The organism is Zobellia alginiliquefaciens, from assembly GCF_029323795.1.
GTDB classification, from domain to species: domain Bacteria; phylum Bacteroidota; class Bacteroidia; order Flavobacteriales; family Flavobacteriaceae; genus Zobellia; species Zobellia alginiliquefaciens.
This window is the reverse complement of sequence record NZ_CP119758.1, coordinates 2306858-2364528: the sequence shown is the minus strand read 5'-3', so window position 1 is coordinate 2364528 and position 57671 is coordinate 2306858. Positions and strand designations below refer to the sequence as shown.

General features: G+C 39.5%; 45 protein-coding genes (2 of these 45 running past the window's edge). 27 read left to right on the top strand and 18 right to left on the bottom strand.

The window, feature by feature from the left end:
* The 11 genes from P0077_RS09995 to P0077_RS09945 form a co-directional block, all read left to right on the top strand.
* Positions 1-241: the final stretch of a tetratricopeptide repeat protein gene (locus P0077_RS09995; RefSeq protein ID WP_276169034.1), read on the top strand. 1544 nt of this gene lie to the left of the window's left edge; 241 of the gene's 1785 nt are visible here — the last part of the coding sequence; its start codon lies beyond the left edge, outside the window; the stop codon is at positions 239-241.
* A 20-nt stretch (positions 242-261) separates the two neighbouring features.
* The gene (locus tag P0077_RS09990) at positions 262-573 is read left to right on the top strand and encodes a DUF4286 family protein (RefSeq protein WP_276169033.1); all 312 of its coding nucleotides are present in this window, start codon (positions 262-264) and stop codon (positions 571-573) included.
* Between the two features lie 20 nt (positions 574-593).
* Positions 594-896: a gamma-glutamylcyclotransferase family protein gene (locus P0077_RS09985; RefSeq protein WP_276169032.1), complete on the top strand. Its 303-nt coding sequence runs from the start codon at positions 594-596 to the stop codon at positions 894-896.
* 9 nt (positions 897-905) lie between these two features.
* Positions 906-1769, top strand: a complete 864-nt coding sequence (rsmA, locus tag P0077_RS09980; protein ID WP_276169031.1) for a 16S rRNA (adenine(1518)-N(6)/adenine(1519)-N(6))-dimethyltransferase RsmA — start codon at positions 906-908, stop codon at positions 1767-1769.
* Between the two features lie 168 nt (positions 1770-1937).
* Positions 1938-3290, top strand: a complete 1353-nt coding sequence (gene mgtE, locus P0077_RS09975) for a magnesium transporter (protein ID WP_276169030.1) — start codon at positions 1938-1940, stop codon at positions 3288-3290.
* A gap of 203 nt (positions 3291-3493) precedes the next feature.
* Positions 3494-4456 carry a 2-hydroxyacid dehydrogenase gene (locus P0077_RS09970; RefSeq protein ID WP_276169029.1) on the top strand — a complete coding sequence of 321 codons (963 nt, stop codon included), beginning with the start codon at positions 3494-3496 and terminating at the stop codon, positions 4454-4456.
* Positions 4457-4541: 85 nt separating this feature from the next.
* Positions 4542-4913, top strand: a complete 372-nt coding sequence (locus P0077_RS09965; protein WP_276169028.1) for a VOC family protein — start codon at positions 4542-4544, stop codon at positions 4911-4913.
* Between the two features lie 3 nt (positions 4914-4916).
* Positions 4917-5378, top strand: coding sequence for a DUF1801 domain-containing protein (locus tag P0077_RS09960; RefSeq protein ID WP_276169027.1), 462 nt, complete (start codon positions 4917-4919; stop codon positions 5376-5378).
* A gap of 38 nt (positions 5379-5416) precedes the next feature.
* Entirely contained in the window at positions 5417-5803 is a 387-nt protein-coding gene (locus P0077_RS09955; RefSeq protein ID WP_276169026.1) for a VOC family protein, read from the top strand.
* Between the two features lie 51 nt (positions 5804-5854).
* A complete protein-coding gene (locus P0077_RS09950; RefSeq protein WP_276169025.1) occupies positions 5855-6241 on the top strand; it encodes a YtxH domain-containing protein in 387 nt (128 codons plus the stop codon).
* Positions 6242-6264: 23 nt separating this feature from the next.
* Positions 6265-6765: a GNAT family N-acetyltransferase gene (locus P0077_RS09945; RefSeq protein ID WP_276169024.1), complete on the top strand. Its 501-nt coding sequence runs from the start codon at positions 6265-6267 to the stop codon at positions 6763-6765.
* A 12-nt stretch (positions 6766-6777) separates the two neighbouring features.
* On the opposite strand, the gene P0077_RS09940 is transcribed toward P0077_RS09945, so the two are convergent.
* The 4 genes from P0077_RS09940 to P0077_RS09925 form a co-directional block, all read right to left on the bottom strand.
* A complete protein-coding gene (locus P0077_RS09940) occupies positions 6778-8589 on the bottom strand; it encodes a lysophospholipid acyltransferase family protein (protein ID WP_276169023.1) in 1812 nt (603 codons plus the stop codon).
* A gap of 89 nt (positions 8590-8678) precedes the next feature.
* Positions 8679-9929 (bottom strand): aspartate kinase, encoded by a 1251-nt coding sequence (locus tag P0077_RS09935; protein ID WP_276169022.1) that lies wholly within the window; start codon positions 9927-9929, stop codon positions 8679-8681.
* A 73-nt stretch (positions 9930-10002) separates the two neighbouring features.
* Entirely contained in the window at positions 10003-10338 is a 336-nt protein-coding gene (locus tag P0077_RS09930; protein ID WP_349293002.1) for an avidin-fold protein, read from the bottom strand.
* Positions 10339-10348: 10 nt separating this feature from the next.
* Positions 10349-10825, bottom strand: coding sequence for a GNAT family N-acetyltransferase (locus P0077_RS09925; protein ID WP_276169020.1), 477 nt, complete (start codon positions 10823-10825; stop codon positions 10349-10351).
* A 109-nt stretch (positions 10826-10934) separates the two neighbouring features.
* Here P0077_RS09925 and fbp point away from each other — a divergent pair, with 109 nt between their 5' ends.
* On the top strand, positions 10935-11945 hold the full coding sequence (fbp, locus tag P0077_RS09920; protein ID WP_276169019.1) for a class 1 fructose-bisphosphatase: 1011 nt from the start codon (positions 10935-10937) through the stop codon (positions 11943-11945).
* Between the two features lie 126 nt (positions 11946-12071).
* On the opposite strand, the gene P0077_RS09915 is transcribed toward fbp, so the two are convergent.
* Positions 12072-12494: a tellurite resistance TerB family protein gene (locus P0077_RS09915; RefSeq protein ID WP_276169018.1), complete on the bottom strand. Its 423-nt coding sequence runs from the start codon at positions 12492-12494 to the stop codon at positions 12072-12074.
* Positions 12495-12642: 148 nt separating this feature from the next.
* On the opposite strand from P0077_RS09915, the gene P0077_RS09910 reads away from it, so the two are divergent.
* From P0077_RS09910 to P0077_RS09900, 3 genes are read left to right on the top strand one after another with little or no spacing between them, the layout of a single operon-like run.
* The gene (locus P0077_RS09910) at positions 12643-13677 is read left to right on the top strand and encodes a ligase-associated DNA damage response exonuclease (protein WP_276169017.1); all 1035 of its coding nucleotides are present in this window, start codon (positions 12643-12645) and stop codon (positions 13675-13677) included.
* Positions 13678-13736: 59 nt separating this feature from the next.
* On the top strand, positions 13737-15338 hold the full coding sequence (locus P0077_RS09905) for an ATP-dependent DNA ligase (RefSeq protein ID WP_276169191.1): 1602 nt from the start codon (positions 13737-13739) through the stop codon (positions 15336-15338).
* Between the two features lie 7 nt (positions 15339-15345).
* Complete coding sequence (locus P0077_RS09900) at positions 15346-17808, top strand: ligase-associated DNA damage response DEXH box helicase (RefSeq protein WP_276169016.1); 2463 nt, start codon at positions 15346-15348, stop codon at positions 17806-17808.
* Between the two features lie 74 nt (positions 17809-17882).
* Here P0077_RS09900 and P0077_RS09895 read toward each other — a convergent pair whose 3' ends face one another.
* Positions 17883-18314: a lipocalin-like domain-containing protein gene (locus P0077_RS09895; protein WP_276169015.1), complete on the bottom strand. Its 432-nt coding sequence runs from the start codon at positions 18312-18314 to the stop codon at positions 17883-17885.
* Between the two features lie 75 nt (positions 18315-18389).
* Here P0077_RS09895 and pdeM point away from each other — a divergent pair, with 75 nt between their 5' ends.
* Positions 18390-19022 (top strand): ligase-associated DNA damage response endonuclease PdeM, encoded by a 633-nt coding sequence (gene pdeM, locus P0077_RS09890; protein WP_276169014.1) that lies wholly within the window; start codon positions 18390-18392, stop codon positions 19020-19022.
* A gap of 97 nt (positions 19023-19119) precedes the next feature.
* A complete protein-coding gene (locus P0077_RS09885; RefSeq protein WP_276169013.1) occupies positions 19120-19920 on the top strand; it encodes a TspO-related membrane protein in 801 nt (266 codons plus the stop codon).
* Between the two features lie 18 nt (positions 19921-19938).
* Here P0077_RS09885 and P0077_RS09880 read toward each other — a convergent pair whose 3' ends face one another.
* Positions 19939-21288 (bottom strand): dihydrolipoyl dehydrogenase family protein, encoded by a 1350-nt coding sequence (locus tag P0077_RS09880; protein WP_276169012.1) that lies wholly within the window; start codon positions 21286-21288, stop codon positions 19939-19941.
* A gap of 305 nt (positions 21289-21593) precedes the next feature.
* On the opposite strand from P0077_RS09880, the gene mfd reads away from it, so the two are divergent.
* The 4 genes from mfd to P0077_RS09860 all read left to right on the top strand — a co-directional run bounded on the left by mfd (position 21594) and on the right by P0077_RS09860 (position 29729).
* Complete coding sequence (mfd, locus tag P0077_RS09875) at positions 21594-24998, top strand: transcription-repair coupling factor (RefSeq protein WP_276169011.1); 3405 nt, start codon at positions 21594-21596, stop codon at positions 24996-24998.
* Positions 24999-25087: 89 nt separating this feature from the next.
* Positions 25088-26380, top strand: a complete 1293-nt coding sequence (locus P0077_RS09870; protein WP_276169010.1) for an acetylxylan esterase — start codon at positions 25088-25090, stop codon at positions 26378-26380.
* A gap of 49 nt (positions 26381-26429) precedes the next feature.
* Positions 26430-28355 (top strand): CocE/NonD family hydrolase, encoded by a 1926-nt coding sequence (locus tag P0077_RS09865; protein WP_276169009.1) that lies wholly within the window; start codon positions 26430-26432, stop codon positions 28353-28355.
* 54 nt (positions 28356-28409) lie between these two features.
* Positions 28410-29729: a TlpA disulfide reductase family protein gene (locus tag P0077_RS09860; protein ID WP_276169008.1), complete on the top strand. Its 1320-nt coding sequence runs from the start codon at positions 28410-28412 to the stop codon at positions 29727-29729.
* Between the two features lie 4 nt (positions 29730-29733).
* Here P0077_RS09860 and P0077_RS09855 read toward each other — a convergent pair whose 3' ends face one another.
* Both P0077_RS09855 and P0077_RS09850 read right to left on the bottom strand, forming a co-directional pair.
* Positions 29734-30393 carry an aspartate kinase gene (locus P0077_RS09855; RefSeq protein WP_194525687.1) on the bottom strand — a complete coding sequence of 220 codons (660 nt, stop codon included), beginning with the start codon at positions 30391-30393 and terminating at the stop codon, positions 29734-29736.
* 150 nt (positions 30394-30543) lie between these two features.
* Positions 30544-30903 carry a YraN family protein gene (locus P0077_RS09850; RefSeq protein WP_276169007.1) on the bottom strand — a complete coding sequence of 120 codons (360 nt, stop codon included), beginning with the start codon at positions 30901-30903 and terminating at the stop codon, positions 30544-30546.
* Positions 30904-31098: 195 nt separating this feature from the next.
* On the opposite strand from P0077_RS09850, the gene P0077_RS09845 reads away from it, so the two are divergent.
* The 4 genes from P0077_RS09845 to P0077_RS09830 all read left to right on the top strand — a co-directional run bounded on the left by P0077_RS09845 (position 31099) and on the right by P0077_RS09830 (position 38752).
* Positions 31099-32592 (top strand): DUF1800 domain-containing protein, encoded by a 1494-nt coding sequence (locus P0077_RS09845; protein ID WP_276169006.1) that lies wholly within the window; start codon positions 31099-31101, stop codon positions 32590-32592.
* Positions 32593-32602: 10 nt separating this feature from the next.
* Positions 32603-34315 carry a DUF1501 domain-containing protein gene (locus P0077_RS09840; protein ID WP_276169005.1) on the top strand — a complete coding sequence of 571 codons (1713 nt, stop codon included), beginning with the start codon at positions 32603-32605 and terminating at the stop codon, positions 34313-34315.
* A 165-nt stretch (positions 34316-34480) separates the two neighbouring features.
* Complete coding sequence (gene metG / locus P0077_RS09835) at positions 34481-36559, top strand: methionine--tRNA ligase (RefSeq protein ID WP_276169004.1); 2079 nt, start codon at positions 34481-34483, stop codon at positions 36557-36559.
* A 66-nt stretch (positions 36560-36625) separates the two neighbouring features.
* Positions 36626-38752: a Tex family protein gene (locus P0077_RS09830; RefSeq protein ID WP_276169003.1), complete on the top strand. Its 2127-nt coding sequence runs from the start codon at positions 36626-36628 to the stop codon at positions 38750-38752.
* Between the two features lie 22 nt (positions 38753-38774).
* On the opposite strand, the gene P0077_RS09825 is transcribed toward P0077_RS09830, so the two are convergent.
* Positions 38775-39398 carry an HPP family protein gene (locus tag P0077_RS09825; protein ID WP_276169002.1) on the bottom strand — a complete coding sequence of 208 codons (624 nt, stop codon included), beginning with the start codon at positions 39396-39398 and terminating at the stop codon, positions 38775-38777.
* Between the two features lie 526 nt (positions 39399-39924).
* On the opposite strand from P0077_RS09825, the gene P0077_RS09815 reads away from it, so the two are divergent.
* Positions 39925-40827, top strand: a complete 903-nt coding sequence (locus P0077_RS09815; protein ID WP_276169000.1) for a histone deacetylase family protein — start codon at positions 39925-39927, stop codon at positions 40825-40827.
* Positions 40828-40941: 114 nt separating this feature from the next.
* Positions 40942-41805: a phosphatase PAP2 family protein gene (locus P0077_RS09810; protein WP_349292995.1), complete on the top strand. Its 864-nt coding sequence runs from the start codon at positions 40942-40944 to the stop codon at positions 41803-41805.
* A 9-nt stretch (positions 41806-41814) separates the two neighbouring features.
* Here the strand turns inward: P0077_RS09810 and P0077_RS09805 are convergent, their stop codons facing one another.
* From P0077_RS09805 to P0077_RS09770, 8 genes are all read right to left on the bottom strand, one after another.
* Positions 41815-43464, bottom strand: a complete 1650-nt coding sequence (locus P0077_RS09805; RefSeq protein WP_276168999.1) for a solute:sodium symporter family transporter — start codon at positions 43462-43464, stop codon at positions 41815-41817.
* 47 nt (positions 43465-43511) lie between these two features.
* Positions 43512-44072 carry a sugar O-acetyltransferase gene (locus P0077_RS09800; RefSeq protein ID WP_276168998.1) on the bottom strand — a complete coding sequence of 187 codons (561 nt, stop codon included), beginning with the start codon at positions 44070-44072 and terminating at the stop codon, positions 43512-43514.
* A gap of 10 nt (positions 44073-44082) precedes the next feature.
* Positions 44083-45852 (bottom strand): glycoside hydrolase family 36 protein, encoded by a 1770-nt coding sequence (locus P0077_RS09795; protein ID WP_276168997.1) that lies wholly within the window; start codon positions 45850-45852, stop codon positions 44083-44085.
* Between the two features lie 462 nt (positions 45853-46314).
* Positions 46315-47637, bottom strand: coding sequence for a vanadium-dependent haloperoxidase (locus tag P0077_RS09790; protein ID WP_276168996.1), 1323 nt, complete (start codon positions 47635-47637; stop codon positions 46315-46317).
* Complete coding sequence (locus P0077_RS09785) at positions 47621-51127, bottom strand: VCBS repeat-containing protein (RefSeq protein WP_276168995.1); 3507 nt, start codon at positions 51125-51127, stop codon at positions 47621-47623. Before P0077_RS09785 ends, P0077_RS09790 begins: the two co-directional genes overlap by 17 nt.
* Positions 51124-54660 carry a VCBS repeat-containing protein gene (locus tag P0077_RS09780; RefSeq protein ID WP_276168994.1) on the bottom strand — a complete coding sequence of 1179 codons (3537 nt, stop codon included), beginning with the start codon at positions 54658-54660 and terminating at the stop codon, positions 51124-51126. The genes P0077_RS09785 and P0077_RS09780 overlap by 4 nt, the downstream gene beginning before the upstream one ends.
* 115 nt (positions 54661-54775) lie before the next feature.
* Positions 54776-56302 carry a RagB/SusD family nutrient uptake outer membrane protein gene (locus P0077_RS09775; protein WP_276168993.1) on the bottom strand — a complete coding sequence of 509 codons (1527 nt, stop codon included), beginning with the start codon at positions 56300-56302 and terminating at the stop codon, positions 54776-54778.
* Positions 56303-56341: 39 nt separating this feature from the next.
* Positions 56342-57671: the final stretch of a SusC/RagA family TonB-linked outer membrane protein gene (locus P0077_RS09770; protein ID WP_276168992.1), read on the bottom strand. The gene runs 1766 nt beyond the window's last position; 1330 of the gene's 3096 nt are visible here — the last part of the coding sequence; the start codon falls outside the window, past its right edge; its stop codon occupies positions 56342-56344.

Below are 57671 nucleotides of genomic sequence, written 5' to 3'. Positions count from 1 at the left end.
AAGCATCAAGTCCTATGAAGCCGCCGAATACAATTACCAAAAAATAACGGAGTTCTATGCCAATGGTATTTTGGCAGACGATGCGCATTTTGCGCTAGCAGAGCTCTATAGAAACACCTTGAATCAGCCTGAAAAAGCGAAGTCGTATTACGAGAAAATCATTTATAACTACCAGGACAGTTATTATTTTCCACAAGCGCGAAAGAATTTCAGAATACTAAGAGGAGATGCCGTGAATTAAATCCATTAAAAACCAACAACATGTATATATACAACGTAACAACCAACATAGAGGAATCCGTTCATGATGAATGGCTGGTTTGGATGCGCGAAGTCCATATTCCGGACGTGCTTGCAACCGGAAAATTCCTGAATGCCAAAATGAGTAAAATTATGGTGGAGGAAGATATGGGCGGCATAAGTTATTCCGTACAATTTACCACTTTAAGTAAAGAAGAGCTACTTCGCTATTACTCTGAAGACGCACCCAGATTACGGGAGGATGCCCACAAACGGTTTCCAAACAAATTTGTGTCCTTTAGAACTGAAATGGAGATTGTAAGTGAGCACTAATTACGAATAGACAATCTGGCATGCATTACCTATTTACCTACGGCACCCTTCAGGATCGTTCTATACAACTACAAGTGTTTGAGCGCTTATTGAATGGTTTCACAGATGGTTTGATGGGGTTTCGCATATCAGAAGAAAAAATATTTGGCAGATACCCCGTTATAGAACCTACCGAGAATAAGAATCAACAGGTTAACGGCACGGTTTATGAGCTGATTGATGAAGAGCTGGCGAAAGCCGACCAGTACGAGGGTTCTGCATATAAAAAAATTAAAGTCGATTTAATCTCTGGCGTTAGTGCCTGGGTTTATGTAAAGGCTTAAAAGAAGCATATGGGTAAGAAAAAAAAGAAGTATTATAAGAGTCAGCATACAGAACCTTGGAAAGAAGATAGTCCCGTAAAGGCAAAAAAACATCTTGGCCAACATTTTTTAAAGGATGAGGAAATCGCCCAAAAAATTGCGGACACCCTTTCTCTGGATGGTTATAGAAATGTAATAGAAATAGGCCCAGGTACCGGCGTACTCACTAAGTACTTGCTTTTACAAGATGTAAATTTAGTGGCGATGGACCTTGATGCGGATTCTATTGTTTACCTCAATCATAGTTTTCCGTTAGAACATCCAAAAGCGATGTCCGGCAAAAGCGCTTTGCAAGTAGTTGAAGCCGATTTTTTAAAATATGACCTGAATAGTCTATTTCAGGGTGAGCAATTTGCCATAACGGGTAACTTCCCCTACAACATATCAACTCAGATTGTTTTCAAAATGCTGGAAATGAAAGAGCTAGTACCCGAGTTTTCAGGCATGTTTCAAAAGGAGGTAGCCAAACGTATCTGCGAAGGAGAAGGCAATAAAACCTACGGCATCCTATCTGTTTTAGTACAGGCGTATTATGATGCGGAATACTTATTTACGGTATCTCCCCAAGTATTTGACCCTCCACCAAAAGTACAATCTGGTGTACTTCGTTTGGTCCGCAAAAAGAATTTCACCCTAGATTGCGATGAAAAATTGTTCTTTAGAGTTGTAAAGGCAGCCTTTAATCAACGCCGAAAAACTATTCGCAATAGCCTAAAGACTTTTGACCTTTCACCTGAGCTAAGGGGTGAAACTATTTTTGATCAACGACCCGAACAATTAAGCGTTGCTGATTTTATTGAATTGACAAAAAAAGTAGCTTCTGATCTGGAGTAATACTTTTTATTAGGTAAGGCGAATCTAGAATTAAAGGCTTTCTCTTTTTTTATTACTGCTCTTCATGGATAAAGCGTGCTAAGAAATCGTAAAGAGCACAACGCTTTAGCGCTTTTTATTTAGCTTTGCCGCAGTTTCTACATAATCCAATTTGTATGATAGCATAAAATGACGCCGTTTAAACTCACAGATGAACTCTTAGCTGAAATTGAACAGCTTATTGAATCCCAAAGGGATACCGAGCTGGTAACCCTAATGGACGATATTCATTATGCGGATATAGCTGAAATCATCAACGAGCTTAACGAAGACGAGGCTACATACCTGATAAAACTTCTTGAGAGTGACAAGACTTCCGATGTCCTTACGGAACTAGACGAAGACGTCCGTGAAGCTATTCTTAACAACTTATCGGCAAAAGAAATTGCCGATGAGCTTGGGGAGTTAGATACGGATGATGCCGCAGATATTATTGGAGAGTTGCCCAATGATATGGTTCAGGAGGTAATCTCAGAAATTGAAGACCGTGAGCATGCCAAAGACATTGTAGACCTCTTAAGATATGACGAAGATTCTGCCGGGGGTCTTATGGCGAAAGAATTGGTAAAAGTCCGCGAAAACTGGGATGTTCTGAAGTGTGTAAAAGAAATGCGCGCCCAAGCGGAGAATGTTACTAGAGTACACTCCATTTATGTAGTGGACGATGATGACAAGTTAAAAGGTCGGCTTTCACTCAAAGATTTATTGACCACCTCTACCCGCACACACATTAGCGAAATCTATATTCCAAAGGTTGACTCCGTAAACGTAAATGAAAAGCCCGAGGAAGTGGCCAAAATCATGTCTAAATATGATTTAGAAGCTATTCCTGTGGTTGATGAAATTGGACGCTTGGTAGGCCGTATTACTATTGACGATATTGTAGATGTTATTCGAGAAGAGGCGGACAAGGATTACCAAATGGCGGCAGGTATCTCTCAAGATGTAGAGGCGGATGATAGTATTTGGGATTTAACTCGAGCTCGCCTACCATGGTTATTTCTAGGTTTGATTGGTGGGGTTGGCGCCGCTGCCATTATGGGCGGCTTTGAAGAAATGATCAGCAAACATGCCGTTTTATTTTTCTTCACCCCACTTATTGCAGCTATGGCTGGTAACGTAGGCGTACAATCTAGTGCCATTATTGTACAAGGTTTGGCCAATGACGACTTAAAAGGTAGCGTAGGCAGTCGCCTCGTTAAAGAAATGCTTTTAGCACTGTTGAACGGGTTTGCACTAGCCTCTATTCTTTTAATTTTTACATGGTTCTGGAAAGGGGAGTTTCTCACTTCATTAGCCATTTGCCTTTCCCTGATAGCCGTAATACTCGTAGCGGGTTTCATTGGTACCTTCACTCCCTTATTTTTGCACAAGAGGGGTATTGACCCGGCCATAGCCACAGGGCCGTTCATTACCACAAGTAATGATATTTTTGGCATTCTTATTTACTTCTCTATTGCTAAAATGGTATTGGGCATTTAGCGCAAACATCTATTTTACTACCTTTGTAGGCTGTTCAGTTATCGATGACCCTGATTATATCAGTTCATCCAAACCTAAAAAGAACTACCTTAAGTAAATCAAAACAACCTTTTCGGCATATAAGCTATTTTCGATACGTAATGGTATCGCTTATATCAGCAGCTTGAAAAGAGGCACATGCCAAAGTAATTATGGAAGAGAAAATGAGAATTTTACACGTAGATGTCAACCATCCTCTATTAATAGAACAATTTAATGAATTAGGCTTTCAGAATGATGAGGATTATACCTCCTCAAAAGGAGATATTGAAGCCAAAATCCATGAATACGACGGACTTATTATTCGCAGCAGATTTAGCATTGACAGTGAATTTCTGAACAAAGCTTCCAAACTTAAATTCATAGGAAGACTAGGCGCCGGATTGGAAAATATTGATGTTCGCCATGCCGAAGACCATGGCATATTTCTGGCACCCGCTCCAGAGGGCAATAGAAATGCAGTAGGAGAACATACGTTAGGTATGCTTTTATCCCTGTTGAACAAACTACAAAAAGCCGATACCGAAGTGCGTACCGGAAAATGGGATCGTGAAGGTAACCGTGGCATTGAACTGGATGGCAAAACCGTTGGTATTATCGGTTATGGAAATATGGGCAAGGCTTTCGCCAAAAAACTGCGTGGTTTTGATGTGGAAGTAATTTGTTATGATATTCAAGGTGGTGTAGGCGATGAAAATGCACGCCAAGTGGGCATTATGGAACTGAACCAACGTACCGATGTTTTGAGCTTGCACGTACCCCAAACGGAGCCTACCATTGGCATGATCAATACTGAGTTCATAGAGAAATTCCATAATCCGTTTTGGTTGTTAAACACAGCAAGAGGTAAGGCGGTCGTTAGCGAGGATTTAGTTTCCGCCCTTAAATCGGGTAAAATTCTGGGAGCTGGCCTAGATGTTCTAGAATACGAAAAAGCTTCGTTCGAAAATATGTTTGCCACAACCGCAACCTGTGAGGTAGACCTAACCAAAATGCCGGAAGCTTTTCAATATTTGATTCAGGCCAATAATGTATTGCTTACACCCCATGTAGCGGGATGGACTATTGAAAGTCTTGAAAAACTGGCACAGACCGTTGTAGACAAAGTAAAAGCAAAATTTTGTTAACTTAGAGGACCCATAGTCCAAATAACATAGGCCTCCCCCATCGGATTATGAGCTGTACAATTTGTTCATCTTAAAATCTAAAACGATGCAACTAGGCAACTTTTCCGTGAGCTTAAATGTCAAAGATATTCAGGCTTCCAAACAATTTTACGAAACTTTGGGCTTCTCAGTCTTTGCCGGTGAAATTGACCAAAATTGGCTAATCTTGAAAAACGGCAATGCCACCATTGGTCTATTTCAAGGTATGTTCGATAAAAATATACTGACTTTTAATCCCGGCTGGAATTCAAACGCAGAAGCGCTAGATTCTTTTAACGATGTACGAGAACTCCAAAAACACTTCAAAGAAAAAGGTATAACCTTAGATTTAGAAGCCGACCAAAAGACCACTGGTCCAGCTAGCATTATGCTAAAAGACCCAGATGGCAATCCTATTTTAATAGATCAACACGTGTGAACCATGAATTATAAAGCAGATTCGCCCGAAGGGTATATTGAGCAGCTCCCCACTGAAAGACAAGAGATTATCTCCAAAATACGGGAGACCATCCTTAAAAATCTGCCAGAGGGTTTTCACGAACAGATAAACTATGGCATGTTAGGATATGTGGTACCACATTCCATCTATCCAGAAGGGTATCATTGCGACCCAAAACTTCCCCTTCCATTCATGAATTTAGCTTCCCAAAAGAATTTTGTAGCACTCTATCATTCCGGTATTTATGCCGATGCCGAACTTTATGACTGGTTTGTGAGCGAATACCCAAAGCATTGCAAACGCAAATTAGATATGGGCAAAAGTTGTATTCGGTTTAAATCAATGACAGACATACCGTACGAACTCATTGCTTCGCTATGTCAAAAAATGACCGTAACCGATTGGATTCAACTTTACGAGAAAAATACAAGACCAAAAAAGTAAGTAAACACCATCTACGAACCACACAAAACCAAAAATGAATGAAAAACAGAGTTACCGGTCTAGGCGGATTCTTCTTTAAAAGTAATGACCCAGACCGTATGAAAGAATGGTATAAAGAACGGCTAGGATTAAATACGGACCGCTACGGATGTACCTTCTGGTGGAAGGATAAAGAAGGAAACGACTGCTCCACTCAATGGAGCCCAATGAGCAAAGACACCAAATATTTTGAACCCAGCCAAAAGCAATTCATGATGAATTTCAGGGTAGAAAACCTAGTTGAGCTTTTAGAAGCTTTAAAACAGGAAGGCGTTACCATCGTTGGGGAAATCGAAGAATATGATTATGGCAAATTCGGATGGATCTTAGACCCGGAAGGCAACAAACTAGAACTTTGGGAACCTATAGACAAAGCGTTCCTGTAATTAGAAAATATAGTTATATTTAAGACACCGTAACCACCAAACCCACATACCATGTCAGAAGAAGGAAAAGATTTCTCGGAAAATGCAAAAAAAGCGGCGAACGACTTTCAAGAAGAAGTAAAACAAACCTTTGACCCAAATAATCCCGACAATGGTAAGATTGTAGCGATTATTGCCCATATTACAGTAATCGGTTGGATCGTAGCCCTAATAATGAATTCTCAAAACCGAACAGAATTCGGTAGCTTTTACATCCGTCAGACGCTGGGCATTTGGCTACTGACCATTGTTTTAGGAATTATCCCCATTGTAGGATGCTTTGCAGCTATAATAGGCCTTGTATTAATAATCATGAGCCTTATTAATGCCGCTAGCAACAACATGAATCCAACTGTGCTAGTGGGCGAATATTTTCAGGATTGGTTCAAAAGTTTATAATCCCATAATTTTAAATCTTAGCCATGGAACATGTAGAACTAAGACCCATGTTGCCAGAAGATTGGCCTTCCGTTTCAAAAATATATGCCGATGGCATGGCAACTGGTTACGCCACATTTGAGAACCAACCTCCTTCTTACGAGGCCTGGAACAGTTCCCACATTGCAAATTGCAGAATAGTGGCTTTTGAAGAAGACCAATGCTTAGGTTGGGCCGCACTTTCTCCGGTATCTAGCAGATGTGTATACGGTGGTGTGGGCGAAGTTAGCGTCTATATTTCTAAGGAAGCCAGAGGAAAGGGCGTTGGCTCCGTACTTATGCAAGCCTTAATTGCACAGAGTGAAGAAAACGGAATATGGACCTTACAATCCGGTGTGTTTCCTGAAAATATAGGAAGTATTAAACTTCATGAAAAAATGGGCTTCAGACGCATAGGAAAACGGGAGCGTATAGGCAAAAGAGATGGCGTTTGGAAAGACAATGTATTGTTTGAAAGAAGAAGCAAAGTAGTAGGTATAGACTAACTAGAAACCCTTCTAAACATTTTGTTGGGACTCCATAAATTTACGTTCCAATTCTGCCTGAAACTCTTCCATTACAGGTTTAACCGTGCTTTCGGGCAAATCGGCAATCTTTATATACATTAAGCCATCTATAGCATTATTGAACAAAGGGTCAACATTAAAAGCAACCACCTTTGCATTTTGCTTGATGTACTTTTTAATTAAAACCGGCAAACGAAGGTTTCCTGGTTCCACTTCATCTATCAACCTATCAAATTTGTTCAAATCGGCTTGAGTTTCGTCAAAAACAAACTCTTTATCGGCATCCTTCAACTTTACTTTAAATTCCTTTTTAGGTCGCACATATTGCGCCACATAAGGATCCCAATAGTTACTTTTCATAAATTCGATCATCAAAGACTTAGAAAAGTTAGAAAACTGGTTGCTGATGCTCACGCCTCCGATCAAGTATTTATGTTCAGGATGCCGTAAGGTGGTATGTACAATACCTTTCCACAGTAAGAATAGCGGCATTGGCTTAAGTTGATACTCCTTTACTATGTAGGCCCTTCCCATTTCAATGGACTGGCTCATCATACCAAAAAGCTCAGGTTCAAAACGAAATAGATCTTGAAGATAGAACCCATCAATACCATGTTTGGCAAAAATTTCAGACCCAAGACCCATACGGTATGCACCCGCAATTACCTTTGCCTCATTGTCCCATAAAAACATATGATGATAGTATGAATCAAACTCATCTATATCTATGGAATTATTAGTTCCTTCACCGATTTCACGAAAAGTAATTTCACGTTGGCGGCCAATTTCCTGTAAGGTAAACGGTATTTCGTTCGCCGGAGCCAGAAACACCTCATAATTCTTGCTTTGCAACAAGCGCCTATCGCTTTCTACAAGTTTTTCTATTTCCGCCTCGATAACATCACCCTTAACTGCCTGCACAATCTTGCGCGGTTGTTTTGGCAGTTTTAAAGAGGTTGGTATTTGATCTATTAACCTCTCTTTTTCATAGGCATTGGCTAGTATGTATGTTTTTCTACGCAATAACTCCGTATACTCTTCTAACGTTTTATGTTCTTTTTGAGTAGCCACGGAAATAGGCTGACCAATACGTATTTTTATAGGTCTGTTTCTTTGGGAATAGACCTCAGATGGCAGTTTTGCAGTTCTAAACACACCGCTAATTTTCGCCAATCGATAAAATAATTTGCTGTTTTTAGCATGAAAATAAATAGGGACTACAGGCACTTCTGCCTTGCGAATAAGTTTAATTGCTGTTTCCTCCCATGGTTTATCAACCGCTATTTTTCCTTCCTTTTTTGTAGACACTTCTCCTGCAGGAAAAATCCCTACCGGATGGCCACCTCTTAGATGAAGCATGGCATTTTTAAATCCCGCCATACTGCTTTTGGCATCTTTACGATCTTCAAAGGGGTTTACCGGAAATATATATTGTGCCAGAGGCTTAAAGCGCTGTAGAAGAAAATTGGCCATCACCTTATAATCGGACCTATGACGTAGCATTAACTTTAAAAGAACAATCCCGTCCATACCTCCTAAAGGGTGGTTGCTTACGGTAATGTAAGCCCCTTCTTTTGGCAAACGCTTTAAATCTTCCTCGGGTATTTCGTAATCTATTTCATACTCTTCCAACACAGCATCAAGAAAATCCGGGCCATCTAAATGGCTCATTTTATCGTAACGCCGGTTCATATTAGAAATCTTCGTGACCCTAAGCAATACCCAAGCAGAAAAGGTGCCAAAAACCCCGTATTTATCGAGATTTGTAGCTTTGGCCACTTCTTTCGCGGTCACTAAACCCATAGTTCATTTATCAATTAGGTGACCGCTAAGATAGGAAAAACGTTAGAGGAGCAGTCCTTTTTAACAAATTTAGACCTACAAAATGATGATTACTTGACTACCAATTGCAAGGTCTCTTTGCCACGTTGCTCCAATAGAACTTCATGGCCGTTTTGTAGCGATTCAATTGCTTTTTCATTAAAATGACGAATAGTATATAATGAAACCCCTTCATGATGAACAACTTTAAACCTGCTTTTCAATAGATTTAAAAGCTCTTCCAAACGTCCAAAACGATTATCTACACATACCGAAAAACTAATGGCGGAGTTTTGTATTAAGTCGACTTTCATTTTATGGTCATGAAATAATTTAAAAAGCTCACTAATACTATCCTCTACAATAAATGAAAAATCTAAAGAAGACAGTTTCATCAACACCTGATTTTTCTTTACGATAAAACAAGGCACCTTAGGCTCGATCCCCACTCCTTTTCCAACCGTAGTACCCGAATTAGTTGGATTTAAGAAGGATTTTACATGTAACGGAATCTCTTTTTGCTGTAACGGCTGCAGCGTCTTAGGGTGAATTACCGAAGCTCCATAAAACGCAAGTTCAATAGCCTCACGGTATGAAATATTGTTCAACAACTGGGTTTCAGAGAAATATCTTGGGTCTGCATTGAGCACACCAGGCACATCTTTCCAAATAGTAACTGAATCTGCATTTAGGCAGTATGCCAATATAGCCGCAGTATAATCCGAGCCTTCTCTTCCTAAGGTTGTGGTAAAGTTATTATCATCACTTCCCAAAAAGCCTTGCGTAATGTTCAATTTAGACTTATCTATTCCTGTAGATATGCGCTCTTGAGTTCTTTCCCAATTTACGGACACATCTCTATAACTATCGTTTGTCTTGATAAAATCACGAATATCTACCCAGTTACTTTTAATACCGACCTCGTTTAGGTATGCATTCAGTATGGTTGTGGATATCAACTCCCCATAACCCACCACTTGGTCATAGACAAAGTTATAATTAGGCGATTTATTCCAAGCTAAAAAACCTTGCACCTCATCGAACAAGCCTTTTACAAGCGCAAAAATCTCATGGTTGGTATTCGTAAAAAGGTCTTTTAGAATTGCATCATGATACGCTATCGTTTCCTGAAAAGCTGCTGTTAAAGCAGACTTATCATCAAAATAAGCGTTGACCGTAGCCTCCATAGCATTAGTGGTCTTACCCATGGCAGAAACTACTACTATAGTATTTTCATGCCCTGTTTGCCTTAATACATTCACCACATTTTTTACTCCATCCGCATCTTTTACAGATGCTCCACCAAACTTAAATACTCGCATATTTTTATACTGTTTATTCTTATTTCCGCTTGACGGAAAAAATATTTCTTATTTCTTTTCTTAAAAAACCCGGCTATAGCTCTTCTAAAATGGAAGTGCCTTTAGATCTGTCTCCAGAGGTCCATTGCCAGTTTTCGTGTAATCTTACTTTTCCTTCTTTGGTCATCTCCGGTACTGATGAACATACACCGGTCATTAACTCACCATCCGTATTCACTTGATGATAGCGCATGTCTATATTCCCCTGCTCATCTACCAACCCAATTAGGTGTCCTTTTTTTATTTTTCCTCCAGCATATTCGGATGTAAGAATGTTTCCTTTTTGCTGATAGTAAAAAATAGTTTCTTGTGTAGTTTCCCCATTCTCGGAATTCTGAACAGGCCGAAACTTTTTGCCGTCGTAGTTCATCAAAGGTTTATTATAAGTCCAAAAATGCTTTAATTCCGTTTTCATCTAACTGAACCACATCCCAATCTCGCATTACGTTAGCTCCTTTTTTCTCATAGAATTCAATTGCCGGCTCATTCCAATCCAACACTTCCCAACAAATCCTTCTTACACCAAGGTCGTTGCCGTATTTTACAACTTCTTTTAAAAGTGCACTTCCAAGTCCACTACCCCGCATTTTTTCAGTAACTATCAAGTCCTCCAAATGAATAACAGGACCTTTCCATGTAGAATATCTTGGATACACCAACGCCATCCCAACGATATCACCCTCATTTTCACCAACGAAGCAATGAAAAAGTTTTTTCTCACCAAAACCATCCTTTTTTAAATCTTCTACAGTTACTTCTACTGCATCGGATTCTTTTTCAAAAATAGCCAGCTCCTTAACAAGCGTAAGGACTTGCGGCATATCACTCTCTTTTGCTTCGCGAATTGAATAGTTCATATTGTTACAAATAAAACACAAAGTTATAAATTTAAAAGTTCAAATATAAACCATTGAACCATAGTTTCACAAAATAGCCGATATTTGTGGTCAAATAAACACTCTAACCATGCAGCACAAAAAAAACCAAACTCTCGGAGAATTTATTATTGAAAATCAAGCTTCGTTTCAATATTCTTCGGGTGAACTTTCTAAATTGATTAATGCCATTCGCCTGGCCGCAAAAGTGGTCAATCATGAAGTAAACAAAGCAGGTCTGGTGGATATTCTTGGTAAAGCCGGAGAAACTAATATTCAAGGGGAAGACCAACAGAAATTAGATGTTTTTGCCAATGAGAAATTCATAAACACGCTAGCCAACAGAGAGATTGTGTGTGGGATCGCTTCAGAAGAAGAAGATGATTTCATCACAATAAATAGTAATGATGAGCGTCATCAAAATAAATATGTGGTCTTAATTGACCCCTTGGACGGCTCATCTAACGTGGACGTAAATGTTTCGGTAGGAACTATTTTTTCTATTTACAGGAGGGTTACTCCAGTAGGAACACCTGTGACTTTGGAAGATTTTTTACAACCTGGAAATCAACAGGTGGCCGCAGGATATGTGGTCTATGGAACCTCTACAATGCTTGTATATACAACCGGTGATGGCGTGAATGGATTTACATTAAACCCTGCTATTGGAACTTTTTATCTATCACACCCCAATATGCAGTTTCCTGAAAACGGTACTATTTACTCTGTAAACGAAGGAAAGTACATCCATTTTCACCAAGGAGTTAAAGATTATATCAAATACTGCCAACAAGAAGAAGGTGACAGACCATACACCTCCCGATATATTGGTTCTTTAGTTTCTGATTTCCATAGAAACATGATTAAAGGCGGTATATATATGTACCCTAAGAGCAGTGTAACGCAAGAAGGAAAACTACGTTTATTATACGAATGTAATCCTATGGCGTTTTTAGCGGAACAGGCTAACGGCTTAGCCACAGGTGGCAAAACACGTATCATGGATATTGTTCCTACAGAGCTGCACCAACGTGTACCTTTTTTCTGCGGAAGCAGGAACATGGTAGAAAAACTTCAAGAGTTTTTAGATAAATACCATTGATCCAATATAGAATGACTCGTGCAAAGCACATGTAACTAAAATATGGCAGAAGCTATATCCTAATTTCTACCAAATAAAAAAAGCCCGTAAAAATTTAGAATTTTTACGGGCTTTTTACTTATTCTATTAGTGCTTCAACAGGTATAGATAATCGTCAAAATCTATTCGACCACTAAAAATAGCTACAGATTTCTCAATAATCCCATCGGCTTGTTCTCCTGAAAAACCTAAACCAATAGCATACTTCTTTAATAGTACCATTTCTTCATCATCTATAAAATGATCTGAAAAGATGATACGAAAAAGATCATAAAGCCTCTCTAATCTTTTCTCCGAGGTGTGAGGTGGGTCAATAGGATATTTATTCTCCTTTTTCAAGACCTCTTTATACTCAGACTCCGTAATATCCAACTTTGCTGCAAAGTTGTCCAACATACTTTTTTCTTCTGAGCTTATTTCACCATCTATGCTAGCCAAAGTTGCAATAGCTGCAAAGTGTGCCAGGTTTCTCCTATGCTCACCACTAGTATATAAATCTGCGATTGCCATATTTATCAATTTTATTGGCAGCAAATATAATTTTTTTAGAGGTCATTCACCTCTAACTGATTGATTATTTTGGGCGTCATATCACCCATTACTCCCAACTACACATCATTTGATTGGCATTTAAAAAATTACGTAACTTTCTACAAGCATGAAAAAACCACTTCTTGAATTTACGAACAAGGGCATTTACTGCAGTGCCGCTAAGGTTTATTTAGACCCATGGAAACCGGTGGACAAAGCCATCATTTCCCATGGCCATGCGGATCACAGCAGATGGGGTCACAAAAAGTATATTACACATCATAGAAACGTTCCTATCATCAGTCATCGCCTTGGTGAAATTAACGTAATTGGCAAAGAATGGGGCGAAACATTTGTGATAAACAATGTGAAATTCAGTCTGCATCCAGCAGGTCATATTATCGGCTCTTCTCAGATACGCGTAGAACATAAAGGTGAAGTTTGGGTTTTTACTGGCGATTACAAAACCGAAAATGATGGCATCTCTACACCGTATGAATCTATAAAGTGTAACACCTTCATTACCGAATGTACCTTTGGTTTACCTGCTTTTAAATGGACACCTCAACAAGAGGTCATGTCCAGTATAAATGAATGGTGGGCAGAAAACCAATCAGAAGGAAAAACCTCAATTTTATTTGGATACAGTTTAGGGAAAGCACAGCGATTATTAAAATATTTAAACACCGATATTGGTAAAATATATACCCATGGCGCCATAGAAAATATGACCAATGTTTTAAGGCCTTTGGTTGATTTTCCTGAAACCACATTAATTACAAAGGAAACAAAAAAAGAAGAACTTCTAGGTAATATGGTTTTGGCACCACCAAGTGCGCACGGCAGTACTTGGATTCGTAAAATGGTGCCTTATGTAACCGCTTCCGCAAGTGGATGGATGACCTTCCGGGGGGCGAGACGCAGGCGGGCTATCGACAAAGGTTTTGTATTAAGTGACCACTGCGACTGGCAAGGACTGTTATCTAGCATTGAAGCAACCGGCGCGGAAAAAATTATCTGCACCCACGGCTACACGGATATATTTAGCAAGTACTTACGTGAGCAGGGGTATGACGCCCGTACCGAAGAAATGCAATATGGGGACGAGGAAGATAATATTGCTGCTGCGGAAACGACCGCCCTAGAAACCCAATCCTCTTAAAGCAACAGCAGACAATGGAAACAGAAACAAAAAAAGAAACTGCTTCAACAGAACTGGGCATGAGAGGTTTTGCCGCTCTCATCAAAACTTTGGACAGCACCAATAAAACCAATGTAAAGGTTCAGGCTCTTACCGAATATTTTTTGGTGGCAACGGATAAAGATAAGGTCTGGACCATAGCTATACTATCGCACCGGCGTCCTCCACGGCCGGTCAATACCACTTTGTTACGGGAGTGGGCTTCGGAACTCGCCAATATTCCGTTGTGGCTTTTTGAAGAAAGCTATCATATCGTAGGGGATTTGGCTGAAACTATAGCCCTCATTGTCCCTTCCAGTAAATCATCCACAGAAAAGACATTGACTCAATTTCTTGAGGAAATGATTGCTTTAAAAAAGAAAACGGATGAAGACAAAAAGGCTTACCTTTTTAAGAATTGGAAAGTACTTGATTATTATGAGCGCTTTGTCTTTACGAAATTGATTACGGGCGGGTTTCGCATTGGTGTAAGTCAGAAACTTATGACCAGAGCTTTAGCCAGGGCAACCGAAATAGATGAAGATATCTTGGCCTATAAACTCATGGGAAACTGGGACCCGAATAAAATTACCTTTCAGGAATTAGTGTTGGAAGAAAACGAAAGCGACTATTTGTCCAAACCATATCCGTTTTACTTGGCTTATGCTATAGAAGATGAGCCCGAAGACTTAGGCGAGGTTAAACAATGGTCCGCTGAGCACAAATGGGATGGTATACGTTCTCAGGTAATCCTCAGAAATGATGAGCTTTTTGTTTGGAGTCGTGGAGAGGAACTGGTGACGGACAAGTATCCGGAATTCAACTTATTTATCAATAAGATACCAAACGGCACTGTTATTGACGGAGAAATACTTCCTTATATTGATAACCAAATAGGTACGTTTAACAACTTGCAAACCCGTATAGGGCGCAAAACCGTTTCTAAGGCTTTACTAAATAAGGTTCCAGTTATTCTTAAGGCCTATGACATTTTGGAATGGAACGGAGAAGACATCAGGAACCTGGCTTTTACCGAACGCCGGGCGATTTTAGAAAAGCTCTATGATAATTTAGAAACTACTGAACTTCCTTTACATCTTTCGGAAACAATGCATTTTAATTCTTGGGATGAAGTTGCAAATGAAAGAAAACGTTCGCGTAAAATGTTCAGTGAAGGCCTAATGCTGAAACGCAAAGACTCCCCTTATTTAGTAGGAAGAAAAAAAGGAGATTGGTGGAAGTGGAAAGTAGACCCGTTAACAATAGATGCCGTACTCACTTATGCGATGCGAGGTCACGGTAGACGTAGTAACCTTTTTACAGATTACACGTTTGCCCTCTGGAACGAGAACGAAGCGGGCGAAAAAGAATTGGTAACCTTTGCCAAAGCCTATTCCGGACTTACAGATGCGGAATTTAGAAAGGTGGATGCCTGGATCAAAAGAAATACATTGGAACGTTTTGGCCCTGTACGCTCCGTTACACCGCACCATGTTTTTGAAATTGCTTTTGAAGGTATTGCGCTATCAAAAAGACATAAAAGTGGCGTTGCAACAAGGTTTCCAAGAATTTTGCGCTGGAGAAAAGACAAGACCATTCATGAGGCAAACTCGTTAAATGATTTAAAGTCTATGATTCCCTAATCCATTCATGAACAGAGAAAAGCTTTACGATATTGCCAAAAATTGGTTCACCCAACAAGGCTGGAAACCCTTCAAGTTCCAAAAAGACACTTGGAAAGCTTTCCTACAAGGTAAACACGGTCTTTTAAACGCACCAACGGGTAGCGGAAAAACCTATGCACTTTGGTTTCCCATAGTATTAAATTACATCAAGCAAAATCCCGAATACAAAACCAAACATAAAAAAGGGCTAAAAGCTATTTGGATTACCCCGTTACGAGCCTTATCCCAAGAAATAAAACAATCCGCAGAGCGTATCACCGAAGATTTAGGCACGCAGATGACCGTAGGCATACGCACAGGAGATACGACTACCAAAGAACGGTCAAAACAGCGAACAACCATGCCGGATCTGCTGATCACTACACCAGAAAGTCTACAGTTGCTATTATCCTCCAAAAACTACGAAAGAACATTTAAGGATTGTAGTGCCATTGTCATAGACGAATGGCATGAATTGCTGGGCACCAAACGTGGGGTGCAAATGGAACTGGGCTTAAGTAGGCTCAAAACCGTTTGTAAAGATTTACGTGTTTGGGGCATCTCTGCAACCATCGGAAATTTAGAACAAGCCAGAGAGGTTCTTCTAGGCCCTTCCTCTCCCGAGTTAGCGAATTCAGTAATGATAAAGGCCAACCTTAAAAAGAAAATCACGGTAAAGAGCATTATCCCAAAAAGTATGGAAACTTTTCCGTGGCGCGGACATCTGGGCCTGCATTTATTAGAAGAGGTGGTGCCGATAATCAACAATAGTAAAACCACATTGCTTTTTACCAATACGCGTAGCCAATGCGAAATATGGTTTCAGAAAATATTAGCCAAGCATCCGGAATACGCAGGTGAAATAGCCATGCATCACGGGAGCATTAACAAAGAAACAAGGCTTTGGGTAGAACAGGCCATTCGCAATGAAAGTTTAAAAGCGGTAGTCTGCACCTCTAGTTTGGATTTAGGGGTAGATTTTGCACCTGTGGAAACGGTCATACAAATTGGTGGGCCCAAGGGCGTAGCGCGTTTTTTACAACGTGCCGGGCGAAGTGGCCATAGACCGGGAAAGGAAAGTGTAATCCATTTTTTACCCACGCACGCCATGGAATTGATTGAAGCTTCCGCACTGCAAGTCGCCGTAAGAGATAATGCTGTGGAAGACCGTCTCCCCTATCTGAATAGTTTTGATGTTTTGCTCCAATATTTAACCACTTTAGCGGTTTCAGATGGATTTTATCCTAACGAAATCTTTCCGGAAATCAAACAAACATTTTGCTACCAAGGTATTACCGAAGACCAATGGCAGTGGTTACTGAATTTTTTGGTAATGGGCAGCCAGAGCCTAAGCAGTTATGACGAATACAAAAAGGTAGAAGTTGAAGCAGACGGAAAGTTTAAAGTAAACAACCGTGGTATTGCAATGCGCCACCGTTTTCAAATTGGGACTATTGTTGGCGATGCTACCATCACCGTAAAATACCAAACCGGAGGGTATATTGGCTCTATAGAAGAGTATTTTATTTCTAAATTGACACGAGGTGATGTTTTTACGTTTGCAGGAAGAAATTTAGAATTCATTCGCATTAAAGGCATGCAAGCACATGTACGGAACAGTACTAAAAAGACGAACAAAGTGCCTAGTTGGATGGGTGGCCGACTTAGTTTTTCTGCACAGATGTCAGAATTACTTCGGCAAGAACTCTACAAAGCCGCAGCCAATGAATTGCAGGGTCCGGAGTTGAAATCGCTTAAACATATTTTTGACAAGCAACGGGAAGAAAGCATAGTGCCCACGCCTGACGAATTTTTAATCGAAACATTTAAGACCCGAGATGGCTATCATCATATATGCTATCCGTTTGAAGGTAGGGCAGTGCATGAAGCCATGAGCAGTTTGTTGTCTTATCGCATTAGTTTATTGCAACCCATTACGGTTTCCTTGGCATTCAACGACTATGGTTTTGAGATGTTGAGCGATAAACCTATAGACATACAAGCGGTTTTAGATAATAATTTGCTTACTACGGATTATATGTTGGCCGACTTACAAAACAGCTTAAACTCCAATGAAATGGCACGCCGTAAATTCAGGGATGTTGCGGTAATTAGTGGGATGGTCTTTACGGGATATCCGAACAAAGGCGTTAAAATGAAACATTTACAAAGTAGCTCTCAACTTTTGTTTGATGTTTTTCGTGATTACGAGGCAGACAATCTTCTTTTTCAGCAAGCATTTACGGAAACCTTTGAACATCAACTGGAAGAAGGTCGTTTAAGAATAGCATTAGAACGTATTGCAAAGCAAGATATCGTATGGAAACCATGTGCTAAAGCAACACCGTTCTCCTTCCCGATCATTACGGACAGACTGCGTGAAAAGTTAAGTACTGAAAAACTGGCCGACCGTATTAAAAGAATGACCAAAATTTTGATGAAGAAATAGACATAAAAAAAAACCTGCCAAATCTATGAAACTTAGCAGGTTATTCAAATGTACTTTACAATGTCTGTACTTTTTTATTTTCTCGTATAGAAAGTTTCATAAACAACAATTTCATCCCCATATTCTTCAACATCAGTAATCATTAATGTACTGCCCGAAATAGAATAGTCTACAGTATAAGATTTAGAATTATCTTCTACAACAGTTAATTTACCGTCTGCAAGGCTAGACCATTCTCCCAAAGAACTATCATCAAGAACACATTCATTCTCATTATCTTCTGCCGGATCATAATCAAAAAACTCAAAGACGCCATCAGAACGAAATATGATAGTCTCTTCTAAATCACATTTATCCAACTCGTACGGGTCACCGTTTTCGAGTTCTGCCGTGATTTGCCAAGAACCTAATAATGCATCTTCTGGACTATCAGAACTATCGTCATCACTGCACGACGAAAATAGACCTAGAGCGATTGCACTGAACAAAATAAAACTTCTTTTCATAAGTAAAGGTTTGGGTTTTTGTTATTTGATTTTTTACAAAACGGATCATTTATCCATTTAGTATCTTTGTTGGTTATGACCCCATCTTTAGAAATACAAAATCAACATTTTGTCATGCACCAATCCGGGGCTCTTTTTTGGGAGGAAAAATCCACGCTTTTGATTAGTGACGTGCATTTAGGGAAAGTCTCGCATTTTAGAAAATTTGGGGCTGCAGTTCCAAAATATGCCGTGCATAAAAATTATATTTTGATGGATGAACTCATCAAAACCTATCACCCGTTCAATGTTTGCTTTTTAGGGGATTTGTTTCATTCGGATATAAATAAGGAATGGGCATTGTTTGAAAATTGGATTGCCAAAACCCCGTCAAAAATCACACTGATTACTGGAAATCATGATATCATAGCTCCCGAAAGGTTTGAAGCTCTGGAAATAGACCAATTTGACGAATTAATTGTAGACCACTTCTTATTGACCCATCACCCAGAAGAAAGAGAAGGGCTATTCAACTTTTGCGGACATATTCATCCTGCTATAAAAATGAAAGGTTTTGGGCGCCAATTCCTAAGGCTACCTTGTTTTTTCAAAACGGACAATCAATTAATATTGCCCGCTTTTGGGGCGTTTACCGGAACATACGTATTAGAACCTCAAGAGAGTGATCAGGTTTTTGTTATTGCCGATGATGAGGTAATTAAAGTGTAATTCTCAACGCATGTCCTTTTTAATTAAGTTCTTTTTAATAGGGATGCCATTCATACATATCAAATGTGCAGATTACATTTGTTAAAAGCAGAAAAATATGGCCAAAACATACTCCATCCTCAATATATTTTCGGTAATTCTTGTGATTTTGGTCAATTACCTTTCCCAAGTTTTTAGACTAAACGGAACTACAATAGGTGAAATCAGTGCCAGATATGATAATCTTTTTACTCCCGCCGGTTATGCATTTTCCATTTGGGGACTAATATTTTTAAGCCTCTTGGCCTACTCTATCTTTCAGGTAAAGCGGGCGTTTTTTAGCACTAAAAAAAGTGATTTCATAGAACAAACGGGTTATTGGTTTCTAATGGCCAACCTCCTGAATTCTGTATGGGTATTGGCATTTGTTTATGATTATACAGGCATATCGGTTCTGATTATGCTGGGCATTCTTATTTCCCTGATAAAAATCATCCTAAATACAAATATGGAAAAATGGGACGCACCCATTGAGGTCCTCGCTTTTGTATGGTGGCCCATTTGTTTGTACAGCGGATGGATTACCGTAGCAACGATTGCCAACATATCCGCATATCTTACTAAATTAGGTTGGAACGGAGGCCCATTATCCGAAGTCGCTTGGACCATTATACTCATAGCTATTGCAATGATAATTAACCTTGCCATTACTTGGACACGAAATATGCGGGAATTTGCCTTAGTGGCCGTTTGGGCCTTGGTTGCTATTTTTGTTCGTCATAAAGGTGAAATAGAAAGTGTTGCCTATTCTGCATTGGCAGCAGCGATTATTCTTTTCATCTCTTCAGCTGCGCACGGGCTTCGTAACCGGGAGACGAGTCCCGGTCAAAAACTCAAAGAACGGTTACACAAAAATTGAAAACATTTTTATCCCATTTTAAACCATAGATTTAATATCATTAGACCAAGATGGATAGGTAAAAATGGTTTGTTTAATTTCCTTGGCGGTCATACCTTGGTTTATGGCCAAAGCAAACAAATTTATAGTTTCACCAGCATCTGGCCCAATAAGATGCGCGCCAACAATTTCCTCCGTACGTTCGTTCAAAATAATTTTGTAGGCATAAACCTGTGCATTGATGCGTTTGGCATTGAACCACTTTGAAGCCGTCTTAAAATTCACAATTACATTCTTATACCTATTCTTGGCCTCTTCTTCAGAATAACCTACCGATGCCAAATTAGGTAACGTAAATACCGCTGATGGCGTAACGGGAATATCAATTTTCTTTTTGTTCCCCTCAAGAATATTGGTTGCGACCACATATCCCTCTCTACCGGAAAGTGGTGTAAGCGGTAAGCCCTTGTCCGCAACATCACCACAAGCATACACATTTTTATTGCTCTTACTCTGAAGATAATCGTTCGTTTCAATTCCGCTGTTACCAAAATCTACATTTCCTTTCTCCAAATTCAATTGTGAAATTGCAGGAACACGTCCTGCCGTATTAAAAACCACTCTGGATTTTAGCTTCTCGGACTTTCCTTTTCTATCGTAGGAAACCTTCAAATTTTTCGCCCCCCTTTTGATACCCGTAATGGTAGCATCAAAAATAAATTCTATTCCCATTTCTTTGGAATATTTAGTTAGCTCTTTCACTAAATCGGCATCAAAATGTTTCAATGGTCTTTTTCCAGAATCTATAACCGTAACCTGTGCTCCGGCCCTAGCCGCGATATGGGCAAATTCCATTCCTACATAACCTGCACCTATAAAAGTAACTTTCTTTGGAAGCTTCTTTTGACTCAAAAAATCATCACTTGTTTTAAGGTATTTATTGCCTTTAAAATCTAATTTACGTGGTTCAAAACCAGTAGCTATAACAATTTTATCGGCCTTTATGGTTTTCCCTTCTACAGAAAGTGTTTGCTCATCCAAAAATTCTGGAGATTTATAATACAGATCAACACCCAGTTCTTTCAAGTCTGTTTTGGTAGATTGAGGTACGGGAGATGTGAAACTTTTTTTGTACTTCATTAACTTTTTCCAACTCAGTGCTGGCGTATCCTTGATTCCTTTTCCTAAAAGATTAGTACTTACCTCAATTACCTCCGTAGCCCCCAAGAGCACCTTTTTAGGGTCACAGCCCCTATTTGCACATGTTCCTCCATATTCCCGCTTATCGGCAATTGCCACCTTGAGTCCCTCTTTTACACAAGTTTCCGCTACGGTCTGACCTGCAATTCCACTTCCTATTACAAATACATCATATTTTTGTTCTTCCATCTTTCTTTAGCTATTGTTTCGACCCAAAAAGTAAAGTATGGGCCTAATTCTCAGGTAGTCAATTTGCATTTTTTAGGCGGATTAAATGAATGCTACACAATCAATTGTTAACGCTAGACGAATTCCTCCAATCATATTAGCTTAATTATTATTCGATATCGCACAAAAGAGAGCAAAAACATTAAATGAGTTCATTATCTTTGTAACCTCAAAATCTAAAGGCCGATTTCATTTTTAGGCCAAGGTAATATCGTCTCGGGTGCATAGCGGTAGCATTTCATTCGAGTTCTTAAAAAATATAACGGTTGACGCAATCTTCTATTCAACAACTGTTTTCTCAGTCTTCGCAAACACGAAAACTGCAGGATACTATTGCCCAAAAATTTCCGGCAAACTCAGAAAAAAAATCAAATTCAGAAAATACCATTGTTTTAAAGGGGCTCACAGGGTCTTCATTATCCTTTGTGTTTTCAGACGTTTTTCAGAAAGCGGACAGGCCTTTTCTTTTAGTCTTCAACGACAAAGAGGAAGCCGCCTATTACCTGAACGACCTTGAGCAAATTGTAGGCGAGAAAGATGTGCTTTTTTACCCAGGCAGTTACCGAAGACCTTATCAAATAGAAGAGACGGACAACGCCAATGTACTATTGCGTGCGGAAGTGCTGAACCGTATTAATTCTCGCAAGAAACCAGCGATTATCGTTACCTATCCGGATGCTCTTTTTGAAAAAGTGGTTACCCGTAGGGAGTTGGAGAAAAACACGCTTAAAGTAAAATTGAACGATACCATTTCCCTCGATTTTTTGAACGAGGTGCTTTTTGAATACAAATTTAAAAGGGTCGATTTTGTGACCGAACCTGGTGAATTTTCAGTACGTGGCGGTATCGTAGATGTGTTTTCTTTCTCTAATGACGAACCTTACCGAATTGAGTTTTTTGGTGATGAAGTGGACAGCATCCGAACTTTTGATGTAGACACGCAGCTATCTACCAACAAGGTCAATAAAATAAACGTTATACCCAACGTAGCGAATAAATTTTTAGAGGAAAAAAGGCAGAATTTTTTAGAGTATGTCTCCGCAGACACTATAATTTTTGCTAAAAACACAGATTACGTCTTTGACCGTTTGGACGATTTCTTCGGAAAAGCCGTTGAGACATTTTCTAAGTTATCAAAGGACATTAAGCATGTAGAACCCGAAGCTCTTTTTATGAATTCGGACAGTTTCGGAAAACAATTGAAAACTTTCGCCCTAATGACTACCGAAGCGTCTACAACTTCAGAATTCATGAACGGCGCAATTACCATTCAGTTTAACACCCACCCACAACCTTCGTTCAATAAAAAGTTCGACCTTTTAATCGAAAACCTAAACGCTTACAAAGCCCGAGGGTATACTAATTATATTTTCTGTGCGAGCGAGCAACAGGCTAAGCGCTTTCATGCCATTTTTGAAGAGGTAAATGAGGATGTAGACTATCAAACTATCGTTACCCCTATTTACCAAGGTTTTATTGATGACGACCAAAAGCTGGTCTGTTATACGGACCATCAAGTTTTTGAGCGTTACCATAAATTCAACCTTAAAAACGGCTACGCCAAAAAACAGGCGATTACGCTTAAAGAGCTCAACAAACTGGAAATTGGCGATTACGTTACCCATATTGACCATGGTATCGGTAAATTTGGCGGATTACAAAAGATTGATGTAGAAGGCAAAAAGCAAGAAGCCATTAAATTAATGTACGGCGAGCGAGACATTCTCTATGTCAGCATTCATTCGCTTCATAAAATATCCAAGTTTAACGGGAAAGATGGTGCGGTACCAAAAATATTTAAACTCGGTTCCGCTGCCTGGAAAAAACTTAAACAGAAAACAAAAACACGGGTTAAGAAAATTGCTTTTGACCTAATTAAAATCTACGCCAAACGCCGACTTGAAAAAGGGTTTCAGTATGACCCTGACAGTTACTTACAAACCGAGTTGGAAGCTTCCTTCATTTATGAAGATACCCCAGACCAAAGTAAGGCCACGGAAGATTTTAAAAAAGATATGGAAAGCGAACGACCTATGGATCGCCTTATCTGTGGTGATGTAGGTTTCGGCAAAACTGAAGTTGCCATTCGTGCCGCGTTTAAAGCCGTGGATAATGGCAAACAAGTAGCGGTATTGGTTCCTACTACAATTCTAGCCTTTCAGCATCACCGTACCTTTAGTGAAAGGTTAAAAGAAATGCCTGTAAACGTTGATTACCTAAACAGGTTCAGAACCACAAAAGAGCGTAGGGAAACTTTAGAAAAATTAGAAGCGGGTAAAGTAGATATCATAATAGGCACGCACCAACTGGTAAACAAAAATGTAAAGTTTAAAGACTTAGGACTTCTCATTGTCGATGAGGAACAGAAGTTTGGTGTTTCCGTGAAGGATAAGCTGAAATCCATTAAAGAGAATGTAGATGTACTCACCTTAACGGCCACGCCTATACCAAGAACTTTGCAGTTTAGCCTAATGGCCGCGCGCGACCTGTCAGTAATAAAAACCCCACCACCAAATCGCTACCCCATCGAAAGTAGGGTCATACGTTTTGGAGAAGAAACAATTCGTGATGCTATTAGCTACGAAATACAACGTGGCGGTCAGGTTTTCTTCATTCATAACCGCATTGAGAATATTAAGGAAGTTGCCGGTATGATACAACGCCTTGTTCCGGATGCCAAAGTAGGCATAGGTCACGGTCAAATGGATGGTAAAAAACTGGAAACCCTCATGCTTTCCTTTATGAACGGGGAGTTTGATGTTCTTGTGTCTACCACGATTATTGAAAGCGGGCTGGACGTAACCAACGCCAATACTATTTTCATAAACAATGCGAACAATTTTGGCCTATCCGACCTCCACCAAATGAGAGGCCGTGTAGGGCGAAGCAATAAAAAAGCATTTTGCTATTTCATTACGCCTCCTTACGAATCCATGACTACAGAAGCTAGAAAACGTATTGAAGCATTGGCCCAGTTTACGGAGTTGGGCAGTGGTTTTAATATTGCTATGAAAGACCTAGAGATTCGTGGTGCGGGAGATTTATTGGGCGGTGAACAAAGTGGTTTTATCAACGAAATTGGTTTTGAGACATATCAAAAAATACTGGGCGAAGCTATTGACGAACTTAAGGAGAACGAGTTTAAAGACCTGTATGAAGAAGTAGAAGGGCACAAAGAGAAAGTCTTTGTAAAAGAAACCCAATTAGATTCTGACTTCCAGTTGCTTTTCCCTGATGATTACATCAATAATATTACGGAACGACTTACCCTTTATACGGACCTTAACGATATCTCGGATGAAGAAAGCCTTCAAAAGTACGAGTCTCAATTGATAGACCGTTTTGGCGAGCTTCCTGCTGAGGCAGATGATTTGCTTAATTCGGTACGCATTAAATGGATAGCGAACAGCATTGGTATAGAAAAAGTAGTGATGAAAAAAGGTAAACTGATCGGCTACTTTATTTCGGACCAGCAGTCTACATTTTACCAAAGCGCTATTTTTACGAGAGTTTTACAATTTGTACAGAGTCATCCACAGCATTGCAAAATCAAAGAAAAGCAAACTAGAAACGGACTTCGACTCTTATTAGTTTTTGAACGCATCACTTCCGTAGAAAAAGCATTAAAAGCAATGGCGCCGTTTTCGGAAATTGTTGAACCGGTTTCATAAATGTTTTTTAATCAACTATATTAGTTTCAGCTAAAATGCTATCTGTCTTTTAGCTGAAACCTTTTGTTGACCAAACAATACACATTACAATGAAACTGAAAATCTGCTTTGGCCTAGCGGCTACCATTCTTCTATGCTTAAATCTAAGTGCTCAACCTAGCAAAGAACTTGTAAATGTAATCGTAACTCCTGACCATACCGACTGGACCTATAAGGTTGGTGAAAGAGCGGAATTTTCTATCACGGTTTTGCGCAATAACGTTCCTTTGGAAAACATTAGTATTAAGTATACTGTTGAAACCGACCCTGGTTATCGTTCGGTTAAAGTTTGGGATGAAGGCCAGCTGACCTTAAAAAACGGAACTGTAAAAGTAAAATCGAATAAATTCAATGAACCTGGATTCCTACGGTGTACGGCAAGAGTTACCGTAGACGGTAAAGAATATAGTTCATATGCTACCGCTGGTTTTTCTCCAGAAAAAATAAGGGCAACAACTACGCTGCCTTCTGACTTTGAAACTTTCTGGAATAAAGGAAAAGAAGAACTTGCAGCTATACCCATGAATGCGGTTATGACATTAATGCCGGAACGTTCCACGGACAAGGTAGATGTGTACCACGTACGGTTGGATAATATAAAAGGAAAAATCTACGGCATACTCTGTACCCCTAAAAAAGAAGGGAAATATCCTGCTATTTTACATGTGCCCGGTGCAGGTATCAGACCTTATTACGGAGAGGTAGATGAAGCGGCTCAAGGTTTCGTAACCTTCACTATTGGCATCCATGGTATTCCTGTTAATCTTGACCAACAAGTTTATGATGATTTAAGGGCAGGTGCCTTAAGTAATTACAATACAATTAACCTGGATGATAAAGACCAAGCGTATTATCGTAGGGTATATCTTGGTTGCATTCGCGCAGTAGATTTTTTAGAAAGTGTATCCAATTTTAATGGCGAGGACATTGCCGTTACAGGCGGCAGTCAAGGTGGTGCGCTATCCATTGTAACTGCCGGGCTGGATGACCGCATTGATTATTTAGCAGCGTTCTACCCTGCTTTGAGCGACCTAACTGGTTTTCTACATGGTCGTGCCGGTGGTTGGCCACAGATTTTTCTAGATGACTTTACCAATAAACCAGAAAAAATAGAAGTATCAAAATATTTTGATGTGGTTAATTTTTCACGCTTTGTAAAGGCAGAAGGTTGGTACAGCTGGGGTTACAATGACAATGTATGTCCGCCTGTCTCTACTTATGCCGCATACAATCTTATCCCTGCTAAAAAAGAACTTCATGTTTTTCAAGAAACCCGTCATTGGGCCTTCCCTGAACAACATGAACTTAAAAATGAATGGCTTTTTTCCAAATTGCGAGACTAGTTCAAAACCGCACAAATAGTTATCTTTAAACACACAGAAAAACACGACTATGAAAATCAGGTTTATCCTTGCCCTTCTAATAGCCATGGTGGTTTTGCCTTCCCAAGCTCAAAATGCTGATTCACTTTATTTCAGACAGCATTACGATTTAAAGGAATACCGAATTCCTATGCGTGATGGTGCGGAACTTTTTACAGCTATTTACACCCCAAAAGACAAATCTAAAGACTACCCGGTTTTACTGAACCGTACGTGCTACAATGCCAGTAAATACTCTAATTATAATTATAGCAGTTACCCATCTAAATATTTAATCGAGGATGGTTACATTTTGGCTTTTCAAGATGTACGCGGGAGGTACATGTCTGATGGAGAATTTGATAATATGCGACCGAACATTCCGGGTAACAATCGCAGAAACAAGAAAGATATAGACGAAAGTTCAGATACCTACGATACCATAGATTGGATGATCAAGAACATCAAAGGAAACAATGGTCGTGTAGGTATGTATGGCATTTCATACCCTGGCCACTACACCGCTGCCGGTATGATAGATGCACATCCTGCACTAAAAGCATCATCTCCCCAAGCACCAATTGCTGATTTTTTCTTTGACGATTTTCATCACCAAGGGGCCTATCTAGAAAGCTACAGTGCTGCCTTTGCCGTTTTCGGTTACCAAAAAGACAGCCTTACTAGAGATCCTTGGTATATGGATGAATTGATGCGTTTGTACGGAAACCCTGCTCCTGACGCCTATGATTTTTTCCTAAAACTGGGACCGTTAAAAAACATTACGAAAAACTATCATCACGATAACTTTTTCTGGAACCAAATTATTGAACACCCCAATTATGATGAGTTTTGGCAAAAGAGAAATATTCTCCCTCATTTAAAGGGAATTGACCATGCCGTAATGACCGTGGGCGGATGGTTTGATGCCGAAGACCTCTACGGCCCATTAAATATTTATAAAACAGTTGAAGCCACAAGTCCAAAAGCCAAGAACAGTATTGTTATGGGGCCTTGGGACCATGGTGGATGGGCACGTGAAAAAGGTAAAACCGTTCATAACCATATTTATTTTGGAGATAGCATTTCATCTTTCTACTTAAAAAACATTGAGCGTAAGTTCTTCGCCCACCATTTAAAAGAAGATGGACCGGATACCCTACCCGAAGCTTACATGTTTGATACAGGCGCAAAAAAATGGGAAACTTTTGATGTATGGCCTCCTAAAGAAATTGAACCTATTAGCCTTTATTTTGGTGAAAACGGAAAATTGAGCATTAATAAGCCTATAGATAAAAAGGCGGTCTTTGAATATACGAGCGACCCTCAGAAACCAGTTCCATATACCTCTCAGACGGAAGGGCTGACCTTTACCCCACGAAGGTACATGTCAGACGATCAAAGACATGCCTCTAGACGCCCGGACGTATTAACTTTTGAAACCGATGCTCTGAAAGACGACAAGGTTTTAGCTGGAGAAATTATGGCAAAACTTAAAGTAGCCATGACCGGAACAGACGGTGATTTTATCGTGAAATTAATAGATGTTTACCCTAACGACCACAAAAATTATGAGCACAATCCGGATAATATTATCATGGGAGGCTACCAACAATTGGTTCGTGCAGAAGTTTTTAGAGGCCGATATAGAAATAGCTTTGAAAAGCCCGAACCGTTTATTCCAGGTGAACCAAGTGATGTAAATTTCAGATTGCAAGACATACTACATACGTTTAAAAAGGGCCACCGTATTATGATTCAAATACATAGCACATGGTTTCCGTACATTGACCGAAATCCACAAAAATATGTAGACAATATCTATAAAGCTAACGAAGAAGATTTTATTAAATCTACCATTCAAGTATTTGGCTCATCATCAGTAGAAGTAGGTGGTACGCAAGATTGCTGTGCTCCGGAACCCTTTCGCTCAGCAAATGAAAATGCAATAAAAGACTAGGGTATCGTCCCAAAACTAATACTTTTGTGGTATCATTTTTGGAGCATTTATATCATGAAAAAAATTCTAGTCTTATTCACCCTGCTTTTTGCATTTTTTGCACAGGCACAATATAGCATTTCCGGTACTTTTACGCCTGCCAGCAATTACAAGTATTTATTGGCTTATAAACTAAAGCCGGGTTCACAGTCTTTTGTGGCGAACACCACAATTAAAGATGGAAAATTCACATTGCAAATACCGGAAAATGCCAGTCCGGGCATGTATCGTTTAGTTTACGCGGTACCTCAAGATGAGTTCTATTTTGATGTCATTTACAACGGCAAAGAAAATATTGAATTAGCTTTTAACGAAAACCAGGGGGTTTCGTTCATTTCTTCCAAAGAAAATAAAATCATGACCTCCTACTTCCGAGCAATTGGTTCCTTAGTAGAGCAGCTAGTAGATTTTTATGTAGAGGGAAAATCCGATAAAAAGGAATTCCAAGAATGTACCGAGCAATTAAGAACCACCCAAGAAGCCTATGAAGAACAGGCTAAAAACCTAATGGTAGAGCATTTTATTAAAGCCAACAAACCTTATACCCCCTCACAATTTGAAACGGTTGAAGATTACATCGTCCATAAAAAAGAGCATTATTTTGACCATCTAAAAGTGGACAACAAAGTTTTACAAGCCTCGGACTTTTTAACGGACAAGCTCAAGAACTACGTATTTACGGCCCTTCCTGCAAAACCCCTATCTGCTGGAGAAACTGAAAAAGCAATTCAGGCCAATATTAAGGAAGTATCCACCCAACTTGCCCCTGTAGCCGATGCTTATAAATTTGATGTATTTTATAACATATGGAAAATGAGTTCCAACGGCGGGTTGCACGATACTACAGATTTTATTTACGACACTTATCTAGAACCTCTTATTCCCGCTTCCAGCGATCCAAATAAGGCTCAGACATTGGCAGCTCAACATCGCTTGCGAATTGGCGCCAAAGCACCAGAACTAGAATGGACTACGGCTAATGTTCAAAAAAAATTAAGCACTATTGATGGAGCAGAAAAATATCTGCTCGTTTTTTGGAGCAGTACCTGCTCACATTGTTTAAAAGAGCTTCCCGAACTTCATAAAGAACTTAAACAGCACAATAACGTAAAGGTCATTGCCATAGGTTTGGAAGACGATACAACTACATGGACACCTGAATCCGCAAAACTACCGGATTTTGAACATGCCATTGCCCTAGGCAGATGGGAAAGTAAGTACGCCCAAACCTACGATATACAGAAGACGCCTACGTATTTCCTATTAGATTCGGATAAACGTATTATAGCCAAGCCAGAAAGCGATAAAGAAGTTGTAGAACTTTTGAGAAAGTAGCCTCTTAAAGAGTTTTTAAGTCTTTTATAGTCTTAAAAGCAACATCAACTTGCTTATCATCCACAAGGATGGTAAACTCGTTGGTGGTTGAAATCACCTCATAAAGTACAATTCCTTCCCACGCCAAACGCTGAAAAATAAAGTAATAAATGCCTGGAACCGATACGTTTTCAGCAGGAAGTTTTACCGTTATAGACGATAAATGCATTGCCTTTTGCGTACACTTTTCATTTTTAAAAAGCTCTTCTACCGTACCGTCTAAACTATTACTAACAACAATATTTAGTTCATTTACCCCACGCGAAGACGTATAAAAAACATCTTTGTTCTTATTTACCTCTTCAAGTAATTGTGTTTGATTCTCTAGAATAGACTCCGAAACCAAAAAAGTAAAATCTGTGAGCGATGAACGCACGGTAATTTCACCAATATTCTTTAGAACTTTAATAATTTTATGAGTGGCCCTAAACTCTAAATCGTCAGAAAGACGCTTTAAAGCCATAACGATTGCACCATTGCGAATGTCCTTTCCTAATTCGTTCTCAATTTCAGGTTTTACGATCCTAGAAAGTGAGGTTAAATTAATAATACCCTGTGCAAGCGCACTTTGCAAAAAAGGCTTCTTTTTAATGTACTGTTCAACTACGGACGAAATCGTTTTCATGGGTTCATAAGTATTGATTGCTGAGCAAAAATAACATATTGTTACAAATAAAACAAATTGTGTATAATGTTCTTTTCGAAAATTTCAGAATATCTCACTTTCCCCTTAAAAATGGGCACATACCATTACAGTTAACTAGTTAATATTACTTTAAAAATGATAAAAAGCACTTTCTAAATGTTCAATTTTAAATATTTTTCGATTTTTTAAGATAGTTATTACGTCAAAACGAACCTCTATATCCAAGTCATTTTCAGTAATGTACTGATCTGCTGCACTGACCAAAAGCTTTATTTTTTTGGGAGTTATAGTTTCCGCAATCGGTATAATTTGATCATTGCTTCTAGCACGCACTTCTATTATAGCCAGTATGTCTTCCTTTTCAGCTATGATATCAACTTCCGCTTTTAGATAACGGTAGTTTTTACAGTGGATTTCATATCCATTTTTAAGCAAAAAGTCGGCAGCCAGTTTCTCTCCTTCTTTGCCAAATTCGTTATGTTTTCCCATAGAAATTCATCTAAATCTTAATAAAAAAGGTAATTCGTCGAAAAAGCACGTAAACCAACATCAAAAATTGGATTGTGACCGTAAATCATTGAACAGTATGTCGAAAATACCAGAAAAGACATACTATCCAAAATCTTTGTACGTTAAGAACTAGCCCCAAACACATGAAACGGTTCTTTAAAGCCTACGAAAATTATGGAATATTTTGTTAACTGTAATACAGCGCCGTTGGCTCTGTATACCACTCCCTTAGACAGAACTAGGGCGGCTCACCTGTACAGAAGACTTGGGTTTAGTGCCTCCGTGGAAACTATAGATCAAGCTGTTGGTTCCACTGCGGAAACTATAGTAAACGCCCTTATGGCGCAAGCTATGAGCGCTCCTCTTATACCTGCTCCTGAATGGGCAGATTGGAACGGTAGCAACTACCCTGAAGACAATACGTTACGCAATCAGTTGAGACGAACACAGGAGAGCGATTTTAGTTTAGCCTATGGCAAAAGTATGCTAAACAACAATCTCCTGGACCGAATGAGCTTTTTTTGGAGCAATCATTTTGTTACAGAACTAGATGTTTACGAATGTACCCCGTTTCTATATCATTATGTTAATTGCCTACAGCGAAACGCATTAGGTAATTTTAAAACGTTTGTGAGCGAAATTGGCCTTACGGACGCCATGCTCTACTACCTAGATGGTGTTTACAATAACGGCCACAACCCCAATGAGAACTACGCTCGAGAGCTTTACGAGTTATTTACTTTAGGCGAAGGAAACAATTATACCGAAGAAGATATTATAGAAACTGCACGTGCCCTTTCCGGTTATGTGGAGCGTGGTGAGTTGGGTTGTGAAAAGGTAACTTTTGATGCCGAACGTCATGACACCGATAGCAAAACCATTTTTGGACAAGCGGGCAATTGGGGATATGACGATGTTATTAATATTCTATTTGAACAACGATCCAATGAAATAGCGGAATTCATCTGCAGAAAATTATATGAATTTTTTGTTCATCCTGATTCCCAAGACAATGCAGGAAACGCACAAGTAATCATTTCGGGTATGGCATCGATATTCATTGCCAATGATTTTGAGATTGCACCAGTATTATCCGAGCTGTTTAAAAGTCAACATTTTTTTGACGATGAAGCCATTGGAGTTATTATAAAAAGTCCTTTTGATTTCTATTTCAACTTAGTAAAAGAAAGTAGTTTTAGTTATGACGATACCACAATTGCAAGTCTTATAAACTACAGCGGACTTTTAAGTCAGCGTATGTTTGACCCATTTGATGTGGCAGGTTGGCAAAGAAACCGTTCGTGGATCAACACCAATTTCATGATAGGCAGGTGGTTAACTATAGAAACCATCTTAGAAGATTTTTTTAATGCCGATGACGAAGAATTTAGAACTCTTGGCCTTTCATTATCAGGAAATGACGGACTCACAAGTAACAACCCAGACATCGTAGCAAAATCCATTATAGATTTTATACTTCCAAAAGGTTTGCTGAACCAATCAGAATACGATAAAGCATATGCTATTTTTAGAAATGAAGTCCCTCCTCAATATTATGAGGGAGGAAGCACTCCAACTTGGACCTTGGCCACCGCAATGGAAGGTCCTTCCCAAGTATATCTACTCATACAATATCTTGCAAGACAACCAGAATTTCAACTAAAGTAAACCTACTATTATGTGCGATACTCACCACACAGATCCCCATAAAGGACTAGAACACGAAGGTCACGATCAAGAGCATAAATCTTGGAGCAGACGCTCGTTTTTACAAGCATTAGGCATAGCAGGTTCAGGCTCAATGATGTTAGGCAGTAATATGCTTACGGCATCGGCCCCATCACCTTTAACCTCAGCTATAGCCGGTACGGAAACCGATAATATTCTCATATTGATTCGCCTTTCCGGTGGTAATGATGGACTTAGTACGGTTATACCGATCGATCAATTCGATTTGTATGCCAATGCGAGACCTAATATTTATGTGCCCGAGAGTAAAGTTTTAAAACTAACGGACGAATACGGCATACCTTCCTATATGAAGTCATTAGAACCTAGATGGGCCGAAGGTCAATTTAAGGCGGTTCATGGTGTGGGCTACGAAGGTCAAAGCCTTTCCCATTTTACGGGGTCTGATATTTTTGCCAATACAGATTTAACCTCAACTGGTTTCAGCGGACTTAACACAGGCTGGATGGGAAGACATTTTGAAGAATGTTACCCAGATTACTTAATTTCTCCCCCACCCGCTCCGGCTGCCATTCAAATTGGTCAGTTCGGAAGTTTGGTTTTTCAGGGAGACGAAACGAATTATGCATTTGTAACCTCCAATGTGGAGCAACTTGAAGAAATAGCAGAATCTGGCGTTCGCTACGGTCTTGAACAAGAGTTATTTAACGACTGTATGTATGGTGACCAATTAAGATTTTTAAGAGGTGTGGCCAATACCACCTATGAATATTCTGGTGTAATCCACGAAGCTTGGGAAAGAGGTTCAAACCAAGTAGAATATCAAACCAATAGTTTTGCAAGACAACTGGCATTATTAGCTCGATTAATAAAAGGAAATTTAGGAACAAAGGTCTATATGATTTCCATGGGCGGTTTTGATACCCACGGAAACCAACCATTGGCTCACGAACGATTAATGAGCAACCTCTCTATTGCAATTGACAACTTTTACGAAGATTTGGCTTATACTGAACATGATGACAATGTGCTTAGCATGACCTTCTCAGAGTTCGGGAGACGTATCTTTGAAAATGGATCTAACGGAACCGATCACGGTAAAGCAGCACCAACACTTTTCTTTGGCCCAGGTTTGCAAGGCAGTGCTTTTGTTGGAGAGCACCCTACACTAGATAATCCAGATGGAAGAGGTAACCTAGAATATACCATGGATTTCAGAGACTTATACGCCACCGTTTTGGCGGAATGGCTCTGTGTACCCATACCTTTAGTGGAACAACATTTACTAGGCCATACCTATGCTCCGGTTAATCTAGGATTTAATTGTAGTGGAACCGATTTCCCCGATATTGTTTATAGTGATGGTGAACCAACAATTCCTACCTCACCAGATGGTGGACTAACGGATAAACCTGTAATACCTAATAATGAACAATTAAATTCTATTGTTCACAAACCATTTTATCCTACTGAAAACTCGCCACATATCTATTTGGAAATGCCCGTTACGGCCCATGTAGATATTCAGCTTTTCAATATTATCGGACAGAAAGTAGGTACAATAAGTAATGCCATCATGTCCGAAGGTGTAAATGAGATTAATATTAAAGATAGAATACCAGGACATTTAGCGGCTGGCAAGTATATCTATCGTATTCAAGTACAACAGCACAAAATGAGCAAATCGGTTATGGTTGCATAATCAGCTCATCCCAATAATTTATAAAGCCTTCGTTAGAATTGAGACTAACGAAGGCTTTTTTTGTTTCACTTACCTGCCAAAGAAATAAACTAAATAGTTCCTTCATTAAATCTGCTTGTGTAATGCTGTGCAAAATCAGTACTTTTGCACCCTAATTTGAAATCAATGGCCGAAAAGCTTACACACCCAGAGAGATATACAATTACTGCCGCCTTACCTTATACAAATGGCCCTATACATATTGGTCATTTGGCCGGCGTATACGTACCCGCAGATATTTACGCACGTTATTTACGCCTCAACGGTAATGATGTTGCCTTTGTTTGTGGGAGTGACGAGCACGGCGTAGCTATCTCAATGAAAGCTAAGAAAGAGGGTATTACCCCCCAAGAGGTTATTGACAAATATGACGGGATCATTCGTAAATCGTTCAAGGATTTTGGGGTTACTTTTGACAATTATTCAAGAACATCTAGGGAAATTCACCATAAAACAGCTTCAGATTTTTTCGTGAAGCTATATGAGCAAGGCGATTTTATTGAAGAAACTACCGCTCAACTATACGACGAAGAAGCCAAACAGTTTTTGGCGGACCGTTTTGTTGTGGGCACATGTCCCAAATGTGGATTTGAAGAAGCGTATGGAGACCAGTGTGAAAACTGTGGCTCTACTTTGAACGCTACGGACCTCATTAATCCAAAATCTACCATTACCGGTTCTGTACCGACTACCAAAGAAACCAAACACTGGTTTTTACCTTTGGATAGATATGAGGATTTTCTAAAAGAATGGATTTTAGAAGGACATAAATCTGACTGGAAACCTAACGTATATGGCCAATGCAAAAGCTGGATCGATGACGGATTAAAACCACGTGCCGTAACCCGAGATTTAGATTGGGGTATTCCCGTACCTGTTGAAGGCGGCGAAGGCAAAGTGCTATATGTTTGGTTCGATGCACCTATAGGTTATATCAGTTCAACCAAAGAATGGGCAGCACGTGAGGGCAAAGACTGGGAACCCTATTGGAAAGACGAAAAAACCAAATTGGTTCACTTTATAGGAAAGGATAACATTGTTTTTCACTGTATCATTTTCCCTGCTATCTTAAAAGCCCATGGCGATTATATTCTACCGGAAAATGTGCCTGCCAACGAATTCCTAAACTTAGAGGGCAACAAACTTTCTACCTCTAAGAATTGGGCCGTGTGGTTACATGAATATTTAGAGGAATTCCCGGACATGCAAGATGTACTTAGGTACACTTTAACCGCAAATGCACCGGAAACCAAGGATAATGACTTTACCTGGATAGATTTTCAGGCGAGGAACAACAATGAATTGGTTGCTATTCTCGGAAACTTTATTAACCGCGTAGTGGTCTTGACAAACAAATATTACGAAGGTATTGTTCCGTCTCCATCTGAATTTTCCGAAGTAGATAAGGAAACGTTAGAGCAGCTTCAGAAATATCCTGAAATCATTTCCAATTCCATTGAACGGTATCGTTTTAGGGAAGCAGGTCAAGAATTGATGAATTTGGCTCGTTTAGGAAATAAATATCTGGCAGATGAAGAACCTTGGAAAGTAATTAAGCAAGATGAAGAACGTGTAAAGACCATTATGTTCGTTGCGCTTCAAATCGCCTCTGCACTATCTGTTTTGAGTGAACCTTTCTTACCGTTCACTTCTGAGAAACTTAAAAATATATTGGCCGTCGGTTCAGGGGAAGCTAAGACTTCTTGGAAAGAGGTTTCTACCAAAGAAATACTGTTACCCGCAAATCACAAAATAAATAAGGCCGAACTGCTCTTTAGAAAGATTGAGGATAGCGAAATACAGGCCCAATTAGATAAACTTGAAGCTACAAAAAAGGCGAACGAAAACGCGAACAAAGAACTTATGCCACAAAAAGACACCATTACTTTTGACGATTTTACGAAACTAGATATGCGCGTAGGCACCATCGTGGAAGCAGAAAAAATGCCGAAAGCCAAGAAACTATTAGTATTGAAAGTAGACACAGGACTGGACACTAGAACCATAGTTTCCGGTATTGCGGAAAGTTTTACAGCGGAAGAAATAGTGGGCAAAAAAGTGACCGTTCTTATTAACTTGGCCCCAAGAGCACTTCGCGGGGTAGAAAGTGAGGGCATGATCTTAATGACCGAAAATACGGATGGTAAATTGGTTTTTGTGAATCCAGATGAGGATAGCGTGGGTAATGGGGAAGGTATAAGCTAAGACCTCCCATACCTCTTATCTTTATAATTGCATCCACCTATTTTCAAAAGTCGTTAATACAGTCTTATGCAACTCATTTCTTATATTTCCAAGCACACTCAGCTCCCACAAAAGAGTATTGAGAATACCGTAGAACTTTTAAACCAAGACTGTACCGTTCCTTTTATATCACGTTATAGAAAAGAAAAAACGGGCAATTTAGACGAAGTTCAGGTTGGAAATATCGTTCTATTCAAAGCGCAGTTCGAGGCTCTGGAAAAACGAAAAACTGCCATTGTAAAAGCTATTGAGGAACAAGATGCAATAACGGACGAGCTTCGTAATACAATTGAACAGGCCAATGACCTAGTTACGCTAGAAGACTTATATCTGCCATTCAAGAAAAAACGAAAGACCAAAGCCGAGACCGCCCGCAAAAATGGGTTAGAGCCGCTGGCAAAAATTATAATGGCTCAAAACCATAATGATATTGAGTCCGCAGCATTGCAATACACCAATAATGAGATTGCCAATACAGCGGAAGCTTTAGAAGGGGCCAGGCATATTATTTCGGAATGGATCAACGAACGTATTTCCATTCGAAATCAAGTGCGAAATCAGTTGGAACGTAGTGCTCTGATTGTCACTAAAGTGATTTCCACCAAGAAAGACGATGAAAAAGCACAGAAATTCAGAGATTATTTTGATTGGAGCGAAGCTTTAAAACGATGTCCTTCGCATAGATTGTTGGCTATTTTACGTGCAGAAAACGAGGGATTCATACGTGTAAAAATTGAAATTGACAATGACGAAATGCTTCGCCGTATTGAGGACCGTGTTATAAAATCGAACAACTCTTGTACACCTCAAATTGAATTGGCCATTGCAGATGCCTATAAACGTTTGCTTTACCCCTCATTATCGAACGAAATCCTGAAAAACGCTAAAGAAAAAGCAGATGAAGATGCTATAAAAGTATTTTCAAAAAACTTGAAGCAATTACTTTTAGGTGCTCCTTTAGGTGAAAAGAGAATTCTAGCCATTGATCCCGGTTTTAGAACTGGCTGTAAAGTGGTTTGTTTGAGCGCACAAGGAGATTTAGAACACAATGAGACCATTTACCCGCATGCTCCCCAGAATAAAGACAAAGAAGCTATAAAAAAAATAAGTTCACTTTGTGATGCTTATAAAATTGAAGCCATCGCTATTGGTAACGGTACGGCCTCTCGTGAAACCGAGCAATTGGTAAAACGCATCCACTTTAAAAACCCGGTTGAAGTTTTTGTGGTGAGCGAAGCCGGAGCGTCCATTTATTCAGCATCTAAAATTGCCCGAGAAGAATTTCCGAATTACGACGTTACGGTTCGTGGTTCCGTTTCCATCGGAAGACGATTGGCAGACCCTTTGGCAGAGCTTGTAAAAATCGATGCTAAATCTATTGGTGTAGGGCAATATCAACACGATGTTGACCAGAGCAAACTCCAGACTTCCTTAGATAGTGTTGTAGAAAGTTGTGTGAATTCCGTTGGTGTGAATATCAATACGGCCAGTGTACCCTTGCTCAGCTATGTTTCCGGAATAGGTCCTAAACTGGCCGAAAACATTGTTGCATACAGGAACGAAAATGGAGCCTTTAAAAGCCGAGCAGAAATAAAAAAAGTGGCTCGTTTAGGAGGGAAAGCTTTTGAACAGGGAGCGGCTTTTCTTCGGATAAAGGACGCAAAGAATCCACTTGACGATTCTGCAGTACACCCAGAAAGCTACTCTATAGTTCAGAAAATAGCAAAGGACAAAGGAATTCCTCTAACTGAACTGATTGGTAATAGTAGTACTCTAAAAAGTGTAAATCTAGAAGCCTATTGCACAGAAACTATCGGTTTACCTACCTTAAAGGATATTGTAGAAGAATTGGAGAAACCAGGTCTTGACCGTCGGGAAAAGGCCAAAGTCTTTACCTTCAATCAAAATATAAAATCGATTACAGATTTACACGAAGGTCAATTATTGCCAGGAATCGTCAACAACATTACCAATTTTGGATGTTTTGTAGATATTGGTATTAAAGAAAGCGGACTAATTCATGTTTCTAATCTTGCTGATACCTTTGTAAAGGATGTGAACGAACATGTTAGTCTTCATGAACAGATTGTTGTTAAAGTATTACAGGTAGATGTACCTCGCAAACGAATTCAACTCAAGCTACACAAATCATAGCCCTGCGCAATTCTATGGGTTCCTAGGTATTAAAACTGCGCTTGCGTCTGCCTACTTTACCCCTAATAACACGTAAAAAACGGCCGTTAACCGGGTAACTTCTATGCTTGGTCATATTATTAAAAATAAGGGCGGTAACAAAAAGTATTACTGTACCTGCCAATACTGGAGAAATAACATAGAAGTACCCTAAAGATTTAATTTTTGCAGTACCAATTACAGCAATTAGGGCTGTAGCGCCACCTGGTGGATGTAACGTTTTTGTTATCTGCATTACCACAATAGATGTGGCAACTGCCAATGGTGCCGAAAGCCATATTAAATCCGGCATAAGTTTATATACGGTAACACCAATAAAAGCGGATAACAACTGTCCGCCAATAAAATTGCGTGGCTGCGCCAGAGGACTTTCAATAGCTCCATAAATAAGAACACTAGAAGCGCCAAAAGACCCTATCAACAGGGCATTTTCCATTTTTGGAAGATAATAGGACTGTAGAAGCGCAATTAAACCAATTCCAATAAATGCGCCTAAAAAAGACCAAAACTGCTCTTTAAAATCTACTAAAGTTTCTTTATAAATGACGTACCTGGAAATACGCGCCCTCCGGCTAATTTTTTTACTTAGTCCACTTCCTGTCTTCATTGCAAATGCTTCTTTTTACAATTCAATTTACCTATCAATTCCGCTAAGAATGGCCAAAGATAAAAGAACTGTTGTGATTCCAAAAAATATATCCCTACTATTCCTATCATATTACTAGGAATTAAGTATAAATCAAAGCAACACCTTTACTACCAACCAATTAAAATGCACACCATAACACACGAAATCTAAATTTTAACTTTTCAATCTTATTTAGATTTATTTAAAATAATTACATTTGTCATCTACTTAGAATTCAGGCCAGTGTCAAAGAAAAAGAAATCGTCTAAAAAGAAAGACAAAAAAAAAGTTGATCCGGAGCTTTTAAAACGTAAAGTTGAGAAAGCACTTGCCGCTAATGCGAAACTTAAAAGTAAGTGCTGCAAAAAGTACAAGAAAAGTGAAAGCAAAAGGTGTAGCAAATGCCCTTGTTTTGACTTATTGAAAAAGGTAGCATAGTTTCTTCATACCTGCCACCAATCACCCACTCCATATTTAATCGGGAATAGAAAGCTATATTTGTAGCATGCTCAAAATAGCGAATCACCCTATTTACAACCACTCGCTTCCCCAAGGACATCGTTTTCCTATGATGAAGTATGAGCTATTACCCCAACAACTTTTACACGAAGGTACTTGCACTCCTGAAAATTTCTTCGAACCTCAAATACCTAACGATAAATACATAGTAGCGGTTCATGATCCCGAATATTTTTATGATTTATTAAATATTAAAATCCCACCGCGAGAGGCTAGAAAAATTGGTTTTCCCCTTACCGAGGATTTGGTAGAGCGCGAACGAATCATTGCCGATGGTACAATGAAGTGCTGTCATTATTCGCTCGAAAACGGCATATCTATGAACATCGCCGGTGGCACCCATCACGCATATACCGGCCATGGCGAAGCTTTTTGTATGTTGAACGACCAAGCCATAGGCGCAAGGTATTTGCAAGCAAAAAAACTTGCCAAGAAAATCCTTATTGTAGATTTAGATGTGCACCAAGGAAATGGTACAGCAGAAATTTTTCAGAACGATACTTCTGTTTTTACTTTTTCCATGCATGGAGAAAGTAACTATCCTTTTAAAAAAGAACGATCGGATTTAGATATCTCATTTCCTAAAGACACTAAAGATCATGCGTATTTATATCGATTAAAGAAAATATTGCCCCAGTTAATCACTCAAGAAAAACCAGATTTTATCTTTTACCTCTGCGGAGTAGATGTTATAGCTTCCGACAAACTAGGGACTTTGGGGCTTAGCATTGAGGGCTGTAAAGAGAGAGATGCTTTTGTTCTCAAAACATGTGATCAGCTTCAAATACCTGTCCAATGCAGCATGGGTGGCGGCTATACTCCGGACATCAAAACTATTGTAGAAGCTCATGCCAACACCTATAGATTGGCCCAAGAAATCTTTTTTTAATTTCCAGCGGTACCGTTTTATTTCGTAAATTATAAAAGCTTCTGCCCTTTTTCCTATAAAAACGACCAACCAGACCAAAAAAACGTGATTTTTTTGTTTTAAACCGTTCTAGCTTTGCAGAATAAATCTAGTTTTGCCAATACTATGAAAAAGACCATTGCATTACTGTTTACTGCCTTCTCCATGGGGGTATATGCCCAAGATTCAATTGTAGCCCCAACTGAAAAACGTTGGGATATGTTTAAGTACGATTTTGTAAATATGTTCAAGGGTGTTGGTTATTCCTATGCCAGACCATTTCACTGGAAAGGTCAGCAATGGGCACAGTTTGGCGGAGTGATAGCAGGGACCGGGGCAGTCTACCTTATAGATGACGATACCTCGCGCTTTATTCAAAATCAAAAGGATGGTGTTCCTCAAGTCATTCGAGAATATGGAGAACTTTACGGGAGCCCGGAAAACAACTATATTGCCACTTCAGGTGTATATTTGGCCGGACTTATCACTAAAAATGAGAAACTTCGTCGTACCGGTGTTCTTCTTATTTCATCAGCGACATCTGCAGGTTTTTTACAACAAGTCTTAAAATCAGCCGTAGGTAGAGCCAGACCTGTTGCAGAAAAAGGAAAAGACACCTTTGATCCTTTTAACTCTAACCGAAATTTTCATTCTTTCCCTTCGGGCCATGCTCTGTTAGCCTTTACAAATGCATACGCCATTGGGAAACAATTTAAAAGTCCATGGGTTAAAGCTGGAATATATACTCTAGGAGCCATACCTGGTATTTCACGTATATGGGACGGCCAACATTATTTGAGTGATTTTGTATTCGCCATTGCCATAAGTATAGCTACGGTGGAATCTATTGACCGCTACCTTGATAGAAAGTATGATGAGAAATATAATGCCGGAGCCAAAAAAATGAGCTGGAACCTTAATTTTGGACCTGGAACCCTGGGCGTGGCACTACAGTTTTAAATATCTCTTTTAAAATATCAAATACGTACTCAGCACTAAAGCCGTGATTACAGCACCCGCTATAAAAGCATATTTCCACGGTTCCACACTTACCGCATCCGTAGTCATAGGCTGATAGTCCGTTTCCCTTGGATGTAATTTTCCGATAACTAACATGATAATAATATTCAAGACGAACAAAATAGCCATTACATGCAAGAAGTGTGGATAAGCTTCCGCCTGAATTACACTTAAGGCCTTGGCATCTGTTATTCCATTTTGAGCAGCTTCCGTCAAGGCGCTTTCTACAAAATAAGGTTTAATGATAAACTGACTGATAGAATACAGAACAACCCCGGAAATCACACCAATTTTTGCCGCTATGGCCGGCACACGCTTGGTAAAGAACCCAACAACAATTACCGTTAAAATGGGAATACTATAACAACCGTTGGCCTCTTGCAACCATGCAAACAAACCTTGAGGTGCATTAGCAATTAAAGGAGCAACGCACATACCCAAAATACCCAGTACAAGTCCGAACATTTTACCCGCTTTAACCGTTTCAATTTCGGTCGCGTTCTTTTTAAAATATTGACGATACAGGTCAAAACCGAATAAAGTGGCACTACTGTTCAACAAACTATTAAACGAACTAAGAATAGCACCAAAAAGCACCGCAGCAAAAAGACCTGTAAAAGCCGCAGGAAGTACCGTTGCAACCAACTTAGGATAGGCCTGATCCGGATTATCAAGATTGCCTTCAAAAATATGCCATGCGATAATACCTGGCAATACGACTATTATGGGTATTAAGAATTTTACCAAAGCGGCTAAAATCACCCCTTTTTGTCCTTCTTTTAAGTTTTTAGCTCCAAAAACACGTTGTAGAATCACTTGGTTGGTACCCCAATAAAACATTTGTACGAGCATCATACCGGTAAAGATTGTCCCAAAAGGAATGGATGCATCCACATCTCCCTTTACATTGAATTTTTCCGGATGGCTTTCCCATAATATGGAGACTCCATCAGAAATACTCCCTTCACCAATGGCCAACAATCCAAAAACAGGAATGAGGAGTCCTCCAATCAGAAGTCCAATAGAATTGATCAGGTCAGAAACCGCAACCGCTTTCAATCCACCGAAAATTGCATATATAATTCCGATTATACCAATACTCCAAACGCAAATCCATAGGGTAGCCGTATCGGAAAGTCCCAAAAGGCTAGGCAAATCAAACATAGTACTGAACGCCAAAGAACCCGAATACAATACGGACGGAATGACCACAATAACGTAACCAGATAAAAACAGCGCTGTTAGTATGGCTTTTGTACCGTGATCAAACCTATCTGCCACAAATTGTGGAATTGTTGTTATACCACCCCGCATATACCTAGGAAGCAAGAATACCGCCGTGATAATCATAGCAATTGCTGCCAAAGTTTCCCAAGCCATTACCAAAACCCCTTCCGTAAATGCTTGCCCGTTAAGCCCCACAATCTGTTCCGCAGAAAGGTTAGTTAGCAACAATGAACCGGCAATGGTAATAGCCCCTAAACTCCTACCTGCCAAAAAATAGCCATCAGCAGATTTTTCATTGGTACTTCTTGTAGCATACCAAGCAATTAGCGCAACTAAGAGCGTAAAACCTACGAATGAAACTATTGAGAGCATATTTTTGGTGTTTTAAGTTGGTGTTGAGAGTATGAGAGGAGCTATAATTAGGAGTTATCAATTTTCTTTAGTACACGACACGGATTACCAACAGCAACTACATTTTCAGGAATGTCTTTCACTACAACGCTCCCTGAACCTATAACACTGTTTTTTCCTATAGTAACCCCTGGGTTAACGATTACCCCGCCACCAATCCAGACATTATCGCCAATCTTTATGGGTTTTGCATATTCAATACCGGAATTGCGAGCTTCAAACTCTAAAGGATGTGTTGCCGTAAGTAGTTTTACTGCAGGGGCCATCATCACATTTTTACCAATATAAACTGGTGCTGCATCTAAAATAATACAATCAAAATTAGCGTATGAGTTTTCTCCCCAATAAATATTGAAGCCATAATCGCAAGTAAAACGATTTTCTATATAGAAGTTTTTACCGGTCTCCGCGAATAGCTCTTTGAAAAAATGTTTCCGTTGGCGTTCTTTATCCATGGGTATGGCTTCAATTTCACGCATTAATCTTCTTGCGTTCAACCTCCCTCTCACCAATTCCTTATCATGAGGGTTATAAGGCTGTCCGCCAATCATTTTTTCTTTTTCGGTCATTTGAAGTTCGCTATATTTTCTCGGCTTTTATGATTCCACAGGCGGGAACCACAATTTCAAGTACGCCTTTCGAAAATACTACTTTATCTTCCCGTATCAAACTTCCTTGACAATCATAAATTTTACAACGATAGACCCCGAAGTCTTTTGTATTCCTGATAACCACTTGATCCGCTATCTGTCCGTTTAAAATATCTACTTGATTAGGCGCTTCATTAAGCTCTATAACCCAAGTATCGTATACACCTATTATAAGGTGTCCGTTTTTAGATACCCGCTTTGTGGGATAGTTGGCCAAAGGCTTAGATGGAAGGAAATCGCCATTCATGAGAACATCGGAATTTTCATTCCAATATTTAGTGTAAAACCCGATCATGTTTACATATTCTTTGGGAGTTTCACTTAACATTACGGAAAGCTGTGGCACACCAAAAAGGGTATTGATTACTTGAAGTGCCGCTATTTCCAACGGTTCATCCGCATGCCAAGTAACCATATCGGAATGAACGGCCGTATCCCCTGCAAGCATACGTATATCCGCAATTCGCAAACGGTTCATGGTGGCATCTCCGGGGCAATCAAACGCTCTGAACATGTTACCATATTTACGCATTGCCGGCCCGGTATATTTCTGTCTGAACTCAATGAAAATTTCAGGATTTATTTCAGTCAAAGCATTTTTCACGTCAGTTAACAAGCGGTCCACCGCTCCATTGATAGAAGCGTAATCCGCACCAGCTCCTAAATTAGTAGGTGTATCTTTATAAAATCTGAAATCATCTATAAAATCTAATTTAAAACCATCCAAATTCCAGTCTTTGGCCGCATTTGTATAAATATTTATGAGATATTGCCTAACCTCTGGGTAACGAGGATCAAAAACAGGTGCCCATCTGTGGTCTTCGGTTAAGAATTTTCCTTTGAAAAGTTTATAGGCCTTTGACTTTTCCCCGCAAAAAGGAACGGAATACCAAAGGGCAACTTTCATTCCCGTTTCTTGCACTCTTTTCACGAATTCCGCCATTTCTGGAATACGGTCCGGTTGCCAATCTCCGGTAAAATCATAACCTCTATTCGAATCGAAAGTTTGCCAACCATCATCAATAATTATTGCCTCGTAACCTAGATTTTTAGCCAATCTACACTCCTCTAAAAGTAATGGCACTTCTAAGTTTTGATGAAACTGATACCAAGTAGAATACAACGGTTTTTTTGCAATATCCGGAACATAGGCCGGTTTCAGCTGTTCAAAGGTTTCCCACCATGAGGAAACGGCACGAAGACTATCTGAAAAATGCCTGTTTTGACTGTCTAATCTTATCTGTGCCTTAAAGTTTTTAAGAGGATAATGTTGCTCCATAAAAAACGTGATGTGACAATAAAAACAATTGTCCTCCTCACGCAAACGTGCATTCATTTCTAATTTATTGATAGCATTGGAACAAGCAAATGTTAAAATGTTCTCATCACTATTACCAAACAAGGAAATAACAGGAGAATCAATAGAGATTCTAGACTCCATATTATCCAACTCCCAATCTGCTTGAATACGTTTATTAAAATCCGTGGTAGGCTTCCAAATCCCCTTTACATTTATGGCGGGCACTTTCCACTGTAGGGTAATGGGTTTTGGAACTCGCTTTTCTTTTCCTGTAACTTCAAAATTATAGATTGCAGTACCTTGATGATCATGCACTTTTTTAAGAGACGTTTGGAAATTTTGTTCCGCACCAATAATTGTTATTTCGGGGGAAACTGTAAGAATAGTGTTTACAATCATCTAAATATATTATTAGGCCAGAATCAATTAGCCGTTCATTATTTTATAATTCTTCTAGTTGAACAAAGAATAACTCAAGAAAGTAAAAATGTCGTGCGGTTCGTTGTAAGAAAGAGCATGAACAAATATTTTATCAATACTATGATATACTATGCTACTAAACAAATATACAGCGTATTCCATCACCTTCAAAAAAAATTGGTTCAAATAACTATAAATACTTGACTCATAGCTCAAAAACTTATCAATAACAGAATAAAAACAACGAATTTTTAAGACCTGTGAAAGAGCCTCCTTTATTTTTAAATGAAGGTTTTGACAAATTCAGCCTTGAATATACAGATAAATTAAGTGATTCATGGGAAATTTCTTTCTTTTTCCATAAAAGACCAATGCTAGTAAATGGATGCTCAGGCGAACCAGATTCCTGACCGGAAAAAACCCATATGGAGAACAATCCTATTATTCGAATTCTACGCTCTTAACCACAAAATTACCAATGGCCCTACCCTGTTGTACACCGAGTTCAATGGCGGGACGGTAATGTATTCCACCATACAAACGACTAATAGCCGCCTCTTCCGCGGCTTGCCAAAACGACTGAAAGCTTCGTGGCGGTAGACCATAAGGAACTTCTGTTGCATCTACAAAAGCATAATTCTCACCAAATAATGCTGTCAGTGCCGTTGCTGCAGCACTCGAAGCCACACTATGACCCGAAGTATGCTCAGGAAAAGCTGGAGTTTGTAGAATAGGCTCCCAATCTTGATCTATATAATTGTTAATATAGGTTTCTGGTCTGGTTAAGCTACTCTTATACTTTTGATCCCAGCAACTTATAAATGCGTCTGCAATAGTTACCCCTAATAAAGACATGGTTTCCGCAGCGGTTACTCCATTAGCTTTTTCTTCTTCCAAAACTTGTGCTGCAATATGCATCCAATGCCCTCCAGGCGATATTTGTTGTTGAAAATACATAACATGCCCTTTAGTATGGGAAATATTAGGATTACAGTCCCAAAACTTAGCAACTTCCAGCTGTTTATCGTCTAACTGATTAACCGTTTCATACACCTCAATAGCTTCTTCGTAAAATTTAGAATCCTTTTCTAAATCAAAAGCGGTAGGTAAACCTGGATCAAACTGCCCAGCGGAATCCAAAACGAACGGACGAATGGTATTCCAATGTGGTTCTATTGCTTCCATATAATCCGGAGGCGTGGGTTTCCAACGGCCAGCGTCATCATTTACAGAATACCTGGGAAGTGCCGTACGACGAAGGTACCCGTCTTTCGCGGCCCAGTTTAAGATTTCAGCAGCTAACTCTTCACCAAAAGACACCGAATTTTCATAAACCACTGCATCAATACCAATAGCTTTAATTTCGGCCAACATATCACCCTTAATAGCTTCAACTTTATCCAAATCAAAAACTAAGGATTTACCCACATTCATGAATGCCACTGCAGAAACCAAAGGGTAATAGTACTCTTTATTAGCAATAGGTTCAGGCAGTTTTTCTAAATTATTGAGTGTAGCGGCCAAGGATTTTTTTGATGCATCGGCAAAACGAATACCCTCATAAGCGGCTACATTTGAATAGGCATAAATTCTACTTGCGACTGGCGGTGTAAAAATATCGGCAACTATAACATCTGTAAGTTGACGATTATATTTTGACAACCCTCCTTCAAAATAGGCATCCAGCCCTTCTTGATTATGCTTGGTGCCGCATGACACCAGTAAAACCGAACATAATATAAGTAAACTACCTAACTTCTTCATCTAAATACACTGTTTTTGTATTTCCGTTTCTATCTGTAACTTCAATTTTCTCAATGTTCTCATTAAGAAAAATACGCCTACTGCTCTGTGACAAATAGCCCGACCCAAAATAAAATTCTTTCTTGTATTCGCGACCATTCTTCAGTTTTACAAAGGCGGAAAGCACATCATTTTCAATATAAATCGTCTTTGCTTTACCGTGCCCTTTTTCCTGAAATACTTTTAGCTGATTATCATTATTTGCTGCCAGTATCGTCTGTTTTTTATCCGAATATATCAAAGCCAAGCCACTCGCGTCTAAATCATTTACAAAACCGCTTTCATCCAAAGGGATATTTCTAAAAGTCCCCGTACCGTCTCCTTTTAAGAATGCACCAATAAAAGCATCATAACGCCCGGTTGCCGCTTCCGTAGCATACGAATTACCGGTCATGAGCACATCTAAATTTCCATCCTTATCAAAGTCATCTACCACTGTACCTTCTATTGGCGCTGTTTGTAACGCCAGTGGAAGCTCACGAAGTTCAAATTTTCCGTTACCCAAATTTTCCAAATAACTACTGGCAAAGGTATGGCTCTTGACTACATAGGCATTTTTTAATTCTTCTGGTAAAAACGATTCATCAAAACTGGTCTCGGCATATGATTTATAGGTTTTAAACCTACTACGCATAGCATTGACCTGTCCAATAATTTCATCACGTGAATGTGCCAAATGGTTTTCACCGTCAATAAAATAGCACATTATAGGGTCTATCCTGCCATCTTTATCATAATCATTAGCATAAATACATAGAGGTTCTTCACGGCTGACTGTATATTTATTGTTCAATCCAAGGTTACCCAAAATATAATCAATATCCCCATCTTGATCAAAATCACCACCGTTGATGCTGTTCCACCATCCTTCGGTTTTAGTTAGTCCTGTGGTTTCTTTTTGCAATACCAATCTTCCTTTTTCATTATGAAAAATAGTTATTGGCATAAACTCACCAACAGCTATGAGGTCTGTCCACCCATCATTATCATAGTCCGTCCACAAACCAGACGTTACCATTGTCAGCTCCTCCCAACCTTCAATCTGGTTGCTTACATCAACAAACTTAAAGTCACTATCTGATGATTGATTTTGGAGCAAGTAACTCTGTGTTGGCATTGGATATTTACCAGGGTTAACCCTACCACCCACGAACAAATCTAAATCTCCGTCCTTATCATAATCATTGGCAACTACACACGATCCGCTTGCACTTATTGCAGGCAAAGCATCAGACCGGGCAAAACCACCTTTGCCATCATTTACGTAAAGTCTGTCTTGATATATTTCAGCATCGGTATTGGCACTTACCCCACCACTAACCACGTACAAATCAGTATGACCATCACCATTGGCATCAAACAACAAAACACCCATGTCTTCTAAATGGGCATCTAAACCTTCATTTGAAACAAAACTGCCATCTGGCATCTGCAAAAATAATTCCCCTGCTTGGCCGGTAGCTCCTCCGATATAAAAATCCTCCAAGCCATCTCCATTTACATCGGCAACAGCCAAACCAGGTCCGTTTCGGGAATGCATATGCGGTAAAATAGGCTGTAATTTAAAATCTACAAAGTCGTCTTCCTTATGCTTGAAGCTTACTCCTAAACTATCCGTTATATCAGAGAAAAACTGATTCTTTAAGTCTTTTTGTTCTGGACTATTTTTGATAGCATCTGACTGTTTCAATGTCAAGATTGTATCAACTGCCTGGTTCTTCAAAATCTGATATGTACCATTTGGCCACCAAACTTCAATACTTTTCACTTCTTTGCTCTGTCCCAAACCAAAATGTGCCGTAGGGTCTACACTAGACTCATAGCCTCTACTTAAATAATGCTGATAGAACTGCTCAGAGTCTGCGGTCGTCAGCTTTAATTTAGCTCCGATTCCTTGCAGATTGCCTTTTTTTCCATTCAGCTTGACTTTTAGATAGTGATTTTTTTTCTCTGGAAGCCCCACGTTTTCATATACAAAAGCAGGTTGATCCATATTGTTCACCAGTAAATCCAAATCCCCATCATTATCCAGATCGGCATATGCTGCACCATGGGAACAACTGGCTTTATCAATCCCCCAACTATCGGAAACTTTTTCAAAAGTCATATCCCCTTTATTACGATAGGCGTAGTTAGGTAAATCTGCCATGGGCAGTTCACTTATGGATTTCAATTTCATTTTAATTTTTGTATCCACATCACCTACAGGGCTGTCATAAGCTTTCTGATAATGGATATAATCCAAATCTCCTAAATCCCTTAAAAAACCATTGGTAACGTATAAATCCTTGCGCCCATCATTATCATAATCGGCCAATAATGGGCTCCAGCTCCAATCCGTGCTACTAATGCCTGCCATAAATCCAACTTCACTGAACTTATCCTGACCTTGGTTCAATTGCAGCGTATTGCGACTGTATTGTGCATTGTAACCTGCATCTAACATAATTTGAAAACGGTCATAACCCGTTGAGGAAATAATCAATTTTTGACGTTCATTGTCTTCTGGCCGCATATCCAATACCATAATATCGGGCTCACCATTATTATCCACATCTGCCACATCATTTCCCATTCCCGCATAAGAAGTATGCTTTATTTGCTCCGTAATCTGGTCTTTGAATGTACCATCCTTTTGGTTGATATAGAGAATATCATTCCCTATAAAGTCATTGGACACATAAATATCAGGCCAGTTATCGCCATTAATATCAGAGATCCCTACACCCAGGCCATACCCTTCAACTAGAATTCCTGCGTCTACCGAAACATCTTCAAACTTGCCGTTCCCCAAATTTTTATACAAACGGTCATTACTTACGGACTGCCCATCAATCTCACGTGGTTTACTAACATTAACATTATACTCGTAAGCGGCAGGATTTACCAGTAGGTACATATCTAAATCACCATCTTTATCAAAATCTAAAAATGCGGAGTGCATGCTTTGCCTTGTATCCGCAAGACCATACTCCTCGGCCATTTCGGTAAAGGTCATATCACCGTTATTGATATAAAGCATATTGGCACGCTCGGAAATCTCTGCGCTTCCTGAAACGCACACAAAAATATCTAAAAATCCATCTTGGTTAATATCTACCATACTTACCCCCGTACCCCAACGTGTATTTAGAAGTCCCGATTTTTCCGTGATATCCTCAAATTGAAAGTTTCCTTTGTTCCGATACAACCTACCTGAAACCATGTTCCCGCTAAAATAGACATCGGTAAGGCCGTCATTGTCTATATCACCTACTGCCACACCGGCACCGGTATACACGTTCATAAACTCAAATACGTTGATACTATCGTTTTCTGTAATGGTATTTTGAAAATCGATGCCTGTTTTAGCAGTATCTAACAACCGAAAACGATGCGTTTCTTTCGCGCCACAACCCACAAATAGAAATGAGAGACCCCACACGAATATTAAAGGTTTCAACATTTTCATAGGTTCGTCAAAATTTCGGTTTCAACACCGTTATCATCTATAATTTTTAGGGAAACTGCAGAATCCGGAATGATTAAATTTCTACTTGAGCCTGACAAGTAACCTCCGCCGTAATAGAACTCTACTTTTTGTTTCATTCCATTTTTAAATGTTATTAAAGCAGCAACTTCATTAGGTTTCGGCTTATAAATTCGGTTTTTTACCGGTCGATAAAAGCTTTTTAACTCAGCATTGTTTATTCCAACCACGATTAATTCCTTTTTTCCCGCATTTAAGCCTACAAGGCTTTTTGCATCTCCGTCCACGAAAAACCCGCTTTGAGAGACATTGGCCTTACTGAAATTGCCCTCGCCGTCACCTAGCAACAACCACCCTATAGAGGCATCATACCTACCTGAGAATACTTCCCCACTATAGAAATTTCCAACCGCCAAAACATCTAGGTTTTGGTCATTATTATAATCTCCAACCATCATACCATACATAGGAGCAATCTGCGCCGTTCTTGGCAATTCTGAAAGTTTGAACTCTCCATTGCCTAAATTCTCAAGGTAGGAATTGGCAAAAGTCTCGCTACGTACTACATAGGCATTTTCTATTTCTTCCTGTAAAAAAGAATCTTCAAAAGTGGCATTGGCATAGTCAGAGAACGTTCTGAAACGTGAACGCATAGCATTAATCTGGCTTATTAAATCATTGCGTGAATGCGCCACATAGTTTTCTCCATCTACATAATGACACATGACCGGGTCTATTTGACCATTCTTATCATAATCGCTAGCATAGATACACAAAGGTTCTGTTGAACTGGCCTTGAATTTACTGTTGAGACCAAGATTCCCCAGGATATAGTCAAGATCCCCATCATTATCAAAATCACCGGAAGTTATACTGTTCCACCAACCATTTGTGTGCGAAAGACCCGTTTCTTCCATAACTTCGGATAATTCACCCTTATTATTCTGAAAGAAACGAACCGCCATAAACTCCCCTACCACAATTAAATCTTGCCAACCATCATTATTATAATCCGTCCATAAAGCGGAAGTTACCATGCCCAAATCTTTAAACACCGAACTGATAGACTGCGAATCCGTACTGAATTTTATACCATTAGCATTACTATTATTTTTTAAAAGGAAGCTTTCAGGAGGTAATGGATATTCACCAGGTCTTACTCTTCCACCCACAAAAAGGTCCAAATCACCATCTTTATCATAATCCGCAGCCGTAACTACGGACCCACTTACCCACATATTTGGCAGCGCATTAACCAGATTAAATTTGCCTAATCCATCATTTTCATAAAGCCTATCTTGATATGCCTTATTACCAACCGGATAAGACGATCCCCCACTAACGACATACAAATCTTGGTCTCCGTCATTATCAGCATCAAAAAATAAGGCGCCCATGTCTTCATTCTTTGTTTCATCAAACTCCACCGTTTCAAAAGAACCGTCCTGCTTTTGAACCATCAATGCTCCTGCTTGACCCGTTGCCGCCCCAACGTACAAATCCTCTAAACCATCACCATTAACATCAGCTACCGCTAATCCAGGCCCGTTTTTAGAATGCATGTGCGGCAACAATGCCTGAACCTTAAAATCTACAAATTCATTCTCTACATGGAACCGATTGAGACCTACATTATCCGTTGGCTGAAACCATGTTTTAGATATCTCATTGTTTGTAGTTTGTTTTCCGTCCACAGCATTCTCATACTTAAGCACGATTTCTTGATTGACAGCAACAGCTACCAACTTTTGAGTCTTCCCATCGGGCCATATGACTTTTACGCTATCCAATTCTTTGGATTGTCCTACTCCAAAATGTAGCGCTTGCTCAACTGTAGATAAATAGCCGCGATAAGGAGTAAAATACTTTTTTTGTACACTATCCGCATAAAAAATATGAACCTTGCTTCCCAATCCTTGTTTGTTCTTTTCCGAACCTTTGAACTTGAATCTAATATATTTGTTTGTCTCAGAAGATAGCGTGTTTTCGTACAAGCCGGCAGGATCATCAATATTATTCGTCACAAGATCCAAATCACCGTCATTATCAAAATCAGCATAAGCCATTCCGTTTGAGTAAGTCGGCTTGTCAAAACCGACATCTTCAGATTGGTCCTGAAAGTTTAAGTTTCCCATATTTTTAAAAAAATAGTTCGTTTCTTTTATGCCCGGCAGTTTATTCAGCTCTTCAATGCGTTTTTTTCTGTTCGCCTCTTCGGTACCCATGGTGAGCACACGGTCACCATACACCATAAAGTCTAGGTTGGTAATATCTTGTCTGTATCCATTTGTAATGCAGAGGTCATTAAGTCCGTCTTGGTCAAAATCTGCAAAAAGGGCGCTCCAGCTCCATTCTGTAGCATCAATTCCGGTGAGCTGCCCAACTTCACTAAACGATCCGTTGCCATTGTTCAATTGCAGCGTATTTCTAATGTATTGAGGTTGGTAACCATAATCCAACCTATTTCTAAACTGATCATAATTGTTGCCCATCATAGTCAGCTTCCATCGTTTATTATCAGGCGGCAGCATATCCAGCACCACAACATCCATATTACCATCATTATCAATATCGGCAATATCATTGCCCATACCATTAAATGTAAGATGCTTAAAATAGGTGGCTATTTCATTTTTAAAAGTTCCATCTTTTTGGTTGATGTAAAGCAAATCATCCGTAAGGAAATCATTGGACACATAGATATCTGGCCAACCATCTGAATTCATATCACATACTTCAATACCAAGACCATACCCTTCAATAGAAATACCTGATTCGGCCGAAACATCTGTAAAAACGGGATTCCTAGCTTCGTTCTCACCACTGTCATTTCTAAAGAGTTTATCTACAGAAGGAACTTTTTCTCGACCTTCTTTAGGTTTTGCCGTATTTCGGTTGAAATCTACCAATGCATTGTTCAATAGATACATATCCAAATCGCCGTCACCATCATAATCAAAAAAGACTGATTGCACCGAATAACTTGTATCTGCCAAACCCCACTTTTGAGCTTCTTCCGTGAAGGATAGTTTTCCATCTTTCAAGCCATTATTTACAAATAATAAGTTTGCTTTATCTACACTTTTGGAGTCTCTAGGCCCTGCCCTACAAACATAAATATCTGGATAACCATCTTGATTGATATCAACGATAGCCACGCCATTGGACCAGTGTGCAGAACCCACATTTGACGACTCTGTAATATCTTCAAATTTAAAGTCACCTCGGTTACGATACAGGCGGTTGCTCACCATATTTCCCGTAAAATAGACATCCTGAAGGCCGTCCAAATCAAAATCGGCCACAGCAACACCGGCCCCATTGTACATATACTCAAAATCTAGTATGGTTAGGGAATCCGTTAGTGCTAAAGTATTCTGAAACCCAAGTCCCGATTCAGAAGGATGAATCTCTCTAAAAAGCGTTTGGTCCTTTTGAGAGCATGAAGTAAAACACAATACCACGCAGGAGAAGAGTGTGTAATAAAACAAACCGATTTTATACGTAGCGAACATGAAAGCAATTAAATACGTCTATGAATAGAAAGGAATCCAATCTAGGGGTTATCAAAAATTGGATTCCTTTCAGTAAAATTACCATACTTTTTAGGGAAACCCTAAAAGAAGATTATTAATATCCTGGGTTCTGTATCAACAGTCCTTTAGACCTATCGATTTCTGTAAGTGGAAAAGGAAATACATTGTACTTGTCATCCCAAGCCGCTCCAAAAATTTCAGCTCCAATACCCCATCTGGTTATATCAAAATATCTATGTGGTTCCAATGCCAATTCAACCCTTCTTTCTTGCATTAAAGCATCCATTGGGTCTTGCGAACGGTCAACAGGGCCTAAACCAGCTCTATCGCGAATATCATCAATTTCGTCAAAAGCAAGTCCAACATCACCTCCACCTTGAATCAACGCCTCTGCATAAAGTAATTTAAGTTCGGCAAATCTAAACCAACGCTCATTATTAAAATCTGAAGCCCCATTAGGTGACCTGTTCGCTCCAACAGCATTTTCTTCTCCCAAATACTTCTTCGCACTAAGACCATTTGAAGACCATTCAGGGTCATAAGCCTCCGTTACAACCTGATTACCTGACCATACAAAATACTCTTCTCCCTCTTGATAAATTGTAGTTCCTAATCTAGAATCACCAGGCTCATAAGCATTCAGAAGTTCTTGAGAGGGTATAAACCAACCACGCTTTCCCCCTGGAGCTCCATTTCCTGCCCCCCAATGATAGCTTCTAGTAGTGCCTTGAGATGCCTTAAAGTTTTCAGAGTGTGTATCATCAAACACCCATATATTATCATCAGAAAATGGTCCGCCAAATTGAATTTCAAAAATTGACTCCGCATTGTTTTCGAAAAGATGACTGAAGTTGTTACTATATTCAGGCATCAACATATATGGCCCATTCACCATTACATCATCAAAAGCTGTAATTGCGGCTGCCCAATCTTCTTTCCAAACATTAACCTTTCCGATATAGGATTTGGCAGCCCATGAAGTAGCTCTTCCCGTATTTGCTCCATCCCATTCAGCAGGAAGGCCGGCCGCAGCATCTGTTAAATCAGCCAAAATAGAGGTGTATAATTCTTCTTGTGTTGCATTTGCAAGTGCCAAATCATTAAGGTCCGTCTTAACCTCTATTGCCAGTGGTGGTGTACCAAACATTTTTAAAGCTTGGAAATGGAACCAGCCTCTTAAAAACTTAGCCTCAGCGTCAATAATAGTTTTATCCTCTTCAGTTAATTCATTCTCTCCATTCACATTTTCCAAAACTAAATTCGCTCTATATATCCCCTCATAAATTTGAGTATACGCTGCTCCGTATGGCACATCGCTAGAACGAATAAGGAGTTTATCAATATCTTGGGAAACGGCATCACCAACTTCTGTATCCGCATTTGCATCATCCCCAATGACAACAGAAATTTTCCAATATTCCCCATTTTCACCTAAAGTTTCTGCACTGATACCCCATAAATCTTGTATTGATGAATATGATGCAAAAACAGCACCGTCAAAATCTCCTCGGGTTTTGTAGAAGGTATCGGCAGTTACCCTATCTAAAGGCAACAGGTCCAGTTCCTTTTCCCCACAAGAAAAAGCGAGGAAGATACTGGCAAGTATTATATATTTTTTCATGATAGCTATATTTTTATATTAAATGACTTTAACAAGGTTCTAATTGAATGTAACTGACCAGCCTAACTGTACTATTCTTGGTAATGGAGAAGCCCCACCATCTTGACCGCTAGCCAATGTAAAATCACCTTTTTGGAAACTCTGAGTACGGCCCACTTCAGGGTCAAAACCAGAATACTTAGTAAATGTCGCAAGATTCTGTACACCTACATAAAACCGCATTCTAGAAACAAAATCACCTGTCCAGCCTTTTAGCTTATCAGAGGGAAGACTATATCCAAATTGGATATTTTGAATACGCAAATAACCCGCGTCTTCAACCCAACGGTCCGAAAAACGATTATTACCGTTCGGATCATTTCTAACAAGTCTTGGATTAGAACTAGAGTTGGTTGTTCCCTCTCCTGTCCATCGATCTAAAACCTGGGTACTAAAATTATTCGCGCCATCTAAATTTTCCAAGCTCGTACGCGCTTGATTATAAACTTGCTGATCACCAACTCCTCTAAAGTTAACCGAAAAGTCAAAACCATGATATTCACCTTGAAAATTAAATCCGTAGAAAAAACCTGGAAAAGGACTTCCCAAATAGGTTCTATCGTCCGAATCTACCTTTCCATCTCCATTTACATCAACAAATCTGATATCTCCCGGAGAAGGAGTTCCATTTGCATCAGGCAACGCAGCAGCGACCTCAGCATCATTTTGATACAGACCATCAGTTTTATAGCCGTAAAAATGACCTAAGCTTTCACCAACTATTGTACGGTGCGTATCAGGCCCTCCAAGACCTGTAACAATCTGATTTATTTCTCCTAAATCTGTAACTTCATTTTTTACTGTGGTAATATTTGCTCCAACACTAAAGTTGAAATCCCCTATTTCATCTCCATAGTTAACCGAAAATTCCACCCCTGAGTTCTTAATCTCACCCACGTTAGCATCTACAGGCAAGAAGAAACCAGAAACATATGGAACGGGAAGACCAAGTAATACGTCTTGAGTTACTTTACTATAATAATCAGCCGTCATATTCAATTTTCCATCCATGAAAGCACCATCTATACCAACATCTAGCTGTGTACTTGTTTCCCATTTGAGATCTTGATTTGCAAAATTTGTAGGTGCTGGGGCTATTTTAGTATCCTGACTATCTCCCACTACGTACCTAATATTGTTGTTCAGTGCTAACAAATAAGCAAAGTTCAATCCTGTAAATTGATTACCAGATTGTCCCCATCCAACACGAACCTTCAAATCGTCCACAAATCCTTCTTTTGGAAAGAATTCCTCCTGCGAAATTCTCCACCCAGCAGAAACTGACGGGAAATAATCATCTCGATTACCTTCTGCAAATCTTGAAGTGGCG

Bases quoted from the DNA above. Each gene is read 5' to 3' on its own strand.
- P0077_RS09935 (WP_276169022.1), bottom strand. From the start codon at position 9,929: ATGCGAGTATTTAAGTTTGGTGGAGCATCTGTAAAAGATGCGGATGGA.
- pdeM (WP_276169014.1), top strand. From the start codon at position 18,390: ATGACCCCATCTTTAGAAATACAAAATCAACATTTTGTCATGCACCAA.
- P0077_RS09965 (WP_276169028.1), top strand. From the start codon at position 4,542: ATGCAACTAGGCAACTTTTCCGTGAGCTTAAATGTCAAAGATATTCAG.
- P0077_RS09925 (WP_276169020.1), bottom strand. From the start codon at position 10,825: ATGAACTATTCAATTCGCGAAGCAAAAGAGAGTGATATGCCGCAAGTC.
- P0077_RS09855 (WP_194525687.1), bottom strand. From the start codon at position 30,393: ATGAAAACGATTTCGTCCGTAGTTGAACAGTACATTAAAAAGAAGCCT.
- P0077_RS09885 (WP_276169013.1), top strand. From the start codon at position 19,120: ATGGCCAAAACATACTCCATCCTCAATATATTTTCGGTAATTCTTGTG.
- P0077_RS09840 (WP_276169005.1), top strand. From the start codon at position 32,603: ATGTGCGATACTCACCACACAGATCCCCATAAAGGACTAGAACACGAA.
- metG (WP_276169004.1), top strand. From the start codon at position 34,481: ATGGCCGAAAAGCTTACACACCCAGAGAGATATACAATTACTGCCGCC.
- P0077_RS09805 (WP_276168999.1), bottom strand. From the start codon at position 43,464: ATGCTCTCAATAGTTTCATTCGTAGGTTTTACGCTCTTAGTTGCGCTA.
- mgtE (WP_276169030.1), top strand. From the start codon at position 1,938: ATGACGCCGTTTAAACTCACAGATGAACTCTTAGCTGAAATTGAACAG.
- P0077_RS09895 (WP_276169015.1), bottom strand. From the start codon at position 18,314: ATGAAAAGAAGTTTTATTTTGTTCAGTGCAATCGCTCTAGGTCTATTT.
- P0077_RS09970 (WP_276169029.1), top strand. From the start codon at position 3,494: ATGAGAATTTTACACGTAGATGTCAACCATCCTCTATTAATAGAACAA.
- P0077_RS09845 (WP_276169006.1), top strand. From the start codon at position 31,099: ATGGAATATTTTGTTAACTGTAATACAGCGCCGTTGGCTCTGTATACC.
- fbp (WP_276169019.1), top strand. From the start codon at position 10,935: ATGCAGCACAAAAAAAACCAAACTCTCGGAGAATTTATTATTGAAAAT.
- P0077_RS09785 (WP_276168995.1), bottom strand. From the start codon at position 51,127: ATGAAAATGTTGAAACCTTTAATATTCGTGTGGGGTCTCTCATTTCTA.
- P0077_RS09985 (WP_276169032.1), top strand. From the start codon at position 594: ATGCATTACCTATTTACCTACGGCACCCTTCAGGATCGTTCTATACAA.
- P0077_RS09880 (WP_276169012.1), bottom strand. From the start codon at position 21,288: ATGGAAGAACAAAAATATGATGTATTTGTAATAGGAAGTGGAATTGCA.
- P0077_RS09860 (WP_276169008.1), top strand. From the start codon at position 28,410: ATGAAAAAAATTCTAGTCTTATTCACCCTGCTTTTTGCATTTTTTGCA.
- P0077_RS09915 (WP_276169018.1), bottom strand. From the start codon at position 12,494: ATGGCAATCGCAGATTTATATACTAGTGGTGAGCATAGGAGAAACCTG.
- P0077_RS09775 (WP_276168993.1), bottom strand. From the start codon at position 56,302: ATGAAAAAATATATAATACTTGCCAGTATCTTCCTCGCTTTTTCTTGT.
- P0077_RS09850 (WP_276169007.1), bottom strand. From the start codon at position 30,903: ATGGGAAAACATAACGAATTTGGCAAAGAAGGAGAGAAACTGGCTGCC.
- P0077_RS09870 (WP_276169010.1), top strand. From the start codon at position 25,088: ATGAAACTGAAAATCTGCTTTGGCCTAGCGGCTACCATTCTTCTATGC.
- P0077_RS09830 (WP_276169003.1), top strand. From the start codon at position 36,626: ATGCAACTCATTTCTTATATTTCCAAGCACACTCAGCTCCCACAAAAG.
- P0077_RS09905 (WP_276169191.1), top strand. From the start codon at position 13,737: ATGAGAGGTTTTGCCGCTCTCATCAAAACTTTGGACAGCACCAATAAA.
- P0077_RS09955 (WP_276169026.1), top strand. From the start codon at position 5,417: ATGAAAAACAGAGTTACCGGTCTAGGCGGATTCTTCTTTAAAAGTAAT.
- P0077_RS09900 (WP_276169016.1), top strand. From the start codon at position 15,346: ATGAACAGAGAAAAGCTTTACGATATTGCCAAAAATTGGTTCACCCAA.
- P0077_RS09950 (WP_276169025.1), top strand. From the start codon at position 5,855: ATGTCAGAAGAAGGAAAAGATTTCTCGGAAAATGCAAAAAAAGCGGCG.
- rsmA (WP_276169031.1), top strand. From the start codon at position 906: ATGGGTAAGAAAAAAAAGAAGTATTATAAGAGTCAGCATACAGAACCT.
- P0077_RS09960 (WP_276169027.1), top strand. From the start codon at position 4,917: ATGAATTATAAAGCAGATTCGCCCGAAGGGTATATTGAGCAGCTCCCC.
- P0077_RS09945 (WP_276169024.1), top strand. From the start codon at position 6,265: ATGGAACATGTAGAACTAAGACCCATGTTGCCAGAAGATTGGCCTTCC.
- P0077_RS09940 (WP_276169023.1), bottom strand. From the start codon at position 8,589: ATGGGTTTAGTGACCGCGAAAGAAGTGGCCAAAGCTACAAATCTCGAT.
- P0077_RS09790 (WP_276168996.1), bottom strand. From the start codon at position 47,637: ATGAAGAAGTTAGGTAGTTTACTTATATTATGTTCGGTTTTACTGGTG.
- P0077_RS09990 (WP_276169033.1), top strand. From the start codon at position 262: ATGTATATATACAACGTAACAACCAACATAGAGGAATCCGTTCATGAT.
- P0077_RS09815 (WP_276169000.1), top strand. From the start codon at position 39,925: ATGCTCAAAATAGCGAATCACCCTATTTACAACCACTCGCTTCCCCAA.
- P0077_RS09780 (WP_276168994.1), bottom strand. From the start codon at position 54,660: ATGTTCGCTACGTATAAAATCGGTTTGTTTTATTACACACTCTTCTCC.
- P0077_RS09930 (WP_349293002.1), bottom strand. From the start codon at position 10,338: ATGAACTACGACGGCAAAAAGTTTCGGCCTGTTCAGAATTCCGAGAAT.
- P0077_RS09825 (WP_276169002.1), bottom strand. From the start codon at position 39,398: ATGAAGACAGGAAGTGGACTAAGTAAAAAAATTAGCCGGAGGGCGCGT.
- P0077_RS09865 (WP_276169009.1), top strand. From the start codon at position 26,430: ATGAAAATCAGGTTTATCCTTGCCCTTCTAATAGCCATGGTGGTTTTG.
- P0077_RS09800 (WP_276168998.1), bottom strand. From the start codon at position 44,072: ATGACCGAAAAAGAAAAAATGATTGGCGGACAGCCTTATAACCCTCAT.
- P0077_RS09795 (WP_276168997.1), bottom strand. From the start codon at position 45,852: ATGATTGTAAACACTATTCTTACAGTTTCCCCCGAAATAACAATTATT.
- P0077_RS09910 (WP_276169017.1), top strand. From the start codon at position 12,643: ATGAAAAAACCACTTCTTGAATTTACGAACAAGGGCATTTACTGCAGT.